Raw genomic sequence first — 50,125 nt, forward strand, 5'->3', positions numbered from 1 at the left:
GGACCAACTCGATGTAGATCTGATCGCAGGCAAAGCCGACGTGGTGTTCCTGGCGACACCGGCGGGCGTAAGTGCAGAGCTTTCACCGAAACTTTTGGCGGCGGGCCTGAAGGTTATTGATATTTCTGGAGACCTAAGACTGAAATCAAGCAGCGACTACGAGAAATGGTACAAAAAGAAACCGGCTTCCGAGGAAATGCTGGCGAAGTCGATCTATGCTTTGTCCGAGGTATTCGGAGACGAAGTCCAAGGCAGCGACTTGATCGCGAATCCTGGCTGTTACCCAACAGCGACGCTTCTAGGCCTTATCCCAGCTGTCAAAGCGGGTTGGATTGATCCATCTACGATTATTATTGATGCCAAGTCAGGTGTTTCCGGCGCAGGACGAGGCGTTAATCTTGGCGTTCACTATGCGGAAGTAAATGAGAATTTGAACGTGTATAAAGTGAATAAACACCAGCATATCCCGGAAATTGAGCAAGCGCTCAGCCGTGTTGCGGGTAAGCCGGTGGTGACGACGTTCACGACACATCTTGTGCCGATGACGCGTGGGATTATGTCGACGATGTACGCTACTGTGAATGGTGAGCATACGGCAGCAGATTTTATTGAACTTTACCGCCAGTTCTATGAAGGCCGGAAGTTTGTGCGCATCCGTCAAGAAGGCAAGTTCCCTTCGACGAAGGAAGTGTATGGCTCTAACTACTGTGACATCGGCTTTTCCGTGGATGAGCGGACAGGTCGCGTGACGATCGTTTCCGTTATTGATAATGTGGTGAAGGGCGCTGCGGGGCAGGCCATTCAGAACTTGAACTTGATGTACGGTTGGGAAGAAACGACCGGATTGCTGTTCGCACCGGTATATCCATAAGAAGAGGACATGTGAGGAGACGAGGATGTTGGATAAAGCTAGTTTCACGGTCGTGCCGGAGGGCACAGTAACGACGCCGAAAGGCTTTCGTGCAGGCGGTCTGCACTGTGGATTGAAGAAGACGGAGCGCTTTGACTTAGGCGCGATCGTATGTGAGGTGCCAGCGGCAGCGGCAGGCGTGTACACGCTGAACTCGTTCCAAGCGGCACCCCTGCGCGTGACGCAAGAAAGTATCGCCCAAGGCGGCAAGCTGCAGGCGATGATCGTGAACAGCGGCAACGCCAACGCGTGCACCGGCCAGCAGGGCGAGGACGACGCCTATGCCATGCGTGCAGCCAGCGCGAAGGCGCTAGGCGTAGCAGAGCACCACGTCGGCGTGACGAGCACGGGCGTCATCGGCGAGCTTCTGCCGATGGGCAAGGTCTTATCAGGCATCGAGCAGCTGCCTGGGCGCATCAAAACGGACGGAGGCGAAGACTTCTGCCAAGCGATCCTGACAACGGATCTTGTGCAGAAGATGACGTGTGTCCGTCTTGTTGTTGGCGGCAAAGAGGTGCACATTGCCGGTGCAGCGAAAGGTTCGGGGATGATTCACCCGAACATGGCGACGATGCTCGGTTTCATGACAACCGACGCACCGATCGAGAGCGAATACCTGCAGCAGCTGCTTAGCAGGATCACAGACAACACCTTCAACATGATCACGGTTGATGGCGATACGTCCACCAACGACATGGTCGTGGTGATGGCTAGCGGTTTGGCTGGCGGCGAGACGCTAACTCCGGAGCATCCGGATTGGGAAGCATTCGCAGCAGGTTTTCAATATGTTGGCGAGTACCTGGCCAAAGCGATTGCACGCGACGGCGAGGGCGCGACGAAGCTGATCGAGACGACGGTTATCGGCGCGGAGAGCGACGAAGCAGCTCGCAAGATCGTGAAATCGATCATCGGTTCGAGCCTCGTGAAGTCCGCCGTTTATGGCGCTGACGCGAACTGGGGCCGGATCATTGCGGCTGTCGGTTACTCGGGACAACCAGTGAATGTGAACACGGTCGATATTCGCTTGGGCGATATCGCAGTGCTCGAGCAGTCACGTCCAGTGAAGTTCGATGAGGAAGCGGCACTGGCTTATTTGAAAACAGATACCATTCAAATTCATGTGAATTTACATATGGGCACTGGCAAGGCAACGGGTTGGGGCTGCGATTTGACATATGATTATGTGCGAATCAATGCTGCTTACCGCACCTAAGGAAGCAAAGGGGAACGAACGCAGTGAAGAACAATTGCTTTGTGATGAAATGCGGCGGCAGTACGCTTGCGGCACTGCCTGCCAGCTTTTTTGACGATATGCGTCAGCTTCAGGAGGAAGGCATTGTAACGGTTATCGTGCACGGAGGAGGCCCGGCGATTTCGGAAACGCTCGGCAAGCTGGGCATCGAGTCCGGTTTCGTAAACGGCCTGCGGGTGACGAACGAAGCGGTGCTGGACGTTGTAGAGATGGTGCTTTCCGGCCAAATCAACAAAGAGATCGTACGCCGTATTCAGTTGACAGGCGCAGCAGCGCTCGGACTGTCCGGTGTGGATGGGCATTTAATTGAAGCTAAGCCGGTGGCGAACAGCCACGAGGTCGGCTTAGTCGGCGATGTGACGAAGGTGAACGCGGAGCTGATCCAAGGCATCGTGAATATGGGCTACATTCCGGTTATTGCACCGGTTGGGCTTGGTGAAGATGGCGGACAGCGTTACAATATAAACGCGGATACGGCAGCTGGCGCGGTTGCTTCCCACTTAGGCGTGGAGCAAATGGTTGTCGTGACGGACGTTCCCGGCATTATGAAGACAGTTGACGGCGAGAAGCAGGTGCTGCCTGTTGTGAGCGTTGCAGAGATCGAAGAGATGATCGCTAATGGCGACATTTACGGTGGCATGATTCCTAAAGTGCGAGCAGCGATTGCTTGCATTCAAGGCAAGGTGCAGGAAGTTGTGATTGTGAATGGTTCTGAGCCGAACGTACTCAGCAAAGTGCTGAAGGGCTCGGGGATTGGCACACGGATCGTAAGATAATTATTTCAGAGGAGGGAATGTACATGAGTGAAACGGGTAAAAGCTCGCTCTTTCCAACGTACGCCAGATATCCAATTACACTGGTGAAGGGGGAGGGCAGCCGACTGTGGGACGATACGGGCAAGGAGTACATCGACTTGATGAGCGGTATCGCAGTTGCGAACCTCGGGCACGCGCCTAAAGAAGTGAAGGAGCAGCTCGTCCAGCAGCTTGATCAGCTGTGGCATGTGAGCAACCTTTTCCATATTCCGAACCAGGAAAAACTAGCTTCCTTACTTACGGATAACAGCTGTGCGGATGCTGTATTCTTCTGTTCCACAGGAGCAGAAGCGAATGAAGCCGCAATTAAGTTGGCGCGTCGCTACAATCAAAAGGTGCTGAACAACGGTCGGTACGAGATTATTACGTTCAACATGTCGTTCCACGGACGGACACTGGCGACATTGACCGCTACGGGTCAAGACAAAGTGAAGGAAGGCTTTCATCCGCTTCCTGAAGGTTTTGTATATGCGCCTTATAACGATATCGAGGCTGTGCGAAGTCTTGTGAATGACAAAACATGCGCCATCATGTTGGAAATGGTACAGGGAGAAGGCGGCGTATTGCCGGCTGATCCTGAGTTCGTGAAACAATTAGCAGAGCTGTGCAAACAGGAAAATCTGCTTTTGATTGCGGATGAAATCCAAACGGGCGTAGGGCGTACAGGTAAGCTTTTTGCCTATGAGCACTATGGTGTTGAGCCTGACATTTTTACATTGGCCAAAGGCCTAGGCGGAGGATTCCCGATTGGCGCTATGCTGGGGAAAGCTTTCCTTGCTGAAGCGTTTAGCGCAGGCAGTCACGGTTCGACATTTGGCGGAACGCCGATTGCGACGGCTGCTGGCTTTGCGGCAGTGGATACGATCCTTGCACAAAAGCTGCCAGAACGCGCAGCGGAGTTAGGCGAGTACACGATCAAGAAGCTGGAAAGCAAACTTGCCGGCAATCCGCTCATCGCGAAAATTCGCGGTATCGGGCTTTTGATCGGGATTGAGTGCACACAACCTGCAGGCGAAATCATTAGTGAAATTCATAAAAGAGGCGTGCTCGTTATTCCTGCTGGACCGAACGTCATTCGTTTAGTGCCGGCCTTAAATATACCGCAAGAAGATTTAGATCAAGGGCTGGATGTGCTGTGCGCTGTCCTCGCAGAGAAGGCGTCGACCCTCAGCAGCGTCTAGTAGTAACATGGAGAGAGGTTGAATGAAATGAACGTTACCTTACAAGAAGAAATGGCTGCCCAGCTGAAAGGCAAAGACTTTCTTGCGCTGGCTGACTATACACCGGAAGAAATCGAATATTTAATCCACTATGGAATTGAGCTTAAGCGTAAGCAGAAGGCTAGAGAGCCTCATGCTGTGCTTGCCGGCAAAACGCTCGGGATGATTTTTGAGAAGTCCTCGACACGCACGCGTGTTTCTTTTGAAGTGGGGATGTACCAGCTTGGAGGCCAGGCTTTATTTTTGAGCAAAAACGACTTACAGCTCGGACGCGGTGAAACGGTTTGGGATACAGCACAAACGCTGTCCCGATACCTCGATGGCATTATGATTCGTACGTACGAACACCGTAAAGTGATTGATCTTGCGCGTGGCGCGACGGTTCCGGTTATTAACGGATTGACGGATTATGCTCATCCTTGCCAGGTTATGGCGGATTATCAGACTGTTCTTGAGAAAAAGGGCCGTCTAAAAGGCATTAAAGTAGCTTACATTGGGGACGGCAACAACATGGTGCATTCCTTAATGGTAGGCGCGAGCAAATTAGGGATGGACTTCGCGATTGCTTCGCCGGAAGGTTATGATCCTGACCAAGAAGTGATTCAGAATTCCAAGGAAAATGCTGCGCAATACGGCGGCAGCGTGCTTCTGACGCGCGACCCTCGCGAAGCGATTGAGAATGCGGACATCGTCTACACGGATGTATGGGCGAGCATGGGCTTCGAGGCTGAGCAGCAGGAGCGGGAGATTGCGTTCAAGAACTACCAAATCAACGAAGATCTTGTGAAATATGCTAAATCGGATTACTTGTTCATGCACTGCTTGCCTGCACACCGCGGGGAAGAAGTGAGCGAGGGCGTCATTGACGGCGCGCATTCGATTATTTTCGACCAAGCAGAGAATCGTCTTCATGCGCAAAAGGCTATTATGGCCGCGACCATGATATAATAAATAGATAGAGGAAACGGAGAGATTAGTAGACATGGCTAAGGAAAAAATCGTACTCGCTTATTCCGGCGGACTGGATACATCGGTTATTTTGAAATGGCTCAAGGAGACTTACGACGCCGAAATTATTGCTTTTACTGCTGATATTGGGCAAAAAGACGAGTTGGACGGTCTAGAGGAAAAAGCGCTCCAAACCGGCGCATCCAAAATCTACATCGACGACCTGCGCGATGAGTTCGCGAAGGACTTCATCAACCCGATGTTCCAAGCGGCAGCTTTGTATGAAGGTCAGTACCTGCTCGGCACGAGCATTGCACGTCCTTTGATCGCGAAGCGCATGGTTGAAATTGCACGCGCAGAAGGTGCTACAGCGATTGCGCATGGCGCAACAGGTAAAGGAAACGACCAAGTGCGCTTCGAGTTAACAGCTGCGGCGTTGGCGCCTGAGATTTCGGTGATCGCGCCTTGGCGTTTGGAAGAATTTCGCGAGCAGTTCCCGGGCCGCGCTGAAATGATCGCGTATGCCGAGAAACATGGCATTCCAGTAACAGCATCCGCTGCGAAGCCGTATTCGACAGACCGCAACTTGCTGCATATCTCCTTCGAGAGCGGCATGCTGGAAGATCCTTGGTTCGATGCAGCGGCTGACAGCAACAAAGACATGTACGTCCTGAGCGTAGCTCCGGAAGATGCACCGGATCAAGCGGAATACATTGAGCTTGAGTTCGAGAAAGGCGACTGCGTAGCAATCAACGGCGCGAAGCTGACTCCACTTCAAGTGATGGAAACATTGAATGAAATCGGCGGCAAGCATGGCATTGGCCGTGTTGACATGGTGGAAAACCGTTTCGTCGGCATGAAAAGCCGCGGCGTGTATGAAACTCCGGGCGGTACGATCCTGTTCACCGCTCACCGCAAAATGGAATCCCTGACCATGGACCGCGATGTTATGCATCTTCGTGATTCCCTGATTTCCAAATATGCAAGTCTTGTATACAACGGCTTCTGGTTCGCTCCTGAGCGTTTGGCCATTCAAGCGCTTGTTGCAGAAAGCCAAAAGAACGTATCCGGTACAGTTCGTTTGAAATTGTACAAAGGAAACGTGATCGGTGCTGGCGTGAAAAGCCCAGTATCCTTGTACAATCCGGATATTGCGACGATGGAAGCTGATCCGACGAAAGCTTACGATCAAGGCGATGCGACTGGCTTCATTCACTTGAATGCACTTCGTTTGAAAGTATCTTCAGGTGTCGAGCAAAACGCTAAGAAGTAAGTCAATATAGGCTGTGAAACCGGGCTTTCCCTCGTGGAAAGCCTTTGGGCTGTAAATTAGAGAGGAGTGGGTGTGCGTGTCAAAGCTATGGGGTGGAAGATTTACGAAGCAGACCGACCAATTGGTTGAAGAATATACAGCATCAATTACGTTTGATAAGGAGCTAGCCGAGGAAGATATTCAAGGCAGTTTGGCTCACGTGACGATGCTTGGCAAATGTGGCATTCTTCCAGCGGAAGATGTCGAAAAAATCAAGGACGGTCTCTACGCGGTTCAAGGCATGATTCGCCGCGGCGAGCTGGAATATACGATTCAGAATGAAGATATTCACATGAATATCGAGAAGACGCTGATCGATTTGATCGGTCCAGTTGGCGGCAAGCTGCATACAGGCCGCAGCCGTAACGATCAAGTCGCAACGGACATGCATCTGTACCTGCGCAAACGAGTAGTCGAGTTCGTTGGACACCTCATTAAGCTGCAGGAAGCTCTTCTTGATCAAGCGAAGAAAAACATCGATACGATTATCCCGGGGTATACGCATCTTCAGCGTGCGCAGCCGATTCTGTTCGCACATCACATGATGGCTTATGTCAGCATGTTCCAACGCGATCTTGAGCGCTTGCAGGACAGCTACAAGCGCGTAGACATCCTGCCGCTCGGTGCTGGCGCGCTCGCGGGCACGACGTTCCCGATCGACCGCCATTTCGTGGCGGAGCAGCTCGGGTTCGGACGCGTGTACGAGAACTCCCTGGATGCGGTCAGCGACCGCGATTTCATCCTGGAGTTCCTCTCTAACGCGTCGATGATCATGATGCACCTTTCTCGCTTCAGCGAGGAAATGGTGCTCTGGTCTTCCACCGAGTTCGCGTTCGTGGAACTCGATGATGCCTTCTGCACCGGCAGCTCGATTATGCCGCAGAAGAAAAATCCGGACGTGGCGGAGCTCGTCCGCGGCAAAACAGGCCGCGTCTACGGCAACTTGTTCGGTCTGATGACCGTGCTGAAGTCGCTGCCGCTGGCGTACAACAAGGACATGCAAGAAGATAAAGAAGGCATGTTCGATACGGTTCGTACGCTGCAAGGCGCGCTTCAACTGTTCGCTCCAATGGTAGCCACCATGAAAGTGAACACGGATCGCATGAGACAAGCCGTGAACCAGGACTTCTCAAACGCAACGGACATCGCAGATTACCTTGTTAACAAGGGACTGCCATTCCGTCAAGCTCACGAAGTCATCGGCAAAACGGTGCTGTACTGCATCCAGAACAAAAAGTATTTACTCGATATGAGCATCGAGGAGTTCAAAACGTTCTCAACACTGTTTGAGTCCGATATTTATGCTGTGCTGCAACCTGAGCAAGTCGTTAATGCGCGTAATGTTTACGGCGGAACGGCAAGCAATCAAGTGTCGGAAGCCATTGCTCGTGCAGAACAAGTGCTGGCGCAGTCCAATGAGTGGTTGCAAACATACTTAGAGAAGAGCAAATAAGTTTGCCTATATAAAAAGGCCTTCAACGTCATCCGAATGGATGGAATTGAAGGCTTTTTGCCGTTTATCTGCCCGTGACCGAAATGTACCCGGTATCAACGCGGACTTTCACTTTTTTGCTGCCATCCCCGAGGGTGCCTTTGGCAGAGTTATGGTCTTCACGATCTATGGTGAGACCAGGCACTTCCAGATTGGCGCTGCCGGTATCGGTACTCAAATCGAAGCTGACATTCTTAGGCGTTGGATCCAGCGTCAGGCGGACACTGCCTGTGTCAGATTCTAAGGAGACGGAGTCGCCGATATCGCTTAATTTTGCCGTAATGCCTCCCGTATCGGTTTTGATCTTTATATCTCCTTGGGCTTGTTGGATATTGATATGCCCTGTATCAGCTTGGAGATTCAGCTGTTTGCCTTCGTAGCGGTCGAGTGAAATGCTGCCGGTATCCGTACTGGCTGTCAGCTTCTCCGATTTTAGATCATTGAAGTTGATATTCCCCGTATCGGAAGAAACGGTGATGGCTTTGTACATTTTATCAGGAAGAGAGACTTCGGTTTTGAGACCAAAGCCGCGGCCGGCAATCAAATTTTTGAGTTCGGTAATGTCAAACCCAAAATTGAAGTGGTCTTTTTTCTTCGTACATACGTCTACCCGCCAGGCGTTACTTCCCTCTGTCGCAGCTTCCACGGTACAGTCATTCGCGTTAGCCTCTCGCATCGTACCAACCAGCCGCACTTTAATTTCGTCGGAATTTGTAGAGACGAAGGTAACGTTGGAGATATCATTTTGAATAATGAGTGTGTCGATATTTGCTGCAGCAATCTTTTTCTCGACATCAATGTTGGAGACGCCTGCCTCGAGATCCAAAGTTTTAAAACTAACAGCTGCACCTACAAGACCAACCGCCAAACAGGCAAAGCCGATCAGCAAGAAAAATTTATATCCACTTTTCATGGCTTAAGCCCCCCTAATTAATTTGGCATTGAATTGGATGTACGACCAGCTGAGTTTGAAAAACACTTTGAGCAGCCAAATGCCGAGCGTCGTCAGAATAACGCCTAAGCCGAAGCAAGCCAACATGGCGAACCCGATAAACTGCAGATCGCTGCCAACCGAGTTCAGAAAGCTGCCGACCATACCGGCAACCGGAGCGATGATTAGCGCAAAGCCCGATACAAATAGCGCAATTAACGCTGCGAAAATGCCGAACCACGGGCCTACAACGAACAGGAGATTGAAAAAACCAAGCGCAATGCTAATGATAATCGCCTTTATCCCAGATTCCTGTTTGGCCGGATAGGGGTAAGGAGGTTGAGGTGCATAATAAGGATTCCCCTGAGGTGGCGGCGTGTAGGGAGGAAAGCCACCAATCTCGGTCGCCTGTTTAGGCGGTGCTGCCGGTTCAGGTTTTGAATATGTTTTGTCAGGTGAAGGAGCTTGAGGGGCTGACTCCTGGGGCCTGCTCTTCGTAGGCTCAGGACTGATCACGTTCGATGCGTCCTTCTGTGCATCCCAGTTTGGTACGCGCGGGTAGCCTAGCGACTGTGCTACCTCATCCTCGTGTTTGCCGTTCTCAATCGCCTTTTGAAACAATTCCTCGTACACAGATAATATATTTTGGCGCTCCTTCTCGGGAAGTCCGCGCAGTCGATAGTGTAATTCTTTGAAATAATCACTCTTGCTCATCGTTCATCCTCCTTATTTCGTATTGCGTATACTTATCATAATAAAAAAAAGTCATAGTGACCTAGTAACTACAGTCACATGACCTTTACTTGCTTTCACTTATTTTGGCTCCAATAGTCACAAAGGATTATCGGAAGGAAGGTCCCTTTACGCCGTCTTCTAAAATGGGTTGTGTAGGCTCGGTGGTACCGCCATCTTCCGGTTTAATGTCGCCTCGGTTAGAAGCGACCAGAGTCGGCACTGGGGAATACTGATCTTTCGAGATGAGCTCTTTGCTGACGAAGATGCCATTTTCTCTTTTGATCCGATAGGTTTCGACCTTATAGCCTGCTTTGCCTGTAGAGATAGGCCGCGTTACTCCTGGAGCTAGACTTGCATTGTGCAAGTATTTGGTGGGAGGTTGAATCGTTTCTACGACGTTGGATTCGATGTCATAGGTGATCGAGGGGGACATGTTCCCGTAAAGCTTGACGGTGACATCTCGATCCGTTGTAACGGTACGTATTAAAAGGTACGAGTCTGTGTTGTTGCGGAATTTGAAATTAATATAGCCGCTGGCAAAAGTCGCATCTTGTCCGAGTGTGACATAGCTAACAGGCAAAGAGTGGTTGCGCCGCTCTACAATAGCTAGCCCACTTCGCAAAACAGCATTGTACAGTGTTGTCGAAACTTGACATATGCCGCCTCCAATGCCCGGCACAAGCTTGCCGTTTAGAATAACCGGAGCTTCCTTATAGCCGAATTGGGTTTCGGTTTTGGCAATGATTTTGCTATAGTCGAACGTTTCTCCCGGAGCCATGAGCAAATCTTGAATCGAGGCGGCCGTGGAGCGTATATTATGTATGCGCCCTTCGCCTGAAGCGGGGAACGTGGTTGTGAACTCCGATATTTTGCGATCAATACCCTGCTTCTTCAAGGTGTCCACCGTTACCGCAGGACCTTGCTCGTACAAAGGGAGTGTCAGTCGAATCGGAGCGGCATTATGAATATAGGAAACGGAGGGGGCAATTTCTTTCAAATGTTCCCCTAAATGTACGGTATCGACGCGAAGCACTTTGCGTTCCGCTTCATAATTGAGTGTGTCTTGCGCAGTTACGATTCGCTTAGCTGGGGCAGGCTGCTGGCTGTAGATTTCTTTCCAGGCCTCTTTAACCGCAGCGGTCAACTGTGTTTGATTAACCTCGACCTCGAGGGGAATATCGGCATGCCGCAGCTGCCAGCGGACCTTTATTCGTTGAATGGGTGAAGCTTGGAACAGCTGTTCTAGGGATCGGGTCAAAGTATCATCATGATACTCAACACCTAGCTGTCCAAGGGTCAATTGTCGATTGGCGATGTCCGGATAAGAGGTTTGCAATTGAACGGGAAACGCGGAGAGCAGCTCCAGACGCTCTTTATATTGCTCTTGAAACGTATCATATGGCATGCCGCCGACTCGCCATCCGGCCACAGTGAATTTGGGAGGCAATGTGTTCTGAGAGCCATAAATGTATAAAGCTATGCTTAACGCACTTAGCAGTCCTAAGGTGACCGATGCATAGATGATTGGTTTTCTGATGTAGAGTGGCATGTACAGCGGCTCCTTTACGTTCGAATGAGTGAAAGGCATGTACTACCATATGTATCTTCCTTTCCAATAATTTATTACTAAAACCTTGCGACTCTCAAATGTGTACAAATCATGTTATAATGACAGTAATCAACATGAATTTTAAAACGATTTTAGAAGGAATTTCCGCTTTTGTGTCGAACTTTTAAAAGCTGTCAATACAGCGGAGAGACTTTGGGCGCTGCCCAAAGATCCCTATATTAGGATGTGATATTGTGATCGAAATGCAGGACGTATGGAAAACGTACTCCAACGGCACTCATGCATTGAGAGGGATTAATGTAAAAGTAGACCGCAACGAGTTTGTTTATGTTGTCGGGCCATCTGGCGCTGGTAAATCGACATTTATGAAATTGATGTATAGAGAAGAAAGACCGACCAAGGGTCAGATTTTCGTGAATGGTTTCAATCTAGAGAAGCTTAAGCAGCGTAAAATACCATTTTTACGTCGAAATATCGGAGTTATTTTTCAGGACTATCGTCTGCTTCCGAAGCTGTCAATTTTCGACAATGTGGCGTTTGCCATGGAAGTTATCGAGGCACCGAAGAAACAGATCAAGAAGCGTACCATGGAGGTGCTTGAGCTCGTAAAGCTGAAGGACAAAGCGAATTCCCTTCCTTCACAGCTATCAGGGGGCGAGCAGCAGCGTGTAGCCATTGCCCGGGCAATAATTAACAACCCATCCGTCATTATCGCCGATGAACCGACAGGAAACCTCGACCCTGAGACTTCATGGGGCATTATGAAGCTGATGGAGGAAATTAATTTCCGCGGTACGACAATCGTCATGGCTACGCATAACAAAGAGATCGTTAATACGATGCGTAAACGAGTCATAGCAATCGAGAATGGCCTTATTGCTCGTGATCAGGTACGGGGGGAATACGGCTATGAAGATTAGTACACTATCCCGGCACTTACGGGAAGGTATGAGGAATGTTGTCCGGAATGGTTGGATGACGTTCGCATCGATCAGTTCGATTGCCATCTCGTTATTCATACTGGGCATATTCGTACTGATTACATTGAATGTGAATGATATTGCCAGTCAAATTGAGGATCAAGTAGAGATTAACGTATACCTGGAGGTTAATACGCCTCAGGATCAAATAACAGCTTTAGAGTCTCAAATACAAGGAATACATGAAGTCAAAACGGTTAAGTTCGTCTCGAAAGAAGAAGGGCTTGTCTATTTGCGACAAAAGCTAGGGGAGAGCGGTAAAGCTCTGCTGGATGGCTTTGAAGGGGAAAACAATCCGCTGAATGATGCATTCACAATTGAAGTGGATGATCCCAGAAATGTAGCGGCGGTTGCGGATCAAATTAGTGCGCTTAACGTAGGCAAGGATCCAAAACCTATTTATAAAGTGAACTATGGCAAAGGGACTGTTGAAGCGTTATTCAAGGTAACGCAAATTGTACGCTGGGTCGGTTTTGGCATCGTGATTTTGCTTTCTTTTACGGCTGTTTTCTTAATTGCGAATACGATTAAAATTACAATTTTAGCCCGCCGGAAAGAAATTTCAATTATGAAAATGGTAGGAGCGACGAATTCTTTCATTCGTTGGCCGTTTTTTATAGAAGGTGCTTTGTTAGGATTTGTGGGCTCGCTTATTCCCGCGGCGATTATTCTAGGCGGATACTGGAAGCTGCTGAATTTAAGTTCATTGAACATGAACTTGTTGATGATTAAACTGACACCGTTCGGGGAAATTGCCCCAACGATGATAGCTCTGTTGTTAGGTATCGGTATAGTTATTGGGATCTGGGGATCCCTGATCTCCGTCCGCAAATTCCTCCGTGTCTAATTAAGAGGCTTTTAAAGCCGACTTTAATAACGAAGTTTTGCTTTGTAGCTTAATCGGTATCGAATCTTGAACGAAAATGGGGTAGTCCGGTACTCATGTAGCTTGCTACACTCCGTTCCTCCTACTCCCTTTTTCGTCCAACCTTCCCGGCTCTGAGAGCCGGCTTTTAAAGCTTTTATTTTTGTTTACATAGATTCAAAGATTAAGAGATAAGAGAATAAGAGATTACATAAATTCCAAATAAGCATCATTTTTTAATGATGAGGAGGCTACGTGCTTGAAGAAGAAGATTCTACCCTTGGTGATGACACTTGGAATTGCAGCTTCTTTAGCGGTTCCTTATGCGGGTTATGCCGCATCCACAACGGATAAGATCGATCAGCAGTTGACTCAGCTTAAGAAGCAGAAGGCAGAAGCGCAGCAGAAGGCGAATGACGCCCAGAACCAGATAGATAAGGTACACTCAGAGAAAGACCAAGCCACCAAGGATATGAACACGCTGGTCCAACAGGTTAACGAGGCTAGTAAAAAGCTTACCCAGCTAAATGAGCAAATTGATCAGGTTTCCAATAACTTAGAGGAAAACGGGAAGCTGTTGGATGAGGCGATAGCGCGAGTGGAGAGCCGCGATCAAATGCTGAAATCCCGTGTGCGCTTAATGTATATGAACGGTTTTGTTTCGTACATGGATGTGGTTCTTAGTGCGACTAGTTTTTCTGATTTCTTGAATCGCATAGAAGCTTTGAAATCTATTGTAAATCAAGATAAAGTTGTACTAGAGGCGAATAAGAAAGATAAAGAGGTTGTCGCTCAGAAGAAGGAAGAGACAGAGCAGCAGCTCGAGAAGGTCAAAAAGCTGTACGCCGATGCGGACGCCCTGAGGGACGACCTGCAGGCGAAGGAAAAAGCCAAAGAAGTAAAAATTGCGTCACTTTCGAAGCAAGAGAAGGCGCTTGAAGATATTTCCGAAGAGAACGATAAGTTGATTACGCAGTTAGCGAAGCAAGAGGCTGACCTGCAGGCGAAGAAGCGTGCAGCGAGCAAAGCGAAGTCGCCTTTCACGTATGCTGGAGGCAAACTGGGCTACCCTTTGGCAGCGCAAGCGCCGCTTACGTCGGACTTCGTTTCACGAATCAATCCGGTAACGGGTAAAGCGGAGAACCATAAAGGCATTGATCTCGGTGCGCCTAAAGGGACAAACATCCTGGCTGCGGAGAACGGCTCTGTCATTTATGCATCATGGATGAACGGATACGGTAACTGCGTTATCGTCGATCACGGCAATGGATTATGGACGGTGTACGGCCATATTATGAACGATGGCATCTATGTCAAAGTCGGCGATGTTGTGAAACGCGGCGAGAAAATTGCCGGAGTTGGCTCAACAGGGCAATCGACAGGGAACCATTTGCATTTCGAGGTAAGGCTGAATGAGGTTCCAACCGATCCTAAACCGTTCCTGCGATAGGACAACTTGGTTATAAAACGGGAAGAGCTTGTCATATACTACAAACAAGCGAACCCAAATGGGTTTTAGGAAAAAGGTGGTGAATCACGCTTTGCAATTCAAAGGACGCACGGTCATTGTATTTGTTTTGTTAGCTATGTTTGCAAGCAGTATTGTCACATTGACGATTGTCGATCCATCCTTTTCATGGGGGCGAAATGAGCAGCCAGCGGGCAGCACAACCGCCTCTATAGGATCTTCGTCTGCACTTTCGAGCAAGGATTTGAGCAAAATCTCAACAACCTTCCAGTTGATCGAAAGTAAATATTTGAAACAGCCTGATCATGATAAGCTGGTTAACGGCGCGATCAACGGCATGCTGGAATCCTTGGAAGATCCGTTCACGGTATATATGGATCAGAAGGAAGCGAAGCAGTTCGATGAGAGTATTACGTCCTCTTTTCAAGGCATAGGGGCCGAGGTTTCGATTGAAGAAGGCAAGTTCGTCATCGTGTCTCCGATTAAGGGGTCTCCTGCGGAGAAGGCGGGTATTCAATCCAAAGACGTCATCTTGTCAGTAAACGGAGAGAAGCTGGATGGCTTGACGCTGAACCAGGCAGTCATGAAAATCCGCGGTCCCAAAGGGACGCAGGCGAAGCTTGATTTATTACGCCAAGGCGCAGGCGATCCGGTTCAAGTGATCGTAGTCAGAGATAATATTGACGTTGAAACTGTATATGGGGAAATGCTGCAGGATCAGATTGGAAAAATTGAAATTCGACAATTCTCCTCCAATACAGCCGTGCGTTTTGCCGAAGAGTTAAAAAATCTTGAAGCCAAAGGCATGAAGGGGCTCATTATCGATGTGCGCAATGACCCGGGCGGTCTCCTGAATGTGGTCGTCGACATCGTCAATCCTTTCGTAAAAAGCGGAAAACCGATTGTTCAAGTCGAGAATCGGGACGGCAAACGCGAGCCGACGCCATCTACAGGGACAGGCAAAAATTATCCGGTTACGGTTCTGATCAATAAAGGCAGCGCGAGTGCTTCGGAAATCTTAGCAGGCGCGTTCCAGGAAGCGGTCGGAAGCAAAATTATCGGCGAAACTTCCTATGGAAAAGGGACGGTTCAAGTCACTTTCGAGAAGGAAATGGGCGACGGCAGCAACATCAAGATGACGGTGTACAAATGGCTGACGCCGAACGGTAACTGGATTCATAAAACAGGCATCCAGCCGGATATTGCGGTGGAACAGCCAGGGTATTTCAAAGCAGCTCCTCTTTCTAAGAAAAGCGTGCTTAAACAAGATATGACAAGCGATGATGTGAAAAATCTACAGCTGATGCTTGCAGGTCTTGGATTTAACCCTGAACGGACAGACGGTTACTTCAGCGAGAAGACAACGACTGCCGTGAAAGCTTTCCAACGGACAAACGGTTTGCCGATGACCGGTGAGGTAGACACGGAAACAGCGAATAAAATAGAGAAGCTGCTATTGGTGCAAATTCGCGAGCCTAAGAACGATTTGCAGCTGAAGGCCGCAATTTCCCAAATTCAAAAGCAACTCGGGAAATAATTATTGGTGAGATATTGGAAATTCACTGTGCAAGGCAGGAAATGAGCCCTCGCAGTCGAAATAGAGTAGGAAGGGTGCTACGGCAGCCTTCCTATTTCTTTATACCGAGGAGACCGGAATCGTTATGGATGTTCTGATTCAACTCTTGGACAGACTGCTTCACGCTGCGGGCCAGCTGTTTGCGAATCCTTTCTACTATATAGGTATTTTATTTATCGTATTGCATTACCGTAAGCAAATTCAATTGGAGCGTAAGCTATTTCATACACGGCTTCATTCCTTGTTGAATGAGACGTGGCGAACCGTTTTCTGGGGATGGATTGGCGGTTTAAGCGCCTCTGTGCTCCTGCTTTTCGTTGGGGTAAATCTTCAGGCCGACGTGGTTATTCTATTGTGGGCGATCACTGTCATCTTGATTTTGCTCAGGGTTAGGTTCCTTTGCCTGGCCTATGCAGTCGGAATACTAGGCATAGCCCAAGTGATCTTATCTTGGATCCCGGATGCCGCAAGCCTGAAAAATTCACTACCCATGCTGGATATTGTTGAAAATGCGGATATTCCTTCATTGCTGGCTATTGTCGCAATTCTTCATCTCCTTGAGGGGATGCTTACTCATTTCCAAGGAGCGCGAATGGCGACTCCGCTATTCCTTGAAGGGAAACGGGGGCAAATCATTGGAGGGCAACAGTTGCAAGGTTTCTGGCCTGTGCCTTTATTTTTGCTAGTGCCTATGACAGGCGGAAGTGAACTAAGCTTGCCGTGGGGAACTTTGTTCGGTGCGAATCTTGCTTCAGGCTGGACGCTCCTGGCATTTCCGGCGATGATCGGTTTCACGGAGTTAACCATCTCGAAGCTCCCCCGCAAGCAAGCGCGAGCTAGCGCGGACTTGCTCTATCTGTACGGCATCATTCTATTAGCTGCTGCAATTGCCGCTCATTTTTGGTCGCCGATTTTGCTGGTAGGGGCTTTGTTGAGCATTGCATTGCATGAAGGATTGATTCGCTATAACCAATGGATGGAAGCGAAGCAAGTTCCCTTCTATGTGCACTCGTCGCGAGGGCTCATGGTGCTGTCTGTTGTTCCAAATAGCCCAGCGCAGGAACTAGGGATTCAAACCGGTGAAGTGATTCATAAAGTAAATGGGCACAAAATTAGAACTAAAGCCGATTTGCACTTGGCTATGGGGCTCAATTCAGCTTTCTGCAAGCTGGAGGTGTTGAATGAGGAGGGCGAAGTCCGCTTTCTTCAGCGGGCTATTTTTGCCGGAGATCATCATCAACTAGGTATTATTTTAGCCCCGGATCAGGAGGCTCTTTATTTCACGGAACATAGACCTGTGCATCTCTTTTCCTATTTGCGAGGGAAGTTAACCGGTTTGTTATCCAATGATTCGACGAAATCCATGTAATAAATAAAAGACCCTATCTCTCTATGTGTGGAGAGGCAGGGTCTTTTATTTATTTAGGCACGTTAGTCGGAGCAAGTCCATCACGCAGGACAACGATTTCAACGCGGCGGTTTTTGCTGCGGTTCTCATCGCTATTGTTTGGAACTTTGGGCATTGTATCCGCATAGGCTGTCGCAATGAACTTGTTATCATCCAGTTTGGCGGTATCGCTGAAATAGCGCAGCACTGAAAGGGAACGGGCGAATGAGAGTCCCCAGTTGTCTTTGTAAGGAGAGCCTGTGGCGAGCGGCAAATCATCCGTATGGCCTTCAATGCTCACCTTGCTGTTTAGCGTTGGGAAGAGCGATGCGAGCTTTTGCAGAATAGGTGCGGAGGCAGTTTTCAGATCCGATTTTCCGAGATCAAACAAGAATAAATCGTTCAGCGTAATCGCCACACCGCGCTCCGTATCGCTGACGGACACTTGCGCCTCCAGATTTTGATCCTTGATGTAAGCTTGCACTTGCTTCAAAAGATCCTGAAGTTCCTTCTCGCGTTTTTCTTTCTCATTTTGGTCAGGCTTTGATTTATCTTTCTCTTCCTTTTGATCGTCAATGTTTTGCTTGGTGTAATCTTTGTCTTTGCTGTCAGAATCGCCTTGTTTCGGGGTCATTTGACCGCCGATGCCGTGCCCTTTATCAAGTACGGAATCTGCTTTTTGGAATTGCAGGTTTAATACTTGCGCCAGAACGGCATACTTTTGAACATCGACCTTACTCATCGCATACATAATAATGAAGAAAACGAGCAGAAGGGTGATTAAGTCAGCATAGGTAATGAGCCATCTTTCATGATTGACATGCTCTTCCTGCTTTTTACCTCTCCGCGCCATAATCAGCATCCTCCTCTACAACGGGTGCTTTTTTGGACGATTTATCGTGGAGGAAGGAATTCAGCTTTTTCTTAATTAATTGCGGATTCTCACCCGCTTGCAGGGCAAGAATGCCTTCAAGCATCAGTTCCATTTCGGCAACCATTTCTTTGCCGCGCACTTTTATTTTGGTCGCTAGCGGAAGATAAATTAAGTTGGCGCTCATAACACCATATAGGGTAGCTGTGAAAGCAACGGCGATGGCAGGACCGAGACTCGAAGGATCTTCAAGATTGCCAAGAACGTGAATAAGTCCCATAACGGTCCCGACAATTCCCATCGTTGGCGCATAGCCGCCTCCAGCTTCGAACACTTTGGCCATATTATCAACCTGATGCTCAATCGCATCCATTTCCAGTTCAAGAATTTGTCTGGTTAATTCGGGATCCGTTCCATCTACTACCATGAGTAAACCGTCTTTAAGGAAAGGGTTTGTTTGCTCCTGAGCGCGCTGTTCGAGAGCTAGTACACCCTCTCTTCTGGCAATGGAGGCCATGTCCACAAGCTCTTCAATCGTAGCCGCAGGATCTCTCTTTACTTCTTTGAAGGCAATGCCCAGTGCTTTGGGGATTTTGGCTAGAATCGAAAATGGGAAACTGACCGCTACGGCTCCAAAGGTTCCGCCGAAAACAATTAACATCGCACTCGGGATAATCAATGAATTGATGTGGCCGCCATCCCACATGTAACCGCCGATTAAACCTACTAGACCTAAGACTAAACCTAAAACCGTTGTCAAATCCATGACTATACCACTCCTATTTGCATAAAAAGAATTGGGGGGCCCTACTTGAAGCCTGATTAAAGTTGTTGGTGCCTCATCTTGGTGTATACAGGCCGTAACAGATATTGCCGTTTGCATGAAAGATTTAAAAAGAGTATAATGGGAAAACCAGAACAAACATTCTTATGATGCGTTTGGAATGACGTCATCATATATGTACGACATGTTCCATAACCTTCTTTATCGGAAATTACAAAACGAAAATGAATAGGATAAAAGTTCGATTTATTACCAATAAGTGTAGGTGATTAGTGATGAGTGAACTTGTTAAGAGCTCTAAGAAATTTGAGCTTGTTTCTGACTTTGCTCCACAGGGCGATCAGCCCAAAGCAATTGAGGAAATTGTTCAAAGTATTCAAGACGGTACCAGACATCAGACGCTCTTAGGAGCTACGGGGACAGGGAAAACGTTCACTGCTGCGCAAGTAATTGCCAAGTTGAACCGCCCTACCTTGATTATTGCGCATAACAAAACATTAGCCGCACAGTTGTGCAGCGAATTTAAAGAGTTTTTCCCCCACAACGCCGTCTCCTACTTCGTTAGTTATTATGATTACTACCAGCCAGAAGCCTACATTGCCTCCTCTGACACCTACATCGAGAAAGATTCCAGCATCAATGAAGAGATTGACAAGCTTCGTCACTCGGCGACGAGCTCCTTATTTGAGCGACGTGACGTAATTATTGTTGCGAGTGTGTCGTGTATTTACGGCTTGGGTTCTCCGATCGAATACGGAAACTTGCTGCTCTCTTTACGTGTAGGGATGGAGAAATCACGCAATGAGATTTTGCACCGGCTTGTCGATATTCAATATCAGCGAAATGATTTGAATTTCGTCCGCGGGACGTTTCGGGTGCGTGGCGATGTTGTTGAAATTTTCCCGGCGTCGCATGGCGAACAGGCGGTAAGGGTTGAATTATTCGGAGATGAGATCGAGCGGATTACCGAGATCAATGTACTTACGGGCGAGATCGTTGGCGAACGCGATCATATCGCGATTTTCCCGGCGTCTCACTTTGTGACGCACGAGGATACGATGAAACGCGCCCTTGTGAACATTGAGCGGGAGCTGGAAGAGCGTCTTGCCGAGCTGAAGGAGCAAGGGAAACTACTTGAAGCTCAGAGGCTGGAACAGCGGACGCGCTATGACATGGAGATGATGCAGGAGATGGGCTTCTGCTCGGGCATTGAGAATTACTCAGGGCCGCTGACATTCCGTGAGCGCGGAGCAACGCCGTATACGCTAATCGATTACTTCCCGGATGACATGCTGTTCATGGTGGATGAGTCCCATGTGACGCTTCCGCAGATTCGCGCGATGTATAATGGGGATAGAGCTAGAAAAGAAGTGCTGGTCGAGCATGGCTTCCGTTTGCCCTCTGCGCTGGATAACCGTCCATTGCGATTCGAGGAATTCGAGGAGAAAGTCAACCAGATTTTATATATATCAGCAACACCGGGGCCTTACGAGTTAGAGCATTGCCCGCATATGACGCAGCAGATTATTCGTCCTACGGGCTTGTTGGATCCTATTATTGAAGTGAGACCGACCAAGGGTCAAATCGATGATTTGATTGCGGAGATTCAAGATCGGATTCGGAAAGACGAGCGTGTGCTTGTTACGACACTGACGAAGAAGATGTCGGAGGATTTAACGGATTACTTTAAGGAGATCGGCATTAAAGTTCGTTATTTACATTCGGATATTAAAACGTTTGAGCGGATGCAGATTTTACGTGATCTCCGCTTAGGGACCTTCCATGTGCTGATTGGGATTAACCTGCTTAGGGAAGGGCTGGATTTGCCGGAGGTATCACTTGTCGCCATTCTCGACGCTGATAAAGAAGGATTCTTGCGCTCAGAGCGTTCCATGATTCAAACCATTGGCCGTGCGGCCCGTAACGCCGATGGCCGGGTTATTATGTATGGAGACAAGATTACAGACTCCATGGACAAAGCGATCCGCGAGACGAATCGGCGCCGCAGCATCCAGGAAGCTCATAATGAGAAGATGGGGATCACGCCACAAACGATCGCTAAGAAGATTCGCGATGTGATTGAGGCCACGAAGGTGGCTGAACAGAAAGCTGACTACTTGACCGATGTGAAGGGTGCGAAGATGTCCAAGAAGGATCGCGCTTCCTTGATCGAGCGATTGGAAGGCGAAATGAAAGAAGCTGCGAAGAATCTGCAGTTCGAACGTGCGGCACAGCTGCGTGACGCTATTATGGAAATGAAAGCTGAGGCCTAGAAGGGCTTCAGCTCCACATAGGAGAGGAAGGTTATCCGTGTCTAGAGATCAAATCGTCATTAAAGGAGCTAGAGCTCATAATCTGAAAAATATCGATGTCACGATCCCGCGCGATAAGTTCGTTGTTTTAACGGGATTAAGCGGCTCGGGCAAATCGTCGCTGGCCTTTGATACGATTTATGCCGAGGGACAGCGCAGATACGTTGAGTCGTTGTCTGCTTATGCCAGACAGTTCCTAGGGAATATGGATAAGCCGGACGTAGACTCCATTGATGGTCTATCCCCGGCTATTTCTATTGATCAGAAGACAACAAGCCGAAATCCACGTTCCACCGTTGGGACTGTAACAGAAATTTATGACTATTTGCGTTTGCTGTACGCTCGTATTGGACGGCCTCATTGTCCGACACATGGCATAGAAATTACATCGCAAACCGTGGAACAAATGGTAGACCGCATCATGGAATATCCAGAGCGCACAAAGCTTCAAATCCTGGCCCCCCTTGTATCGGGGCGTAAAGGCGAGCATGCAAAGCTGTTTACCGATGTTCAAAAGCAAGGCTTCGTCAGGGTGCGTGTAAATGGCGAGACGATGGATCTTGGCGAGAAGATTGAGCTCGACAAGAACAAAAAGCACACGATTGACGTTATTGTAGACAGGATAGTGATCAAAGAGGATGTACAAACGCGTCTTGCTGATTCTTTAGAAACAGCGCTTAAACTGGCGAATGGAAGAGTTATTGTTGATGTTATCGACCAAGAAGAACTGATGTTCAGTCAGAATCTAGCGTGTCCGGAATGCGGCTTTAGCGTGGAAGAGCTGGCACCGAGAATGTTCTCTTTTAACTCTCCTTTTGGGGCTTGTCCGGAATGTGATGGACTTGGCAGCCAGATGATTGTTGACCCTGATCTGCTCGTACCGGATATGAAACTGACCATTGAAGAGGGGGCGTTTGAAGCTTGGGCTGGCAGCACATCCAATTATTATCCGCAATTTCTTGCTGCCGTTTGTGAACACTACTCGATTCCACGGACAACGCCTGTATCCGAGCTGTCGGCTGAGCAGATGAAAGTCATTCTTTACGGCACTGGCGGGGAGAAGATCCGCTTCCGCTACGAAAACGATATGGGAGCGACCAAGGAAGCGCTGGTTCCATTCGAAGGTATCATCCGTAACTTGGAGCGAAGATTCAAAGATACGTTCTCTGAGGGGATCCGAGAGCACATTCAGACGTATATGAGCACGAAGCCTTGTCCGAAGTGTAAGGGACAGCGCCTGAAACCTGAAACGCTTGCCGTGACGATCAATGGCAAGAACATCGCGCATGCGACCTCTCTCTCGATAGGAGAAGCTGAGGAATGGTTCAAAGGGTTGAACCTGAATGAGAAAGAGATGACGATTGCCAACTTGATCCTTAAAGAAATCAGAGCTCGTCTCGGATTCCTTGTGAATGTAGGTCTTGACTACTTAACAATGCATCGTTCAGCAGGTACGTTGTCAGGCGGAGAAGCACAACGGATTCGACTCGCGACGCAGATCGGTTCCAGTCTGATGGGCGTCCTTTATATTTTGGATGAGCCCAGCATTGGTCTGCATCAACGCGATAATACGCGTCTGATCCAGACGCTGGAACATATGCGCAACCTTGGTAACACGCTGATTGTCGTAGAACATGATGAAGACACGATGATGGCTGCCGACTATATCATTGATATCGGACCTGGGGCCGGTATACATGGCGGGCAGGTCATTGCCCAAGGAACGCCTACGGAACTTATGGCAGACGAAAACTCCCTTACCGGGCAGTACCTCAGCGGCAAGAAGTTCATTCCGATTCCGGCTGCGCGTCGTAAACCGAATGGTAAGTGGATCGAAGTCAAAGGCGCCAAAGAGAACAATCTGCGCAACGTTTCAGCCAAAGTGCCTCTGGGCGTGTTCACTTGCGTAACTGGTGTATCAGGCTCAGGGAAAAGTACGTTAATTAACGAAATTTTGTTTAAAGCGTTGGCGCGAGATTTGAATGGAGCTAAGGTTCGTCCAGGTGAGCATAAAGAAATTATCGGGCTTGAGCAGGTGGATAAGGTCATTGATATTGACCAGTCACCGATTGGCCGTACGCCTCGCTCAAATCCAGCGACATATACAGGCGTATTCGATGATATCCGTGATGTTTACGCCAATACGAATGAAGCCAAAGTACGCGGCTACAAGAAAGGTCGCTTCAGCTTCAACGTGAAGGGCGGCCGCTGCGAGGCATGCCGCGGTGATGGCATTATTAAGATCGAAATGCACTTCCTGCCAGACGTTTACGTGCCATGTGAAGTATGTAAAGGCAAACGCTACAACCGCGAGACGATGGAAGTAAAATATAAAGGCAAGAGCATTTCGGAAGTGCTTGAGATGACGATTGAAGATGGCTGCGAGTTCTTTAAGAACTTGCCGCGGATTCATCGTAAGCTGACGACACTTCTAGATGTAGGGCTGGGCTACATGACACTCGGCCAGCCGGCGACGACGCTGTCCGGGGGCGAAGCCCAGCGCGTGAAGCTCGCGGCGGAATTGTACCGCCGCAGCACAGGCAAGACGATCTACATCTTGGATGAGCCCACAACGGGGCTCCACATCCACGACATCGATCGTCTGCTGAAGGTGCTTCACCGCCTCGTTGAGAGCGGTGAGACCGTGCTTGTCATCGAGCACAACCTCGATGTGATCAAGACGGCGGACCACCTCATCGATCTAGGCCCCGAAGGCGGCAGCCGAGGCGGTCTGATCGTAGCGACCGGTACGCCGGAAGATGTGGTGAAAGTGGCAGGTTCCTACACCGGCCAATATTTGAAACCGATCCTCGAACGGGATCGGGAGCGCTCGGAGAACTATGCGAAGCGGTTAGAAGTGTTAGAGGAATCGGTCGGCTAAATGACGATTAAGAGCGAGGTCCCACGGGTAAATGCCGTGGGACCTTGTTTTTGTTTGTAGATAAGAAAGTATAAGTTTTTTACTTTTGCTTCGCATCTACATTGACAAACGCGCTCGTCCTAAAAGGATGACAAAGTCGTTTATCCTTGAGGCGGTTCAACAATAAAGGTTACATACAAATAAAGAAGTCTCTTCGTTGATTCGTCAAGATATCTATAAATCCGACTAACTTGATGCGCGTTTTGTTAAGACTTAATTGAATTCGACAATTTAACCCCCTATCAAAAAATAAGTGAATAGTCCTATAATTAAGATAGTAGTTTCAACAAGATAATCCTAGCTGACTATTCATGATCGAGAGATATAAGCATTATAAATCTATTTATTTATGGAGGCTTACTATGAAACCGACATTAGAGATACAAGAGATAGTTTCAGCTCTAGGGATCGATCCTATCCGATTTTTGGCCTGGCAGGAGAAAGAACTAGGACTGAAGGATCAACTGCCTACACCGATAGAGGAGCAAAAAGATACACGGTCTGCATTTGGGGTAGTGTTGTAAGGTATATTTTACACTATAAAAAATTGATCAAACCCGAGTGTCCGCCATGGGCAATCGGGTTCTTTGACGTGAAGCTGATTTGACCTGCGCAAATGTTGTTATAAATGGGCAAATAACAGGGCATTTTAACGTTTAGGGTGTAATATTTTCCGCAAAAGATGGTCAATCTAACCAAAAGGTGACAAACTTGTTACACATGCGCCTAATCACTTGCATCTAGTGTCCAATCAAGCTAACATAGAATTAAAATAGCAGGACGTGTGCCTTGCACCGAGTTATTAGAAGGAGGGTTTCACCATGTTATTCGCGGAAGAAGCAGCAGTATCAACAAGCACGTATACAAGCTTTGATATTTACGTTTTGATTTTCACAGTGATTCTTGCCATTGCGTTCATCAGACAATTGATCTCCCCTAAGAAAAATTTGTTTGCCCTAGGATTCGCGGGAGTTGCCTTGCTCGTATTCGGCCTCATGGATTATGTTATGATCACAGGCTGGTAATTCAGAGCTAACCCAAGCTTCACAAGATAAAAGCCCACAGGACCAAGATCGTAAGATCATCGGCGCCTGCGGGCTTTTTTGATGGATAGAGAAGGGCTAAGCGGCTAACCGCTTATACCCACCACATTTCACCAAGCGGTTCCTTGATGAGAACTTGTTGAAGGTTTTGAACAGCTTTGGAGAAGCCTTCCTCCACGGACATCAATCCGTCTTCGTGCTCAATGCTCACGACATAGTCGTAACCGACAAGACGCAGGGCGCTGATGATGTCAGCCCATACTTTCATGTCATGACCGTAGCCGACGGAACGGAACTGCCATGCACGATCAAGCATGTTCGCGTAAGACTGCATGTCCGTAACACCATAACGGTTTACATTGTTAACATCCATGGATGTGTCTTTTGCATGGAAATGGTGAATCGCTCCTGCGCGGCCAAGAATTTGCACAGCTTGTACAGGATCAATGCCTTGCCACCACATGTGACTTGGGTCAAGGTTGGCGCCGATTGCTTCACCTGCTGCTTCACGCAGACGGAGAAGAGTAGCCGGTGTATGTACGGAGAATCCGCCATGCAATTCCAAGCCGATTTTCACGTTGCGGTCAGAGGCGTATTTGCCTGTTTCCGTCCAGTAAGGAATGACTTTATTTCCCCATTGCCAGTCCAGAATCTCTTGGAAATCATTCGGCCATGGAGCTACAGGCCAGTTCGGATACTTCGCATCCTCGTGGTCCCCAGGGCAGCCAGAGAACGTATTAACAACAGGTACTTCAAGGCGCTCTGCAAGATCAATCGTTTGTATAATAGCGTCATGGAATTCTTTCGCAATTTGTTTTTGCGGGTGCAGCGGGTTTCCGTGCGCGCTAAGCGCACTAATTGTCAAACCGCGGGATTCTACCGCATGTTTAAAAGCTTTTAATTTCCCAGCATCAGCAAGCAGCTCGCTTGGGTTGCAATGCGCATTTCCAGGGTAGCCCCCAGTACCAATTTCAACAGCTTCTAAGCCTTTAGAAGCAACATAATCAAGAGCTTCCTCCAAAGGTTTTCCACCGAACAGAACCATAAAAACGCCTAATTTCATTAGGTACACCTCCATAAATGGTAAACAACCACACAAATTATACCACTATCATCCTGCAAAATGAAGCAAGCCTTTGTAGATCCGAAGAACCGTCTCATAATTGGAGCTGTAAATAATGACCGAGAACGTCACCAGGGCTTGCGTCACAAAACAGCGGAAATAGAAATAGGTTTTGGATACTTTCTTTTTATTCACCGTTGTAATTTTAAAAATATTTTCGATCGCAAGAATGATCCCGTGGTAAAGGCCATACAAGAAATACAGCCAAGTGAAGCCATGCCAAAGGCCTATCAAGACCATAATGAGCACGGATAAGCTGGAAGCCACCCATCGGGAGGGAGCCGTTCGCGAAAAGAACATAAAGATGTGATCACGGAAAAAATCGCCCAGAGTGGCATGCCAGTTGCGCCAAAACTGTGTCATAGAAGGCGAGAACAGCGGTCGCTTGAAGTTTTCAGGCATTGTGTAACCCATCAGACGACCAAATCCGATCGCCATATCCGAATAGCCGGAGAAATCGAAGTAAATGAGTGCATAGAACCAAACGAGCAGAAACAACGACTGATGCGTGTGTAGGTCTTGTTTCAGTACTTGATCAAAAACACTAGTCATCCAAGTGACGACAACGATTTTTTTGAACAAGCCTAAAATGATTCGTTTTACACTGTCTTCGAAGAGAGCGGCGTCTACGGTATATGGTTTTTTGCTATCGGCCATAAAATCACGGAATTTTAAAATCGGCCCGGACGTAAAGGTCGGTACAAATAAAAGGTAATTCGCATAATCGATGGCAGGCACTTGGCCATCTTTTCCGAAGAAATACGCGAAATAGTAGGCGTCGATCACTTTCAAAACGTTATAAATAAGGCCTAAATAAATGACGGCATCGAACAGCGGATTATGGAAAATGCCCATGACGAATAGTCGAACACCGAGAAAGACCCCGATGACGTTAGCGGCAATGGCGAAAATAAAAGTCGCTTTCCTCCACACTTTTGTTCGGCATAAATACACAAAACCAGCGTAATTGATCACTGTAAATGCAGCATAGAAAATAAGCAGTTTCTGGCTGTACAGCAGCAAAAAGCAGAGGCTGAAAATAATCATCAGAATACGTTTGTTGTCGGCCCACTTGCGGGTGAGCATCAGAACGGCAACCATGCCAAGCATAGCGATAATTGCGTTCATTTGCATATAAAACATAGCTTAAGAACTCCTCGCTTGGAAAGCTCGATTAGAATTTCTCGTAAATAAATAAGCCCTTGCCGGTAAAATAGATGAAAACCAAATAGAGCATCACGAGATAGATGAGGACTTCGGCTATTTTCCTAAGGATTTTAACCATGTGTCCACCTCCTTCGTAAATAACGGAGCGCCGTCTTCGCGGTTTAAGTGCACAAGATCATGAAAATACTTCGGATCGTACGTATGCATTAAATCCAACACGGGAACACCGGCCGTCTTCAATTGATTGTTTACCGCTGCTTTCAAGGAAGACATGTATGGCGGATCGGCATAACCTTTGTTCCACGGCATCCAGATGACCCGCAGGGACAGCCGGTGCTCCTCGGCATAGCGAATAACCCACTGTAAGGCGTCCAGATTGTCTTGGAAATCCTTCAAAGTCATAGCGCCGAATCGCTTATCATAGTCATCCCATTTTGTCTTGAGGAAGGCATCGTCTTTGCGGCCGGGATAAAGCTCTTTATCGATCCAACGCGGTTCGTAAGCTAGGCTGCCTTTGCTCAAATTACGAGCGAACTCTTCGCCGGAATCACGAAAATAGTCGCGGTACGTGTACACATATGGCTGGTACCAGGGCTTGAACCATTGGTAGGTCGGGTCTGTTTCAAGCGGATCCAGCATGGTGTGAACATCGATGCCGAGTACAAGCTCGTCCTTGATCTGATACAGGTTGTGTGCAAGAATCCCCTTCAGATCCGTTATCTTTCCATAGGAAAGCCCCATCTCTACCAAATGGGCATCGGACTTCTCTTCGATATAAGCGCCTGTTACGGCTGAATTACCGAAGAAAACCGGACCCGATTGGGACCAGCTATGGTGGTAGAGTGTTTTGGTAAAGTCGTTTTTGTAGAAACGGCGTGAGCTAACCATCGGGTTCCACCAAGAGATGAGAAGGTCTGAAACGACGATCGCTAGCAGCAGGCCGAGAACGAAGCTATTCTTTTTAAGAAAAGTGGCTGCTTTCAACGGAATCACTCATTATCTTTGATTAGGATGGAGGCCCACAGCTGACTTCAAACGGATCTAGGTCGGCATGTGGGCCCATGTAAGGGTACTTTGATGGATTAAGGTGTTAAGGTTTAAAGGGTTTTTAAGGGCTTTAAAAGCTTTAAGGGCTTTAAGGGCTTTAAGGGCTTTAAGGACTAAAAGACTTACAAAATTACAGGGCTTTCTCCTGCCAAGCATGATACTGCTCGCGGAAAGTAGCCGGCCACTGCTGCTCGTCCAGACCGTATTGCGCCAAGAACGCGAACGCCCAGCGCTCGATGCCGAAGCCAACGCAGCCGGTAACGGCGTTACGTTTGCCCATTTTAATATTAAATGCATTGCCGAACGTGTTGCTGTGGAAATTGACAGAGGAGCAGGCAATCGATTTCTTCACATGCGGAATCGTCAGGCGCAGCTCGTATTTCATTTCTTGATTGCGTTGGAAGGAAGCTTTTACTTGGAAATCGTTCGTGAAGAACGGATCATTGGCAATCTCCAGCATGGAATCCACATTCCACTCCACAGCTAATTCTTTCAAATACTCGATCGACTTCAAGCGGTTTTCTTTAACGAAGTCAGGCTTACCGACAAAAATAATCTCACGCATGGAGAAGTCGAGCAAACGGCCGAAATCGCTGTGGTTTTTGGACTCGAATCGGTGGCATTTGGCAATCGCCGTCACGACGATCCCTTCACCTTCAAGTGTTTCATTCTCCAAGCCTTCATAGCAATGGTAGCAAGTGGAAGGGTTCATCATGAAGTTAGGTTTCACCATGTTGGGGTCAAGTTCTAACGGCTCCTCTTGCTTCCAACCGCCGGCATCACGAATGGATTGGGAGAATGACTCAATCACATCAAGATCCTCGCGCAAGTGCGTAACGAAGTGAATGTGCTCCGGGAATGATGTGAAATGATTCGTTTTGTTCAATGTGTGACTATGAATGACCGCCGGATATTGCTCTTCCTGCATGCCCTCGAAGCGCTTAGCGATCTTCGTAACGAAGGAGTAGTCAAGGAAGCGCATCAAGCTGGAGAAAGGCTCACGGAATATAAACAGGCCAGGCTCCAAAATCTTAATCGCTTTGCGCTCTACCAATTCTGCGATAATATCGCCTTCATAAGGAGTATCTACTTTATTTTCGAACAAAATATTCTCTTTAAAGCCGAAATCGCCGTGGGAGAAACGTTCAATTAGGCGCCCAACCCGCTCAGTAATGCCCTCATTGCCATTTGGTGAGTTGTGCGTGATGACGATATGACCATCAACAAGAGCGATATCTTGAATATGCTCATCAGCAAAGGCGGAAGCATACTTGACTTGTCCGTGCTGGCTTTCGGCTAAGCCTTCTAGAGAAATTTTACATGTCAACATGAGTGGGGTTACCTCGCAGTCTTCTTGGAAATAAAATCGGCAATTTCGCTTACCGTATTCATGGAGTATAGCATGAGATCTTGATTCGTCACTTGGATGTTATATGTTTTCTCAATGTGGGCGATCAGCGCCGTAGCCCCGATGGAATCGATAAACCCATAATCGAACAGATGCACATCAACGCCAAAATCGTCATCGTCCTCGGCAATTTCGTAACGCTCGCGAATATGCTGCTCAAGCTGCGCTAGTAAGTCTTCGTTAGACATGTTGGAAAGCCTCCTGATTAATTGAAATGTAATGCTGCCTAAAAGCAGAAAGTATCACTATGCTTTGTTGGTGAACGTTATAGTTGTTATGTCCCCATATCGGGTAATGGTGTATAGATGGTTCGCAGCGTCGTAATCGATCTTTGCATCGCCCGTGAATTCAAGCTCTACAGGACTGAAAAGTTTTACTTGCTGCAAGCCGGCTGCTTTCAGCTCCAAATGGCGGGTTGTTCCTTGCTCAGTCAGCTCAAAAGGAACATTAGCACGCACAATATGCAGTCGTTCTCGAGCCGGCGCAATACCGATAGCCGATGGCTTAGCCAGTCCGACATAGAAGCGATTGTCTATCGTTGTGTAAGCATCTGAATCGCTTTGCAGGGAGTATAAGGCCAGTTTCTCGCCCTTCTCCACGACGACCCCGAGTGTCTGGGCATATTCACCGGCCAAGGAAGGCACATCCTTAGCATTCGGTGTCAAAGTCGCATGGAAATGCGGGCTGCCGCCGGCTAAACGATCTTTGAGTCTGTCCCATAAATAAAAGGCCCATGACTGGCTGATCCGAACTTCGCTTTTCATCGCGGTTAGGAAGGATTTAGCCATTTGTTTCTCGGTCATAAAATTATAATCATGCTTCGTGCGAAGCTTGTCAAAATAGTCAGCGAATTGAGTTAACTCAGCAACTTTGGATGGTACGGGAAAATGGTACTCGATGTGTTCGAAATAATCAATCGGCATATCCAGCTTCACCATCGAGTCAAACACATCTGTCGTGGCATAGTCGCCTGTTCGCAGCACCGGTGTCGGCGTATGTATCAGCATCGTACGTTCCGTGCTGCCCTGCTTGTCTTGAAGCAGGAAAGGCAGCGACCATATCGACTCAGGACGGGAAATAACGGGTGATTCCGAAGGCAGGAAGCCGAAGTTATACCACATTCCGTTCTGTTCCTCGCTTCGCAGTGTTTGCTGATGATCTTCATTATTGACGCGCCATGTGTGCTGATTGGTGCCGGGATGCAGCCAAGGAATGCCCAACTTGGCGAAAGCTTGCTTATGAAGGGCGAGCTCGGCTTGTTCCTGTTCAGCGCTTTTAAAATTGTGTACAAATATGTGTGGATCTAAGTCTAGATAGTTATCACGAGCATATTGGATGAATTCCTTCAGTTCGGCTTGATAAGGAAACTGCGGATCATCAATCGCAACAGGGGATCCGAATTCGATGCCTCCGACGATAAGATCGTCTTTGCCGTCGTGATTGAGATCCAGCCATAGCGGAACCGAGTTGTGTCCGGCAACCAAAGCGTGATTGCCGACTTGGTTTAAGGTTGTGCCTTCCAGGGGACCGGCACTCGTCCAAGCACCTCCGGTGCTTTGCAGATACACCTGCAGGTCCCCGTCGCTGCTGCCGACTATGAGATCGAGCCGGCCATCGCCGTTCATGTCGCGGGCGGCCGGCGCAGCGTACGCAGCGTTGCCCGGCAGCGCGAGAATCTCGCTGCCGGCTTCTAGGGCAAGGGCCGCTGAGCTGCTGCCCTTGTAGAGCCATACTCGTCCATCGGCTCCGCCTAGGACGAGGTCGAGCTTGCCGTCGCCGTCCATATCGGCGACGAGCGGCGCTGCAGGCCCTGCGGGTAGCTGCAGCGCCTTCCCGCCCGCGCGTACAGCCGCGGGCTTCGCAAACCTGCCGCTAGCGAGCTGCGGCAATTCATACACGGCACCGGACTCGTCAGATACGACGAGGTCCGGGCGGCCATCCCCGTTCACGTCTGCAGCGTGAACGGCACTGTAGGGGCTGAGCTGGAGCGGCGTGCCGGACTCCAGCAGCAGCTTTGTAGGCGCGCCGAACGTGTCCGGCAGCGCTAAGCCCTCAGGCGGCGGCTCGCTGGCGTATGCCGCCGTATCAGCCCCTTGATTCGTGTAGACGTACACGAATCCATCCGAGCTGCCGGCCAGCACGTCGGTGCGGCCGTCGCCGTTCAGGTCCGCGGCGGCCGGGTACGCGCGGTAAGGCAGTTCAATCGCGCTCGACAGATCGCGATATTGCGGGAACAGCGCCTGGCGCAGCGGCTTGCCGGCAGACATCACGTGCAGGCCGCTCGCGTAGCCCGAGCCGGGCAGCTCGCCGACGAATTTCGGCTGTGCGTTCGTCCCGGTATTGAGCTGCACCGTCAAGCTCTCGCGCCACTGCCCCCAATAGAAGGCATTGCGCACGAGGGTGAACGAGGGAATCTCGTTATACTTTTTGAGTTCCTCTGCCCAGGCAATGCCGTCTTTTTGTTGAATGGCCGGCATCGCTTCAAAGTGATTCTGAAAAGCCATGGCAGGTCTGCCGTAAGGGCCAAGGATTTTACGCACGCTGTAGCCTAGTGTCTCCTTTGCCACATAAGAGAGCAGCTCACTGCGATACTGCATGTTGGCTGCCGCAAAATCAAAGTTAAAGTAAGGATCAAGCGGCAAAGCCCTTTTATTGAAGTAAGTCGTCCCCGGAGTCGACTTGCCTGTGGCTTGATATTTGGCAGCCAACTGAGCGAAGCCTAAGCCTGGGTCTGCGCCGCTTTGCATATCGTATCCGGTTGGAAAGTAGCGGTTAGGCAGAAAGTTGCTGGAGATCAGCACGGTGCCTTTCCCTACACGGTTCTGCAAAACCAACGAAACAGGCTTGCCGGACACATTCATCGCGACAAGGGTCTGCCCTGTGGACGGAACGAAGCCATACCCCATATGAAAGCCTGGAAGGTCTTCCATCGTGTGATGCTTGAGGTAGCTTTCGCTAAACAATTGAAAGGTTGCCTGCAAGCCTTGCAGATTCATAGAAACCTTAGGATAGCTGAGGCTTAGCGCATTTGCAGCCAATTGTGGTGCACCAAGACTCGCAAGCGGCACGTTTTGCAAGTCAACGAGCTCTGCAGCACCAAGGAAATCAAGCGGTAAGCGGGCTGCAAACCCATTTTCGGCTAGCAAATGTCCGCCTTGTTTCACATAACTTGTAAGCTTCGCTGTTTGTTCCGTCCATGCGGCATCTTGAGCTAGGGCAGGGTCCAGATAAATTGCATCGTAAGCTTTTAGCTTACTAGCGGATAGAGCTGCTAGCTTTCGTTTATCGATGGAAATGCCAGCCTGCAAGGTCTGTTCAAAGTTTCCATAAGCTGCCGTATCATAAGAATCTCCACTTGTTGCATAGAGAAGCTTGGTTTCCTCTATTTTTGGCAAAAATAGAAGCAGGCCCACTACCAATAGGAAACCGAGGCCTAGTCCGAGAACAATTTTTAAAATGCGTATTTTCGACAAAACCAAAAGGATCCCTCGATTGCTAAAAAGGTCACTATCCTTGACATTATAGCATTCATGGGTAAGTTTGTTAACTTTTAAAGGGTTACCCTGCATGCAGGTAAGGTTTGGGAATTGCGCAGAGGCTGTCGGATATTGGCTGGGTTTGGAATTGCTTGTGCCCTAGATTCCTACCTATCGTTTCTGTTACACTAAAGAGAAGACTTTGAGGGTTACCCGAGGATCTATTATTGAAAGGATTTGCTGCCATGCGTACGATACGCAGAGAAGATATAGAATTATTGGCCCCTGCGGGGGATTGGGATTGTTTGAGAGCGGCTGTTGCCAATGGGGCGGATGCCGTGTTTTTTGGTGTGGAGAAATTTAATGCTAGAGCGCGCGCGCATAATTTCACGATGGCGGAGCTGCCGGATATTATGTCGTTCCTTCATTTATATGGCGTTAAGGGCTTTCTGACCTTTAACATTCTAGTATTTGAGGAAGAGCTAAGCGAGGCAAAGCAGTTGATTGAAGCTTGTGTCGATGCTGGTGTTGATGCGGTTATTGTACAAGATCTTGGTCTTGTGAAAATGATTCGTGAAATTTCCCCGGACTTCCCGATTCACGGTTCCACGCAGATGACGATTACATCGCCTGAAGCCGTTGAATTTACGAAGCCTTTCGATATTGAACGTGTTGTTTTGGGTCGCGAAAATAATTTGAAACAAATTAAACAAATCGGAGATCAAGCGAAACTTCCGATGGAAGTGTTCGTGCATGGCGCTCTTTGCGTGTCCTACTCGGGCCAATGTTTGACCTCCGAAATGTGGGGAGGCCGTTCGGCTAACCGTGGAGAGTGCGCGCAGGCATGCCGCTTGCCGTATGATTTGATGATTGACGGCGTGCAAAAGCCGATGGGCGATGTGGCGTATTTATTGTCGCCGAAGGATCTGGCCGCAATTGAAATTGTGCCTGAATTGATTGAAGCAGGCGTTTGTTCTTTTAAAATTGAAGGGCGCTTGAAAACCCCTGAATACGTGGCTAACGTCGTGAGCAAGTACCGCAGCGCGATCGACCGTTATTTCGAAGGCCAGGATGCTCGTCCGTCGAAAGAAGAAGTTCGCGAGCTGCAGCAAAGCTTCTCGCGTGGCTTTACAGTTGGTTTCTTGAACGGAACCAACAATAAACAGCTCGTCGATGGCACATTTCCGAAGAGCCGCGGGGTGTTTGTGGGCCGCGTGAAGCAAATTTTGCGCGACGGCGTGGTGTGTGAGCTTGAAGCTCCGATCAAGCGCGGGGACGGTATTGTTTTCGACGCCGGAGATCCGACGAAGAAGGAAGAGGGCGGACGTATCTACGATTTGCGCCGCAAAGGCGAGAAAATCGAAGGCGAGGCCGAGGGCGGCATCATCGAAATCATTGCGGGACGCAATGATGTGGATCTCAGCCGTCTGCACGTTGGGGATCGGATCTGGAAGACGAACGATCCGCATTTGGACAAACGTCTGCGTCAGACGTTCGAGACCGATAAGCCTTACCGGACGTTCCCGGTTAGCATTAAGATTACCGGCACAGAAGGCGAGCCGCTGAAAAGCTGGTGGACCGATGTACAGGGCGGCCATACGGTCTTCGTACAATCCGAGCTTCCGCTTGTCCGCGCGGAGAAAAGACCGATGGACGAGCAGCTCTTCTCCGAGCAGTTCGGTCGCCTTGGCGGCACGATTTATGCGCTGAGCGAGTTGGATGTGCAGTTGAACGGGGAGCTGATCGTTCCGATGCGCGAGCTTAACGCTATGCGCCGCAGCGCGGTTGAGCTCATGGAAGACGAGCGGCAGAAGCCGCGTGCGTACATGAAGCGTGAGATCGGCGTCTATGACGACGTGCCTCAGCCGGCTGCAGAGCGTCAAGCCGCTGGGCAAGCGCCTGCGTTGTCGTTGGCGGATCGCAGCGGGGTGCACCTTACAGCACTTTGCCGTAACCTGGATCAAGTGAAGGCCGTGCTCGAAACGGATGACGTCCAATTGATCTACGCAGACTTCGAATTTATTAAGCAGTTCCCTGCGGCTGTTGAAGCCGTGCATGCGGCCGGGCGCAAAATCGCCTTGGCAACGCCGAGAATTCATATGCCGGGGGAAACGGGCTATTTTAACAATATTCTTAAGCTTAACCCTGATGCTGTGCTTATTCGGAATACAGGCGCAGCTTACTTCTTCCTGAAGCATCAGCTGGAGCATCCGAATGGACCTAAGCCGCAGCTAATCGGTGATTTCTCTTTGAATGTAGCTAACCACAAAACAGCCTCCATGTTCTTGGAAGCAGGTCTGTCGAAGGTTACGCCTTCTTACGATTTGAACATTCAACAAATGGTCGATTTGCTTCGCCGCGCTGAAACTTCCAAGCTGGAAGTTGTGATTCATCAGCATATGCCGATGTTCCACACGGAGCACTGTGTGTACTGCACGTTCTTGAGCGAAGGCACGGACTTTACGAACTGCGGCCGTCCTTGTGAAGATCACCATGTGTCCTTGCAGGACCGGGTAGGTATGTCGCATCCGGTGCGCGTAGATGAAGGCTGCCGCAACACGGTTTATAATGCCGTCGATCAATCCGGTGCGGAATATTTGAACCATTTCATGGATCTGGGCATTCGTTCCTTCCGCGTGGAGTTTCTTGAAGAGACGCCGGATAAGGTAAATGAAATCCTAGGCTTGTACCGCCGTGCGATTAACGGTGAAATTAGCGGTACGCAAGTGTGGCGTTCCCTGAAAGCCACGAATCAGTTGGGTGTTACACGCGGTCAATTGGTGAAATAAAGCAAGTTGAGTTGATATAGGATGGAGAGCCATAGACGCTGAGCGTTTATGGCTTTTTCTTTAGTAGAATAAGTAAGTATTAGTTTTTTACTTTTGCTTAGCATCAACGCGCTTGTTCTAAAAGGACGATGAAGTCGTTTATCCTTGTGGGGTTGGAGGAGTGAAGTTTCTCAGTTTCTCATGCGCGCTGCGAGAAGGGGCGTGCCTCGGGGGTGTTTGGGGATGCGGATCCCGCCTCCAATTACTGCCTACCTAACTTAACTCTCTCCCTCGTACTTTGGAGGAACTACAGGCCACTATGTTTGCGAAACTCGCCATTTTACCCAACTGGAGGGAACTAGCGTCTGCTATTTCTCATATTGGGCTAGAATTCTGCTTAATTCCGAGAAATAAAGCCCTGTAGTTCCCCTCAGCCAGCAAAAACTCTACTTATTGCATAAATAGCGGACTGTAGTTCCTCAAAGATGGCCGGGCAGCAACTTAACCTTACTTCGATGTGCTGGCTAAGCGGCCCACTCCACAATGTAGCGTAGTCACGCTGATCTTTAGCGTTACCGCTCTCTCAGCACGTCCAAAGTGGCTGATAGCACGCTCCTAACTAAACAAGCTAAGCTATTGAGGGGGATGCTAATTCCCACCTCTAATTACTGATCTCCTCAACATATCCGTCTCCAACGTGCGTTGATGAACTACAGGGCGCTATGTGTGCGAAACGCGCTCTTTTTAGCATGTTTTACAGCTTTGTCGTGGACAAATTGCTCATTTAACTTACGTTAGCGTCAAGAAACATCGTTACAGCAGAGAACTACAGGTAGTAGAGAGAGTCCTCTCCCTGCAGTTAAGCAATGTTTTACAGCGTTATCGTTTACAATTTCCCAATTTAGCTTAAGTTAACGTTGAAAAACACCATTACAGCAGAGAAATACTAGTCCAACGGGACCGCTATTTCCTCATAGTGAGCTAGAATCCAGCCCTACAGTTCCCCTCGGCCATCAAAAACCCTTCGTAAAAATACCGGACTATAGTTCTCTAGTTCCCCCTAAATCTGCATTTAAATTAAATTTCACTCTTTCCTGCTCGAATTTAGACCTAAAAGGCTTAATTCGTTCACAATTTGGACACAATTTTTTAATGTATTTTTCAGATTTGCTTAAGGTTGGTTTATTGTTCCACGGGTATAGTGATGATGGTTAGTATGAACGAAAGAATGAATGGGGGATCTTGGATGCTTGAGGTCAAACAAGTCAGCAAGCTGTACGAAAATGATCGCGGCGTACATAACATCGACTTCTCGATGCAGCGCGGCGAGATCGTCGGCTTTTTAGGGCCCAACGGTGCTGGCAAAACAACGACAATGCGCATGATCACGGGGTACTTAAACCCGACACACGGCCAAATCTTGGTGGATGGTCATTCCATGGCGGACAACCCGAAGAAAGCACGCCGCAAAATCGGCTACTTGCCGGAAACACCGCCGCTCTATCCGGAGATGACGGTACAATCGTACCTGCGCTTTATCGCGAATCTTCGCGATGTACCGGCACGGGAGCAAAAACTGCGTGTCGGCGAAGCCATAGACAAGCTCGGTCTGCAAGGTCGCGAGAAGCAAATTATTCGCTCCCTGTCCAAAGGCTATAAGCAGCGCTTGGGCCTCGCGCAGGCGATTCTGCACCAACCGGATCTGCTTATTCTGGACGAGCCTACGTCAGGCCTCGATCCCAAGCAGATCATCGAGATCCGCCAGCTGATTCATGAGCTGGGCGAAAATCACACTGTGCTGCTGAGCACGCACATTTTGCCAGAAATTAACGCGATTTGTAACCGCGTTCTCATTATTAACCAAGGACGCGTCGTGCTCGACGAGCGTCCTGAGAATCTCGGCCGCACGATGGGCGAGACGTTCGAGGTGTCGCTCGAGGTCAAGGGACCTCGCGAGCGGATTTTGACCGAGCTGCGCAGCTTGGAAACCGTTGCGTCGGTCAAGGAGCTCGATGCTTCGGCTGGAATTCCGGCAGTGGAAGCAGCCGCTGAGGCTGAAGCGGATACGGCAACAGAGTTGCCTGAAGCAGAGTCCGTGAAGCTGCTCGTTACATCCGCAGATCGCTCAGACATCCGGGAGGATCTGTTCTTCCGCCTGGCCGGCGCCGGCTATCCGATTCTCGAGATGAAGCGGGAAAGCCTCAGCTTAGAGGATATCTTCCTCAAGCTGACGACGGACGAGCCCGCCGAAGAGGGCGGCAAATCGGAAGAGGAGGTAGACACCGATGCGTAAAATCTGGGCGATCTGCTCGAAAGAGCTGCAGATGTATTTCTTTTCGCCAGTTGCTTATGTAGCCTTCGCCTTCTATGTGCTGCTTTCGAGTTTCTTCTTCTACATCAACTTTGTAAGCGGCCAGCCGCCGATTATTGATGCGCGTTCCGTTGTAGGCAATACCTCATTCGTGTATTTGTTTATTATCCCCTTATTGACGATGCGTCTGATTGCAGATGAATTCCGTCAGGGTACGGACGAGCTTCTGCTAACGTCACCTGCAGGCATTGGCGAAATAGTGGTAGGCAAGTATTTGTCCGCTTTTATCGTACAGGTAGGGCTTGTGGCGATTTCCTTGATTTATCCGCTCATTATGTCCACCTTTGGTGAGATGGATAAGCCTGTGTTATGGCTGTCTTATCTGAGCATGTTCCTACTGGGCTGTGCGATGATGGCCATCGGTTTATTCGCATCAAGCCTTTCTAACAACCAGATGGTTGCAGGTATTACCGGTTTTGTGATTTTGCTTTTGTTGTGGCTGCTTGATTGGGTTAGCTCCAGCATGACAGGCAAATTGAAGGATTATGTTGGTCAATTCTCCTTGACAAGCCATTTGTCGAACCTGCAAAAAGGCGTTCTGCATGGCGGCGACATCCTCTTTTATGTCACATTGACCGCTGTGTTTCTCGTTCTTAGCATACAAGTCCTTGAAAGAAAGCGTTGGAGGTGAGCGGGATGAACAAGTGGATACGGGGAACGAATGCGACAGTTTTATCCATCGCGGTGATCGGTATTTTCATCATTCTGACCATTTTCCTTCACTCGCTGAAAGGCTTTCAGGTCGATTTGACGAAAAACAAAAATTTCACGCTTTCGGAGCAAACGGTCAACACGCTTAAAAGTTTAAATCAAGATATTCACATTATTGCTTTCACGAACAGTGGAGACAACAATGAATTTGTGACACGACAAGTCACGGATATGATTCAAGAATACAAAAAGCAAACCGGCAAAATTACGTATGACGAATACGATATGTTAAAACAGCCGTCTATGGCTAAGCAATATGGCGTTGATCAAGGCGGTACGCTCGTTTTTGAAATGGGCACCAAGAAACAGAACGTGAATTTCTACGAGTTGTTCGTAGGCCAGCAGGATGGATCTTATACGTTCTCTGGGGAAGAGAAGTTCACACAAGCGATTACTAGCTTAACGTCTACTGAGAAGCACACGGTCTATTTGCTTTCCGGTCATCAAGAATATCCGTTGAATGCAATGACGATTTTGAAAAGCAGTCTGGAAGCCGCTAATTACACGGTGAAAGATCTCAATCTTTACGTGGAAGGCAAAATACCGGATGATGCGCAGATGCTTATGCTGCTTGGGCCACAAAACGACTTGAACGATAAAGAAGCAGAGCTGATTCAGGCTTATTTGAAGGATAAAGGCAAAATCTACATGGCGCTGGGCTTTGATAAAGATATGGCGACCAAGTGGAAAAATATCGATGCCATTATGAAAACTTATGGTATCCAGGATCAACACGCGATTGCGATTGAGCCTAAGCAAACTTCGTTGTATGATCCGTTAACGATCATTCCGGACTACGGTCCACATGATATTACCAATAAGCTTTCCAGCAATAATCTCGTTACGATGCTGTCGCTGGCGGTTAGCTTGAATGCAGATACGAGTGCGCCGGATTACACACAATCTCTACTGTTGAAGACGACTGATAAAGCTTATGGCGAAACAGATATCAACCTTCTTGCGCAGTCCAAAACGAAACAGGATGCAACGGATGTCAAAGGACCGCTGAATTTGGGGTACGCGATTTCGAACAAGGATAACAAACCTAAAGCTGTTATTCTGGGCGGTTCTACGTTCGTACTGGATCAGGACATTCAGAACCAAGGTAACAAGGATTTTGCCATGAACAGTATCGGCTGGTTGCAGGAGCAGAAGGATCAAATTACGATCCGTCCGCGTCAAGGGGATGCGTTCCAGCAAGCGATGATTACGCCTAGCCAGGCGAATATGATTTTCTTAGTCACAATCGTGTTCTTGCCTCTCTTGTTCTTAGTCATCGGCGGCTTGATCTGGTGGAGGAGGAGAAGAGGATGAAACGGTTTATTCCTACGATTCTGTTAGTGGTTATTTGTATCGGCGGTTTCTGGTACGCTTCGAGCAAAGACTTCTTTCAAGAGAAAAAAGAAGAACCGAAAACCCTCCTCACGCTGAAACAGGAAGACGTACAGGCGCTTTCGGTGAAAACCGAAGAGCAGCAAATTGATCTGAGCCGCACAGATAGCGGTTGGGAGATGAAAAAACCGACTGCAGCGCCAATGAATACGAATCAGATAGATTCATGGTTGGATGCCATTGGTTTGGTTACTTCCACCAAAGTCGTTGAAGAGCAGGCAAGCAACTTAGCCAACTATGGCTTAGATAAGCCTGTTGGCACCTATGAGGTCACGATGAAGGACGGCTCCAAGAAAGGGCTGTTGGTCGGAACTGCCCTGCCAATTGAAGGCTTCTCCTACGTTCAGGTAGAAGGTTCTCCAGCCGTGTATCAAGTCAGTGATCAAACGCTGTCTTCACTGAACAAGGCTCCGGTCGATTTCGCTGAAACGAGCCCGTTCAAAATCGAGAACGACAAGGTTCAGTCGGTGAAGGTCACTTGGAAAGGTCAGACCTGGACACTTACCAAAACAGACAAGGACAAGGTCGCAGCTGAAGCGAACTGGAAGCTTGGCGATAAGGAGCTAAAAGGCGCCGATGCGAGTCCTCTGCTGGATGAACTGGTCTTCCTGCACAGCACGGAGCTGCCGCAGCCACTGGCTCAGAAGCCGACGGCAGGCGGCGAGCTCAAAGTCGAGCTTGGCTTGTCCGTGGACGGCAAAGACGTCACCGAGGTCTATGAAGGTAAGGTGAGTCAGGATCAAGTCTGGCTGGCTAAGCAGGGCGGGGCATGGTCCTACCAGCTTCCGGTTGCAGACATTCAGAAATTAGCGGATGCATATGCCGGTAAGCCGGCGCAGCCCGCCTCATAGAAAAGATGGCCCCCTACAGTGAAATGATCGCTGTGGCGGGGCCTTTTTATGTCTTCATTTTGAGGGGATTTCAAAGGTTTTTTTTACCAAATGACATAAAACGGCATATTTTGGGAAACCTACAAAGAAGGAATGGAAAGGAGGGTAACATTCATATGTACAACAATCAAGGGAACCAAACCATTACCGGCAAAGAGCTCTCGTACCTATCGGATACGTTGAAGAACGAAGATTTGTTAGCAAAGCTATGCGTACACGCTTCTGTTGGCAGCCAAAGTCAATCATTGAAGCAAGCCATGTCCCAGCTTTCCCAGGAACGGCTCCAAAGCGTCAGCATCCTCATCAACACGCTGCAGCAGCAATCAGGCTTGACCCACTAACACGTTCATAGAGGAGGTGCAAGAAGCATGTATCAACAAAATCCATACCAACAACAGCAGCAGCAACAGGTTCACTTGCAAGAGCAGGACCTTGCTAATTTAGTTCTATCCGAGCTGAAACGCAGTGCAGGGGAGTACACAACAGCGGTAACAGAGGCCGTTAATCCCCAAATTAAACAGACGTTTCAAACTTTACTGTCAAAGACACTTCAATGTCATGCGACATTATTTCAAGAAATTCAGAAACTCGGTTACTATGAGGTTCAACCGGCTGATCAGCAGCAACTTCAACAGGAGTTGCAGAAACAAAGCCAGACCGCAGCCCAGCTGCAGTCTTTCGTGCAGCAAAATTTGAGTCATTCGCCAACCATGAGCTACCAACAACAGGAGCCGACGGGGATCACGCAGCAGTACTCCCAAAGTCAGTACCAGCAGACGCAAAGCCAGCAGCAGAACCAAATCGCGGGCTTACATCAGGCAGCTATCCAACCAATGATAAATACGACCCAGTATCCGAATGCCGTGCATAACAATCAGGGGCAAGGATACGGATCAACTAATCAACACCAATCCTCCTACACGAGTGGGCAAGGGCAGCCAAATACGCAAGACCATCAAGGCTACGGCCAAACGAGCTATGGCTATTCCCAAGGCTATGCGGCATCATCTGGTTACGGAGCATCAGACAACGCTGGCATGACGGGCAAAGCGGCTAATCCAAGCATCGCTTCCCGCCAATCCTCTAATGTGACAGGCGAGAGCTCTTACATGAACAAACAACACGAGGGCAGCAAATATAGCTTTTAACATACTCCCTCATCTCAAAAGACGTCCGCAGCGCTTAGCTTAGGGCGTCTTCGTTTTTTTCTGAACCCAAATTATTTTTTATTTATTTTGTCCCGCTTTTCTCACAATCCTGGTATGGAACCAGCTTGTCACACATATATAAGGAACATGGATGTCCAAACTTATGGGAAAAGGGAGTAGAGCTGATGAAAAAAACATGGGTTTACGGCGCAGCTACTTTGATATTACTTGGAGCGGTGACAACAGCGTGCGGTTCTAAAGAGGAAGTCATAAGTTCTACTGGTGCAGGTCCCAAAGTAGCAACAGTGGCAGGAGCTCAAGCAGAAAGCAGTGTGAAAACAGTGACTTCAAACGCTAAACCGGCCATTGACGCACAAGTGTCTAAAGTGGATGGCAGAAATGTCACCATTACGTACCAAACAACGAATTTCCAGTTATCCAGCGAGAGTATGGACAAAGCGAATGTACAGGGTCAAGGACATCTGCATCTGTACGTTGACGGTAAGCAGAAGGCTATGATTGGCAAAACAGGACCGTTAACGCTAAACAACTTAGCCGCCGGTAAGCATGAGATCCGGCTTGAGCTTCAGCAAAATGACCACAAGGATCTAAATGTCGAGAAAATTCTTAATATTGAAGTGAAATAAGAGGGAACATTTGTGCGTATTTGGGCGGAAAACAAGCTCGGGTGAAGATCTGAACACGCTGCAAGCATATTCTTAGAAAAGACGGGCAAATAGCCCGTCTTTTGTCATTTGACACACCCGAATGCGTAGCATAGACTGTTGATAGTATGGCAGTTTTGCCGCCCAATCGGAGGGAAACAATTGATCGTCGATATACGGAAGTGGAAACATGTTTTTAAGCTGGACCCGGATCGAGACATTTCTGATGAGGCGCTTGATCTCATTTGTCAGTCGGGAACGGATGCGATTATGGTTGGAGGCTCAACAGGTGTAACGTTTGATAACACGGTGGATCTCATGGCCCGGATTCGCCAGTATGAACTGCCTTGTGTACTAGAGATTTCCAACCAAGAGGCTATCGTCCCCGGGTTCGATCTTTTTTTCATACCGGTGGTGTTGAATGCAGAAGATCCGAATTGGATCGTCGGGCAGCATCATGAAGCGTTGAAGGAGTACGGCTCGTTGTTGAATTGGGATGAAATCGTGGCGGAGGGCTATGTGATTCTCAATGGCGAAGCTGCGGCTGCGAAGCTGACGAAGGCTCGTGTGAACTTGGATGCCAAGGATGTGGCGGCTTACGCGCGCATGGCGGACAAGTTATTTAACATGCCAATTGTATACTTGGAATACAGTGGTGTCTTCGGTGATATGGAACTGGTCAGACGGACGCGGCAAGTACTGGAGAATGCCCGTTTATTTTATGGGGGCGGCATCGACTGCTTAGCCAAAGCGCAGCAAGCGGCGGAAGTGGCAGATACCATTGTCGTAGGCAATATCATCTATAGTGATCTGGAGCAGGCGCTTCGGACAGTGAACGTGAATTTTGATAGAACAGGAAGGTAACTTAATGAACGAGACAGTCAATATCTTAGATGCGATTAAAAGGTTGAATCCCCAGCAGCGCAAAGCGGTCGAAGCGGTTGACGGTCCACTTTTGATTATGGCTGGAGCGGGAAGCGGGAAGACACGCGTGCTCACGCATCGGATTGCTTACCTGATCGGCACCCGCAAAGCGGCGCCATGGAGCATCCTGGCCCTTACGTTTACGAACAAAGCGGCACGTGAGATGCAAGAGCGTGTGGGCAAGTTGGTCGGCGGGAGCGGGAGCGATATTTGGGTTTCCACGTTTCACTCCATGTGTGTGAGAATGTTGCGTAGAGATATTACACGAATCGGTTTTACGTCGAATTTTACCATTCTGGATTCAGGCGACCAGCTCTCAGTGATTAAAGCCTGCTGCAAGGAACTCAACATTGACACGAAGAAGTTCGAGCCCAAAGCATTTCAAGCGGCGATCTCTACAGCCAAAAATGAACTTATATCTCCTAAACAATTTGAAGATAAAATCGGTGACTACTTCGACGGACTGACCTCGAAAATATATACGCTCTACCAAAAAAAGCTGAGAAGCAACAACTCCCTGGATTTCGATGATCTGATTATGGCAACCATTCATTTGTTTAACGAAGTTCCAGAGGTTCTGGATTACTACCAAAACAAATTTCAATATATCCACGTTGATGAGTATCAAGATACGAATAGAGCGCAGTATATGCTGTGTCAAATGATTGCGGCCAAACACAAACGCATTTGCGTTGTGGGGGACAGCGATCAGTCTATTTATCGTTGGCGCGGCGCCGACATTACGAATATCCTTAATTTCGAAAAAGATTACCCGGATGCCACATCGATTCTTCTGGAGCAAAATTATCGCTCCACCTCAAATATATTGACGGCGGCCAATAAAGTCATCGCTAATAATACGGGCCGTAAGCCCAAAAATTTGTGGACGGATAAAGAGGGCGGCGTAGGCATCAAGCTATTTCAAGCTGACACTGAGCATGAAGAAGGCTATTTCATTACAAGTGAAATTAATAAGAACAAGTCCAAGGGTAAAAAGTTCGCTGATCATGCCATTCTCTACCGGACGAACGCCCAATCACGGGTAATAGAGGAGATTCTCATTAAATCCGACATTTCGTATACGATTGTGGGCGGCGTGAAGTTCTACGATCGTAAAGAAATCAAAGATATTTTGGCTTACCTGCGTCTCATCTCCAATCCGGACGATGATATCAGCTTGAATCGGATCGTCAATGTACCGAAACGGGGAATTGGTGATACCACAATGGATAAAGTCGCGGATATGGCGGCACGTCGTGGTATATCATTATTTGCTATGCTGGAGGAAATTGATGTCCTGGAAATTAACTCGAAGGCGAAGCATGCGTTAGCCGATTTCCGGGAGATGATCGATAATCTGAACCGGATGGTTGAATACTTATCCGTAACAGAGCTTACCGAGAAAGTGTTGGAATTATCGCAGTACCGCTTGGAGATGCAGCGCGAGAATACGATTGAATCTAAGGCTCGTCTCGAAAATATCGAAGAGTTCCTGTCTGTGACCATGGATTTTGAGAAGCGCAATGAGGACAAGTCCCTCATTTCGTTCCTGACCGATTTGGCGTTGATCGCCGATATCGATTCGTTAGATAAAGACAAACCAGAGGAAGAACAAGACGCTGTTGTACTGATGACGATGCACAGCGCCAAAGGTCTGGAGTTCCCGGTTGTTTTCATCATCGGGATGGAAGAAGGCGTCTTCCCGCACAGCCGGGCTTTTGCGGATAACGAAGAGCTCGAAGAAGAGCGCCGTCTAGCCTATGTCGGCATCACGCGCGCCGAGGAAGAGCTGTTCCTCACGTGCGCGCGCATGCGCACGCTTTTTGGCCGCACCGCCGCTAACGCGCCATCGCGATTCCTGCAGGAGATTCCGCCGGAACTCCTGGAGAAGGTCTCGATGGGAGGCTCCATCGGCGGGGGCTTTTCCCGAGCTGGCCGCACCAGCTCGTGGGGAAGCAGCGGAGGCGGCAGCGCCGCCGCCTCCTCTACGAGCCGCGGTTCCACCGGCTCGTCAGCCTGGGGCACGCCGTCTTCGTTCGGACGGCCAAGTGCCGGCGCGGCTGCGCCAAGCCCTGCAGCGGCTGTGAAGCCGCCTGCGTTCCGAGCTCCGCAGCCTGCCGCAGGCGGCGCGGTGCCGGACTACAAAGCCAGCGACAAAGTGTCGCATGGCAAGTGGGGCATCGGCACCGTCGTGTCCGTGAAGGGCTCGGGTGACGACACCGAGCTGCAAATTGCTTTCCCGGCGCCTGTGGGCCTAAAACGCCTGCTGGCGAAGTTCGCCCCGATTACCAAAGTGTAGGGGCAGGTCATTTCAGCCTTGGAATACACATTTCCCATTAGAGAGGAAGAGCCCGTAATGACAGATGCCATCGCGGCAATGAAAACCCTCATCCAAGAAATTAACAAGCACAATCATAATTACTATACGCTCGACCAGCCGACAATTTCGGATGCCGAGTGGGACGCTTTATATGATCGATTAGCAGCGCTGGAGAAGGAGACAGGGACCATCCTGCCTTCTTCCCCGACCCAGCGTGTGGGCGGCGGTATTTTGAAGGGTTTCGATCCACACCGTCATCTAGCTCGTCTATGGAGCTTGGACAAAGCGCAAAATGCCGAAGATCTGCAAACCTGGCATGCGCGCGTACTTAAGCTGATTGCTGACTACAACAGCAAAAACCCAGGAACCCCGTTACCAGACCCTACATATGTAGTCGAATTAAAGTTTGACGGACTTACACTTAACCTTACCTATGAGGGGGGACAGCTCACGCAAGCGTCCACACGTGGTAACGGTACGGTGGGAGAGGGCATTTTGGCGCAGATCAAGACGATTAAGTCCATTCCGCTCGAAATTCCTTACGATCAGGGGACGATTGAAGTGCAGGGCGAAGGCATGATGTTCCTGTCTGTCCTTGAAGCATACAACCAAACGGCCGCAGATCCGCTCAAGAACGCCCGTAACGCGGCAGCTGGCGCACTGCGCAACCTGAATCCCAAAATGACCGCAGAGCGTAAGTTGAACGCTTTCTTCTATAATGTTGGCTACTCTGACAATATCCAATTCCAAAATCATGCGGATATGGTCCAGTTTCTGCGGGACAATCATTTCAAAATAAGCAACCGCACGCGATATTTCACTACGATCGAAGAGGTAAGCGTGGAGTTGGAGCGGATCGCGGAAGAGCGCTCAAGCTTTGACTTTCTCATTGACGGAAGCGTCGTAAAGCTTACGGACATGAGGACTCGCGAAGTCCTCGGGTATACCGAGAAATTCCCGCGCTGGGCGATTGCGTATAAGTTTGAAGCCGAAGAAGCGACAACGATCCTGCAAAGCGTATCATGGGAAGTGGGCCGCACCGGCAAAATCACGCCTTTAGCCCGTGTTGAAGCCGTTGATCTCGCTGGCGTCACCGTACAGAATTGTACGCTGAACAATATCGGCGACATCGAACGCAAGAACCTCAAGCATGCCTTGGGCAGCCTCGTCTTCATCCGGCGCTCCAATGACGTCATTCCTGAAATTCTCGGTAAAGTGACCGAGGAGAATGACGGTGGGGAAATTGTCGCTCCGACGCACTGTCCTTCCTGCGGCAGCGAGCTGGAGATGCGTGGTGCACATCTATTCTGCTTGAATCGTTTAGGCTGCAGTCCGCAGCTCGTTGGGCGTATGTCCCATTTTGCATCGCGCGATGCCATGGACATTGAGTTCTTCAGCGAGATGACAGCCTCGCAGCTGCACCAAGAGCTTGGCGTCAATGATCCTGCGGATCTGTATACGCTGCAGTTTGACGATCTCGTAAAGCTCGACCGCTTTGGAGAGAAGAAGGCCCGTAACCTTTTGGGCGCTCTGGAGAAAAGCAAAACTCGCGATCTCGCGTCGTTCCTGTATGCGCTCGGGATTCCCAACTCCGGCAAGACGACAACGAAGGTGCTGGCCGATCATTACCGCAGCCTATCTCAGATTATGGCGGCAACACCGGAGGAACTTATCACACTTCCCGATGTGGGCGGCATTGTCGCGGAGAGTATTTATTCGTTCTTCCGCGATCCTGTGATGGTGTCCAGCATTGAGCGCATGTTAGCTGCCGGTGTCAACCCGATCGCGGAGGAGCCTGCGGCTGTTCTGGCCAGTCCGGATAGTCCGTTCTTTGGCAAAACCGTCGTTCTGACGGGTACGCTTTCCACCATGGGGCGTGACGAATGCGCCAAGAAGCTTGAAGCTCTTGGTGCCAAAATTACCGGCAGCGTTTCGAAGAAAACGGACATCGTCATTGCGGGGGAGAGCGCCGGCAGTAAGCTGACCAAAGCACAGGAGCTTGGCATACGGATTATTGATGATGAACAGGAGCTTTTGCAGCTGCTGGGTGAAGGTTGATTTAATATTTTTGAAAAGAGGGCTGCGCCATGCCGAAATACTTGCACATTGTGAACGGAGACGTTTTCGGAGATAAGCTTCGTGCGTCAAATATAGATGGCGAAATAGTGGTGTGGCGCGAGTCTTTATATGAAGGACCTATTGGCATGCAAATGTCCGATAGCGTCCTTTTAACTCTCAGGGCCTCCTATATGTTCCAAAAGCACAGCATACCGGAGCAGATATTTCTGTCCAATACTCGCCTGCAGGAGATGAGGTTGGACGAGCTCTCGGGAGAAGTGGACGAAATTATCCTATGGTTTGATCATGATCTTTTTGACCAATTGATGCTTTGTTACTTGCTGTCACGCCTATCCGTACTGCCAAGAGGTTCCATTCGATTATCCTTAATCCAGTACGATCAAATGGTCGACCATCAAATTTCTAAACTGTACAGGGAATTGTCGTCAGTAACGGAGGATCAACTCACGCTTGCGGTTAAGGTGTGGACTGCCTATTCGGCCTCTGAGCCGTTGTCTCTATCTGTTTTAATGGAGGACGATCTTTCGGCGCTTCCATTTCTTAAAAGGGCTCTAACGGCTAATTATGGGCGTTATCCTTCTATGCATAATGGCTTGAATGGTATACAACAGCTCATTCTTGAAGAAATTAAGGATGGAGAGGTTGTAGTTCTATCTTTATTTCAAAAGATAAACAGGAAAACCAGTGAATTTGGTTTAGGTGATTTGCAGTTCTGGGGCATGTTGGAACAACTTCGGTCATGTGAATACCCCTTACTCCTTCTTGTTGGCGGAGACAGGTTCCCTAAATACGGCGAGGCCTTACCGTTTCAATTCGAAAATTGGAGAGTAAGGTTAACTGATATGGGTAAACTAGTTCTCACAGGTAAACAAGACCATGTATTGTTGAATGGAATTGATGATTGGATCGGCGGCGTGCATTTGTTTGGAAAACAGCATGTTTGGCGCCGAAATGCAGTAGATTCAGGATTTCAGAGGATGTAAGATAATGTATGTAAAAAGATGCTTGCAATTCGTTTTGAAACCTGATAATATATGTTCTTGTCACCGCAAGAGCGACACATTAACGCTTTAAACGGTAACGCAATAAAGCTCTTTGAAAACTGAACAAATGGATGAAGTACATCAGCAAATTCAATCGCATTAGCGATTAAATGAGATTGCAAAATCTCGCTAGCAAGTCAATGAGTACAATTAAGCTTTTCTATTATGGAGAGTTTGATCCTGGCTCAGGACGAACGCTGGC

39 protein-coding genes (1 of these 39 only partly in view) are annotated in these 50,125 nt (G+C 48.8%); 28 read left to right on the forward strand and 11 right to left on the reverse strand.

What is annotated here, in order from left to right; genetic code table 11:
• The 7 genes from argC to argH all read left to right on the forward strand — a co-directional run.
• A protein-coding gene (gene argC / locus J2Z65_RS24660; protein ID WP_167055122.1) for an N-acetyl-gamma-glutamyl-phosphate reductase crosses the window boundary here: on the forward strand, nt 1–871 show its 3' portion. 179 nt of this gene lie to the left of the window's left edge; only the last 871 of its 1,050 coding nucleotides appear in the window; the start codon falls outside the window, past its left edge; it ends in the stop codon at nt 869–871.
• 25 nt (nt 872–896) lie between these two features.
• Nucleotides 897–2,123, forward strand: a complete 1,227-nt coding sequence (gene argJ, locus J2Z65_RS24665; protein ID WP_167055120.1) for a bifunctional glutamate N-acetyltransferase/amino-acid acetyltransferase ArgJ — start codon at nt 897–899, stop codon at nt 2,121–2,123.
• Between the two features lie 44 nt (nt 2,124–2,167).
• Entirely contained in the window at nt 2,168–2,938 is a 771-nt protein-coding gene (gene argB, locus J2Z65_RS24670; protein WP_167055329.1) for an acetylglutamate kinase, read from the forward strand.
• A 23-nt stretch (nt 2,939–2,961) separates the two neighbouring features.
• Entirely contained in the window at nt 2,962–4,158 is a 1,197-nt protein-coding gene (locus tag J2Z65_RS24675) for an acetylornithine transaminase (protein WP_167055118.1), read from the forward strand.
• A 27-nt stretch (nt 4,159–4,185) separates the two neighbouring features.
• Entirely contained in the window at nt 4,186–5,145 is a 960-nt protein-coding gene (gene argF, locus J2Z65_RS24680; RefSeq protein WP_167055116.1) for an ornithine carbamoyltransferase, read from the forward strand.
• Between the two features lie 34 nt (nt 5,146–5,179).
• A complete protein-coding gene (locus J2Z65_RS24685) occupies nt 5,180–6,418 on the forward strand; it encodes an argininosuccinate synthase (protein ID WP_167055114.1) in 1,239 nt (412 codons plus the stop codon).
• A gap of 76 nt (nt 6,419–6,494) precedes the next feature.
• A complete protein-coding gene (gene argH, locus J2Z65_RS24690; RefSeq protein WP_167055112.1) occupies nt 6,495–7,910 on the forward strand; it encodes an argininosuccinate lyase in 1,416 nt (471 codons plus the stop codon).
• Between the two features lie 64 nt (nt 7,911–7,974).
• On the opposite strand, the gene J2Z65_RS24695 is transcribed toward argH, so the two are convergent.
• The 3 genes from J2Z65_RS24695 to J2Z65_RS24705 form a co-directional block, all read right to left on the reverse strand.
• Complete coding sequence (locus J2Z65_RS24695; RefSeq protein WP_167055110.1) at nt 7,975–8,862, reverse strand: DUF4097 family beta strand repeat-containing protein; 888 nt, start codon at nt 8,860–8,862, stop codon at nt 7,975–7,977.
• A gap of 3 nt (nt 8,863–8,865) precedes the next feature.
• A complete protein-coding gene (locus tag J2Z65_RS24700) occupies nt 8,866–9,594 on the reverse strand; it encodes an HAAS signaling domain-containing protein (RefSeq protein ID WP_167055108.1) in 729 nt (242 codons plus the stop codon).
• A gap of 127 nt (nt 9,595–9,721) precedes the next feature.
• The gene (locus J2Z65_RS24705) at nt 9,722–11,164 is read right to left on the reverse strand and encodes a VanW family protein (RefSeq protein ID WP_167055106.1); all 1,443 of its coding nucleotides are present in this window, start codon (nt 11,162–11,164) and stop codon (nt 9,722–9,724) included.
• A 254-nt stretch (nt 11,165–11,418) separates the two neighbouring features.
• Between J2Z65_RS24705 and ftsE the strand changes: the two genes are divergently transcribed.
• The 5 genes from ftsE to J2Z65_RS24730 all read left to right on the forward strand — a co-directional run bounded on the left by ftsE (nt 11,419) and on the right by J2Z65_RS24730 (nt 17,443).
• Nucleotides 11,419–12,105 (forward strand): cell division ATP-binding protein FtsE, encoded by a 687-nt coding sequence (gene ftsE / locus J2Z65_RS24710; RefSeq protein ID WP_167055104.1) that lies wholly within the window; start codon nt 11,419–11,421, stop codon nt 12,103–12,105.
• Nucleotides 12,095–13,012: a permease-like cell division protein FtsX gene (ftsX, locus tag J2Z65_RS24715; protein ID WP_167055102.1), complete on the forward strand. Its 918-nt coding sequence runs from the start codon at nt 12,095–12,097 to the stop codon at nt 13,010–13,012. Before ftsE ends, ftsX begins: the two co-directional genes overlap by 11 nt.
• Nucleotides 13,013–13,289: 277 nt before the next feature.
• On the forward strand, nt 13,290–14,480 hold the full coding sequence (locus J2Z65_RS24720) for a murein hydrolase activator EnvC family protein (protein WP_167055100.1): 1,191 nt from the start codon (nt 13,290–13,292) through the stop codon (nt 14,478–14,480).
• 91 nt (nt 14,481–14,571) lie between these two features.
• On the forward strand, nt 14,572–16,035 hold the full coding sequence (locus J2Z65_RS24725; RefSeq protein WP_167055098.1) for a S41 family peptidase: 1,464 nt from the start codon (nt 14,572–14,574) through the stop codon (nt 16,033–16,035).
• A 124-nt stretch (nt 16,036–16,159) separates the two neighbouring features.
• On the forward strand, nt 16,160–17,443 hold the full coding sequence (locus tag J2Z65_RS24730) for a PDZ domain-containing protein (protein WP_167055096.1): 1,284 nt from the start codon (nt 16,160–16,162) through the stop codon (nt 17,441–17,443).
• A 49-nt stretch (nt 17,444–17,492) separates the two neighbouring features.
• Here J2Z65_RS24730 and J2Z65_RS24735 read toward each other — a convergent pair whose 3' ends face one another.
• Both J2Z65_RS24735 and J2Z65_RS24740 read right to left on the reverse strand, forming a co-directional pair.
• The gene (locus J2Z65_RS24735) at nt 17,493–18,314 is read right to left on the reverse strand and encodes an OmpA/MotB family protein (protein WP_167055094.1); all 822 of its coding nucleotides are present in this window, start codon (nt 18,312–18,314) and stop codon (nt 17,493–17,495) included.
• Nucleotides 18,298–19,098, reverse strand: coding sequence for a flagellar motor protein (locus tag J2Z65_RS24740; RefSeq protein WP_167055092.1), 801 nt, complete (start codon nt 19,096–19,098; stop codon nt 18,298–18,300). Before J2Z65_RS24740 ends, J2Z65_RS24735 begins: the two co-directional genes overlap by 17 nt.
• A 293-nt stretch (nt 19,099–19,391) precedes the next feature.
• On the opposite strand from J2Z65_RS24740, the gene uvrB reads away from it, so the two are divergent.
• The 4 genes from uvrB (at nt 19,392) to J2Z65_RS24760 (ending at nt 25,373) form a co-directional block, all read left to right on the forward strand.
• On the forward strand, nt 19,392–21,389 hold the full coding sequence (uvrB, locus tag J2Z65_RS24745; RefSeq protein WP_167055090.1) for an excinuclease ABC subunit UvrB: 1,998 nt from the start codon (nt 19,392–19,394) through the stop codon (nt 21,387–21,389).
• A gap of 37 nt (nt 21,390–21,426) precedes the next feature.
• Nucleotides 21,427–24,309: an excinuclease ABC subunit UvrA gene (uvrA, locus tag J2Z65_RS24750; RefSeq protein ID WP_167055088.1), complete on the forward strand. Its 2,883-nt coding sequence runs from the start codon at nt 21,427–21,429 to the stop codon at nt 24,307–24,309.
• A 401-nt stretch (nt 24,310–24,710) separates the two neighbouring features.
• On the forward strand, nt 24,711–24,872 hold the full coding sequence (locus tag J2Z65_RS24755) for a hypothetical protein (protein WP_167055086.1): 162 nt from the start codon (nt 24,711–24,713) through the stop codon (nt 24,870–24,872).
• Between the two features lie 297 nt (nt 24,873–25,169).
• Nucleotides 25,170–25,373, forward strand: coding sequence for a DUF2759 family protein (locus J2Z65_RS24760; protein ID WP_167055084.1), 204 nt, complete (start codon nt 25,170–25,172; stop codon nt 25,371–25,373).
• 112 nt (nt 25,374–25,485) lie between these two features.
• Here the strand turns inward: J2Z65_RS24760 and J2Z65_RS24765 are convergent, their stop codons facing one another.
• From J2Z65_RS24765 to J2Z65_RS24790, 6 genes are all read right to left on the reverse strand, one after another.
• Nucleotides 25,486–26,454: a sugar phosphate isomerase/epimerase family protein gene (locus J2Z65_RS24765; RefSeq protein WP_167055082.1), complete on the reverse strand. Its 969-nt coding sequence runs from the start codon at nt 26,452–26,454 to the stop codon at nt 25,486–25,488.
• Nucleotides 26,455–26,502: 48 nt separating this feature from the next.
• The gene (locus J2Z65_RS24770; RefSeq protein ID WP_167055081.1) at nt 26,503–27,657 is read right to left on the reverse strand and encodes an MBOAT family O-acyltransferase; all 1,155 of its coding nucleotides are present in this window, start codon (nt 27,655–27,657) and stop codon (nt 26,503–26,505) included.
• A 117-nt stretch (nt 27,658–27,774) separates the two neighbouring features.
• Complete coding sequence (locus J2Z65_RS24775; protein ID WP_425326209.1) at nt 27,775–28,674, reverse strand: hypothetical protein; 900 nt, start codon at nt 28,672–28,674, stop codon at nt 27,775–27,777.
• Between the two features lie 184 nt (nt 28,675–28,858).
• Entirely contained in the window at nt 28,859–30,058 is a 1,200-nt protein-coding gene (locus J2Z65_RS24780; protein ID WP_240159595.1) for a hypothetical protein, read from the reverse strand.
• Nucleotides 30,059–30,066: 8 nt separating this feature from the next.
• The gene (locus J2Z65_RS24785) at nt 30,067–30,324 is read right to left on the reverse strand and encodes an acyl carrier protein (RefSeq protein ID WP_145668275.1); all 258 of its coding nucleotides are present in this window, start codon (nt 30,322–30,324) and stop codon (nt 30,067–30,069) included.
• 57 nt (nt 30,325–30,381) lie between these two features.
• Nucleotides 30,382–33,609 carry an FG-GAP repeat domain-containing protein gene (locus J2Z65_RS24790; protein WP_240159594.1) on the reverse strand — a complete coding sequence of 1,076 codons (3,228 nt, stop codon included), beginning with the start codon at nt 33,607–33,609 and terminating at the stop codon, nt 30,382–30,384.
• Nucleotides 33,610–33,857: 248 nt separating this feature from the next.
• Here J2Z65_RS24790 and J2Z65_RS24795 point away from each other — a divergent pair, with 248 nt between their 5' ends.
• The 12 genes from J2Z65_RS24795 (at nt 33,858) to J2Z65_RS24850 (ending at nt 49,863) form a co-directional block, all read left to right on the forward strand.
• On the forward strand, nt 33,858–36,401 hold the full coding sequence (locus J2Z65_RS24795) for a U32 family peptidase (RefSeq protein WP_167055074.1): 2,544 nt from the start codon (nt 33,858–33,860) through the stop codon (nt 36,399–36,401).
• A 1,225-nt stretch (nt 36,402–37,626) separates the two neighbouring features.
• Nucleotides 37,627–38,673: an ABC transporter ATP-binding protein gene (locus J2Z65_RS24800; protein ID WP_167055323.1), complete on the forward strand. Its 1,047-nt coding sequence runs from the start codon at nt 37,627–37,629 to the stop codon at nt 38,671–38,673.
• Nucleotides 38,666–39,382 (forward strand): ABC transporter permease subunit, encoded by a 717-nt coding sequence (locus tag J2Z65_RS24805; RefSeq protein WP_167055072.1) that lies wholly within the window; start codon nt 38,666–38,668, stop codon nt 39,380–39,382. Before J2Z65_RS24800 ends, J2Z65_RS24805 begins: the two co-directional genes overlap by 8 nt.
• A gap of 5 nt (nt 39,383–39,387) precedes the next feature.
• Nucleotides 39,388–40,776: a GldG family protein gene (locus J2Z65_RS24810; protein ID WP_167055070.1), complete on the forward strand. Its 1,389-nt coding sequence runs from the start codon at nt 39,388–39,390 to the stop codon at nt 40,774–40,776.
• The gene (locus J2Z65_RS24815) at nt 40,773–41,705 is read left to right on the forward strand and encodes a DUF4340 domain-containing protein (protein ID WP_167055068.1); all 933 of its coding nucleotides are present in this window, start codon (nt 40,773–40,775) and stop codon (nt 41,703–41,705) included. Before J2Z65_RS24810 ends, J2Z65_RS24815 begins: the two co-directional genes overlap by 4 nt.
• 155 nt (nt 41,706–41,860) lie before the next feature.
• The gene (locus J2Z65_RS24820) at nt 41,861–42,085 is read left to right on the forward strand and encodes a hypothetical protein (protein WP_167055066.1); all 225 of its coding nucleotides are present in this window, start codon (nt 41,861–41,863) and stop codon (nt 42,083–42,085) included.
• Between the two features lie 27 nt (nt 42,086–42,112).
• The gene (locus J2Z65_RS24825; RefSeq protein ID WP_167055063.1) at nt 42,113–42,892 is read left to right on the forward strand and encodes a spore coat protein; all 780 of its coding nucleotides are present in this window, start codon (nt 42,113–42,115) and stop codon (nt 42,890–42,892) included.
• Between the two features lie 185 nt (nt 42,893–43,077).
• Nucleotides 43,078–43,539 carry a DUF6130 family protein gene (locus tag J2Z65_RS24830; protein WP_167055061.1) on the forward strand — a complete coding sequence of 154 codons (462 nt, stop codon included), beginning with the start codon at nt 43,078–43,080 and terminating at the stop codon, nt 43,537–43,539.
• Nucleotides 43,540–43,719: 180 nt separating this feature from the next.
• Nucleotides 43,720–44,421, forward strand: coding sequence for a heptaprenylglyceryl phosphate synthase (pcrB, locus tag J2Z65_RS24835; RefSeq protein ID WP_167055059.1), 702 nt, complete (start codon nt 43,720–43,722; stop codon nt 44,419–44,421).
• Between the two features lie 4 nt (nt 44,422–44,425).
• Nucleotides 44,426–46,780: a DNA helicase PcrA gene (pcrA, locus tag J2Z65_RS24840; protein WP_167055057.1), complete on the forward strand. Its 2,355-nt coding sequence runs from the start codon at nt 44,426–44,428 to the stop codon at nt 46,778–46,780.
• 57 nt (nt 46,781–46,837) lie between these two features.
• Complete coding sequence (gene ligA, locus J2Z65_RS24845; RefSeq protein WP_167055055.1) at nt 46,838–48,859, forward strand: NAD-dependent DNA ligase LigA; 2,022 nt, start codon at nt 46,838–46,840, stop codon at nt 48,857–48,859.
• A gap of 29 nt (nt 48,860–48,888) precedes the next feature.
• Nucleotides 48,889–49,863: a DUF1835 domain-containing protein gene (locus J2Z65_RS24850; protein ID WP_167055053.1), complete on the forward strand. Its 975-nt coding sequence runs from the start codon at nt 48,889–48,891 to the stop codon at nt 49,861–49,863.
• Nucleotides 49,864–50,125 lie beyond the last annotated feature (262 nt).

Source organism: Paenibacillus aceris, assembly GCF_017874035.1.
Taxonomy (GTDB): Bacteria; Bacillota; Bacilli; order Paenibacillales; family NBRC-103111; genus Paenibacillus_E; species Paenibacillus_E aceris.

Bases quoted from the DNA above. Each gene is read 5' to 3' on its own strand.
- argJ (WP_167055120.1), top strand. From the start codon at position 897: ATGTTGGATAAAGCTAGTTTCACGGTCGTGCCGGAGGGCACAGTAACG.
- argB (WP_167055329.1), top strand. From the start codon at position 2,168: ATGAAATGCGGCGGCAGTACGCTTGCGGCACTGCCTGCCAGCTTTTTT.
- J2Z65_RS24675 (WP_167055118.1), top strand. From the start codon at position 2,962: ATGAGTGAAACGGGTAAAAGCTCGCTCTTTCCAACGTACGCCAGATAT.
- argF (WP_167055116.1), top strand. From the start codon at position 4,186: ATGAACGTTACCTTACAAGAAGAAATGGCTGCCCAGCTGAAAGGCAAA.
- J2Z65_RS24685 (WP_167055114.1), top strand. From the start codon at position 5,180: ATGGCTAAGGAAAAAATCGTACTCGCTTATTCCGGCGGACTGGATACA.
- J2Z65_RS24695 (WP_167055110.1), bottom strand. From the start codon at position 8,862: ATGAAAAGTGGATATAAATTTTTCTTGCTGATCGGCTTTGCCTGTTTG.
- J2Z65_RS24700 (WP_167055108.1), bottom strand. From the start codon at position 9,594: ATGAGCAAGAGTGATTATTTCAAAGAATTACACTATCGACTGCGCGGA.
- J2Z65_RS24705 (WP_167055106.1), bottom strand. From the start codon at position 11,164: ATGCCACTCTACATCAGAAAACCAATCATCTATGCATCGGTCACCTTA.
- ftsX (WP_167055102.1), top strand. From the start codon at position 12,095: ATGAAGATTAGTACACTATCCCGGCACTTACGGGAAGGTATGAGGAAT.
- J2Z65_RS24730 (WP_167055096.1), top strand. From the start codon at position 16,160: ATGGATGTTCTGATTCAACTCTTGGACAGACTGCTTCACGCTGCGGGC.
- J2Z65_RS24735 (WP_167055094.1), bottom strand. From the start codon at position 18,314: ATGGCGCGGAGAGGTAAAAAGCAGGAAGAGCATGTCAATCATGAAAGA.
- J2Z65_RS24740 (WP_167055092.1), bottom strand. From the start codon at position 19,098: ATGGATTTGACAACGGTTTTAGGTTTAGTCTTAGGTCTAGTAGGTTTA.
- uvrB (WP_167055090.1), top strand. From the start codon at position 19,392: ATGAGTGAACTTGTTAAGAGCTCTAAGAAATTTGAGCTTGTTTCTGAC.
- J2Z65_RS24755 (WP_167055086.1), top strand. From the start codon at position 24,711: ATGAAACCGACATTAGAGATACAAGAGATAGTTTCAGCTCTAGGGATC.
- J2Z65_RS24760 (WP_167055084.1), top strand. From the start codon at position 25,170: ATGTTATTCGCGGAAGAAGCAGCAGTATCAACAAGCACGTATACAAGC.
- J2Z65_RS24765 (WP_167055082.1), bottom strand. From the start codon at position 26,454: ATGAAATTAGGCGTTTTTATGGTTCTGTTCGGTGGAAAACCTTTGGAG.
- J2Z65_RS24770 (WP_167055081.1), bottom strand. From the start codon at position 27,657: ATGTTTTATATGCAAATGAACGCAATTATCGCTATGCTTGGCATGGTT.
- J2Z65_RS24780 (WP_240159595.1), bottom strand. From the start codon at position 30,058: ATGTTGACATGTAAAATTTCTCTAGAAGGCTTAGCCGAAAGCCAGCAC.
- J2Z65_RS24785 (WP_145668275.1), bottom strand. From the start codon at position 30,324: ATGTCTAACGAAGACTTACTAGCGCAGCTTGAGCAGCATATTCGCGAG.
- J2Z65_RS24795 (WP_167055074.1), top strand. From the start codon at position 33,858: ATGCGTACGATACGCAGAGAAGATATAGAATTATTGGCCCCTGCGGGG.
- J2Z65_RS24800 (WP_167055323.1), top strand. From the start codon at position 37,627: ATGCTTGAGGTCAAACAAGTCAGCAAGCTGTACGAAAATGATCGCGGC.
- J2Z65_RS24805 (WP_167055072.1), top strand. From the start codon at position 38,666: ATGCGTAAAATCTGGGCGATCTGCTCGAAAGAGCTGCAGATGTATTTC.
- J2Z65_RS24810 (WP_167055070.1), top strand. From the start codon at position 39,388: ATGAACAAGTGGATACGGGGAACGAATGCGACAGTTTTATCCATCGCG.
- J2Z65_RS24815 (WP_167055068.1), top strand. From the start codon at position 40,773: ATGAAACGGTTTATTCCTACGATTCTGTTAGTGGTTATTTGTATCGGC.
- J2Z65_RS24820 (WP_167055066.1), top strand. From the start codon at position 41,861: ATGTACAACAATCAAGGGAACCAAACCATTACCGGCAAAGAGCTCTCG.
- J2Z65_RS24825 (WP_167055063.1), top strand. From the start codon at position 42,113: ATGTATCAACAAAATCCATACCAACAACAGCAGCAGCAACAGGTTCAC.
- J2Z65_RS24830 (WP_167055061.1), top strand. From the start codon at position 43,078: ATGAAAAAAACATGGGTTTACGGCGCAGCTACTTTGATATTACTTGGA.
- pcrA (WP_167055057.1), top strand. From the start codon at position 44,426: ATGAACGAGACAGTCAATATCTTAGATGCGATTAAAAGGTTGAATCCC.
- ligA (WP_167055055.1), top strand. From the start codon at position 46,838: ATGACAGATGCCATCGCGGCAATGAAAACCCTCATCCAAGAAATTAAC.
- J2Z65_RS24850 (WP_167055053.1), top strand. From the start codon at position 48,889: ATGCCGAAATACTTGCACATTGTGAACGGAGACGTTTTCGGAGATAAG.